Annotated in this window: 56 protein-coding genes (1 of these 56 running past the window's edge); 21 read left to right on the top strand and 35 right to left on the bottom strand. The window is 67.5% G+C overall.

From position 1 onward, the window contains the following. The 6 genes from FHG66_RS14710 to pip all read right to left on the bottom strand — a co-directional run. Positions 1-277, bottom strand: a 277-nt coding sequence (locus FHG66_RS14710; protein WP_176556270.1) for a translation initiation factor IF-2 associated domain-containing protein, incomplete at its 3' end; no start/stop codon positions are given. A gap of 16 nt (positions 278-293) precedes the next feature. Beyond that, positions 294-935, bottom strand: coding sequence for an RNA-binding protein (locus FHG66_RS14715; protein WP_139077825.1), 642 nt, complete (start codon positions 933-935; stop codon positions 294-296). A 17-nt stretch (positions 936-952) separates the two neighbouring features. Further along, complete coding sequence (nusA, locus tag FHG66_RS14720; protein WP_139077826.1) at positions 953-2,551, bottom strand: transcription termination factor NusA; 1,599 nt, start codon at positions 2,549-2,551, stop codon at positions 953-955. Continuing rightward, complete coding sequence (gene rimP / locus FHG66_RS14725) at positions 2,551-3,171, bottom strand: ribosome maturation factor RimP (protein WP_139077827.1); 621 nt, start codon at positions 3,169-3,171, stop codon at positions 2,551-2,553. Before rimP ends, nusA begins: the two co-directional genes overlap by 1 nt. 134 nt (positions 3,172-3,305) lie before the next feature. Next, entirely contained in the window at positions 3,306-4,622 is a 1,317-nt protein-coding gene (locus tag FHG66_RS14730; protein ID WP_139077828.1) for an ABC transporter substrate-binding protein, read from the bottom strand. Further along, the gene (gene pip, locus FHG66_RS14735; protein ID WP_139077829.1) at positions 4,619-5,671 is read right to left on the bottom strand and encodes a prolyl aminopeptidase; all 1,053 of its coding nucleotides are present in this window, start codon (positions 5,669-5,671) and stop codon (positions 4,619-4,621) included. The genes FHG66_RS14730 and pip overlap by 4 nt, the downstream gene beginning before the upstream one ends. Positions 5,672-5,724: 53 nt before the next feature. Between pip and ubiG the strand changes: the two genes are divergently transcribed. Then, positions 5,725-6,492 (top strand): bifunctional 2-polyprenyl-6-hydroxyphenol methylase/3-demethylubiquinol 3-O-methyltransferase UbiG, encoded by a 768-nt coding sequence (gene ubiG / locus FHG66_RS14740; RefSeq protein WP_139077894.1) that lies wholly within the window; start codon positions 5,725-5,727, stop codon positions 6,490-6,492. Here the strand turns inward: ubiG and FHG66_RS14745 are convergent. Genes FHG66_RS14745 through FHG66_RS14755 form a run of 3 tightly spaced genes read right to left on the bottom strand, consistent with a single transcriptional unit; the run spans position 6,482 to position 8,379 of the window. Beyond that, positions 6,482-7,303 (bottom strand): carbon-nitrogen hydrolase family protein, encoded by an 822-nt coding sequence (locus FHG66_RS14745; protein WP_139077830.1) that lies wholly within the window; start codon positions 7,301-7,303, stop codon positions 6,482-6,484. The two genes, ubiG and FHG66_RS14745, sit on opposite strands and share 11 nt — an antisense overlap. Then, positions 7,303-7,572: a glutaredoxin 3 gene (grxC, locus tag FHG66_RS14750; protein WP_139077831.1), complete on the bottom strand. Its 270-nt coding sequence runs from the start codon at positions 7,570-7,572 to the stop codon at positions 7,303-7,305. Before grxC ends, FHG66_RS14745 begins: the two co-directional genes overlap by 1 nt. Positions 7,573-7,626: 54 nt before the next feature. Further along, a complete protein-coding gene (locus FHG66_RS14755) occupies positions 7,627-8,379 on the bottom strand; it encodes a ComF family protein (protein WP_139077832.1) in 753 nt (250 codons plus the stop codon). Positions 8,380-8,395: 16 nt separating this feature from the next. Here FHG66_RS14755 and FHG66_RS14760 point away from each other — a divergent pair, with 16 nt between their 5' ends. From FHG66_RS14760 to FHG66_RS14775, 4 genes are all read left to right on the top strand, one after another. Continuing rightward, a complete protein-coding gene (locus FHG66_RS14760) occupies positions 8,396-9,196 on the top strand; it encodes a methyltransferase domain-containing protein (RefSeq protein ID WP_139077895.1) in 801 nt (266 codons plus the stop codon). A gap of 103 nt (positions 9,197-9,299) precedes the next feature. Continuing rightward, positions 9,300-10,364, top strand: coding sequence for a ferrochelatase (gene hemH, locus FHG66_RS14765; protein ID WP_139077833.1), 1,065 nt, complete (start codon positions 9,300-9,302; stop codon positions 10,362-10,364). 124 nt (positions 10,365-10,488) lie between these two features. After that, positions 10,489-11,799 (top strand): ABC transporter substrate-binding protein, encoded by a 1,311-nt coding sequence (locus FHG66_RS14770; protein WP_139077834.1) that lies wholly within the window; start codon positions 10,489-10,491, stop codon positions 11,797-11,799. Between the two features lie 8 nt (positions 11,800-11,807). Further along, positions 11,808-12,311, top strand: coding sequence for a gluconokinase (locus FHG66_RS14775; RefSeq protein WP_139077835.1), 504 nt, complete (start codon positions 11,808-11,810; stop codon positions 12,309-12,311). Positions 12,312-12,361: 50 nt separating this feature from the next. Here the strand turns inward: FHG66_RS14775 and FHG66_RS14780 are convergent, their stop codons facing one another. After that, positions 12,362-12,964 carry a L,D-transpeptidase gene (locus FHG66_RS14780; RefSeq protein ID WP_139077836.1) on the bottom strand — a complete coding sequence of 201 codons (603 nt, stop codon included), beginning with the start codon at positions 12,962-12,964 and terminating at the stop codon, positions 12,362-12,364. A gap of 165 nt (positions 12,965-13,129) precedes the next feature. On the opposite strand from FHG66_RS14780, the gene dalA reads away from it, so the two are divergent. Continuing rightward, on the top strand, positions 13,130-13,648 hold the full coding sequence (gene dalA, locus FHG66_RS14785; RefSeq protein ID WP_139077837.1) for a divisome-associated lipoprotein DalA: 519 nt from the start codon (positions 13,130-13,132) through the stop codon (positions 13,646-13,648). A gap of 42 nt (positions 13,649-13,690) precedes the next feature. Here the strand turns inward: dalA and FHG66_RS14790 are convergent, their stop codons facing one another. The 7 genes from FHG66_RS14790 to hslO all read right to left on the bottom strand — a co-directional run bounded on the left by FHG66_RS14790 (position 13,691) and on the right by hslO (position 22,204). Next, positions 13,691-14,191 (bottom strand): L,D-transpeptidase family protein, encoded by a 501-nt coding sequence (locus FHG66_RS14790; RefSeq protein WP_139077838.1) that lies wholly within the window; start codon positions 14,189-14,191, stop codon positions 13,691-13,693. Between the two features lie 77 nt (positions 14,192-14,268). Further along, on the bottom strand, positions 14,269-15,492 hold the full coding sequence (locus FHG66_RS14795; RefSeq protein WP_139077839.1) for a class I SAM-dependent RNA methyltransferase: 1,224 nt from the start codon (positions 15,490-15,492) through the stop codon (positions 14,269-14,271). A 77-nt stretch (positions 15,493-15,569) separates the two neighbouring features. Beyond that, positions 15,570-17,465: an ABC transporter ATP-binding protein gene (locus tag FHG66_RS14800; protein ID WP_139077840.1), complete on the bottom strand. Its 1,896-nt coding sequence runs from the start codon at positions 17,463-17,465 to the stop codon at positions 15,570-15,572. Continuing rightward, complete coding sequence (locus FHG66_RS14805) at positions 17,462-19,318, bottom strand: ABC transporter ATP-binding protein (protein WP_139077841.1); 1,857 nt, start codon at positions 19,316-19,318, stop codon at positions 17,462-17,464. The genes FHG66_RS14800 and FHG66_RS14805 overlap by 4 nt, the downstream gene beginning before the upstream one ends. Before the next feature lie 127 nt (positions 19,319-19,445). Further along, a complete protein-coding gene (locus tag FHG66_RS14810) occupies positions 19,446-20,597 on the bottom strand; it encodes a CCA tRNA nucleotidyltransferase (RefSeq protein WP_139077896.1) in 1,152 nt (383 codons plus the stop codon). A gap of 1 nt (position 20,598) precedes the next feature. Continuing rightward, positions 20,599-21,207 carry a CoA pyrophosphatase gene (locus FHG66_RS14815; RefSeq protein ID WP_139077842.1) on the bottom strand — a complete coding sequence of 203 codons (609 nt, stop codon included), beginning with the start codon at positions 21,205-21,207 and terminating at the stop codon, positions 20,599-20,601. Next, complete coding sequence (gene hslO / locus FHG66_RS14820) at positions 21,194-22,204, bottom strand: Hsp33 family molecular chaperone HslO (protein WP_139077843.1); 1,011 nt, start codon at positions 22,202-22,204, stop codon at positions 21,194-21,196. Before hslO ends, FHG66_RS14815 begins: the two co-directional genes overlap by 14 nt. Positions 22,205-22,321: 117 nt before the next feature. On the opposite strand from hslO, the gene FHG66_RS14825 reads away from it, so the two are divergent. Together FHG66_RS14825 and FHG66_RS14830 are read left to right on the top strand one after the other, a co-directional pair. After that, entirely contained in the window at positions 22,322-22,789 is a 468-nt protein-coding gene (locus FHG66_RS14825) for an NUDIX domain-containing protein (RefSeq protein WP_139077844.1), read from the top strand. Between the two features lie 232 nt (positions 22,790-23,021). Next, a complete protein-coding gene (locus tag FHG66_RS14830) occupies positions 23,022-24,254 on the top strand; it encodes an argininosuccinate synthase (RefSeq protein ID WP_139077845.1) in 1,233 nt (410 codons plus the stop codon). Between the two features lie 94 nt (positions 24,255-24,348). On the opposite strand, the gene FHG66_RS14835 is transcribed toward FHG66_RS14830, so the two are convergent. Continuing rightward, positions 24,349-25,218, bottom strand: a complete 870-nt coding sequence (locus FHG66_RS14835) for a ribokinase (RefSeq protein WP_139077846.1) — start codon at positions 25,216-25,218, stop codon at positions 24,349-24,351. Then, positions 25,215-27,488: an NADP-dependent malic enzyme gene (locus tag FHG66_RS14840; protein ID WP_139077847.1), complete on the bottom strand. Its 2,274-nt coding sequence runs from the start codon at positions 27,486-27,488 to the stop codon at positions 25,215-25,217. Before FHG66_RS14840 ends, FHG66_RS14835 begins: the two co-directional genes overlap by 4 nt. A gap of 124 nt (positions 27,489-27,612) precedes the next feature. Here FHG66_RS14840 and mutS point away from each other — a divergent pair, with 124 nt between their 5' ends. Next, the gene (gene mutS, locus FHG66_RS14845; protein ID WP_139077848.1) at positions 27,613-30,270 is read left to right on the top strand and encodes a DNA mismatch repair protein MutS; all 2,658 of its coding nucleotides are present in this window, start codon (positions 27,613-27,615) and stop codon (positions 30,268-30,270) included. 55 nt (positions 30,271-30,325) lie between these two features. On the opposite strand, the gene FHG66_RS14850 is transcribed toward mutS, so the two are convergent. Together FHG66_RS14850 and hrcA are read right to left on the bottom strand one after the other, a co-directional pair. Then, positions 30,326-30,901, bottom strand: coding sequence for a nucleotide exchange factor GrpE (locus tag FHG66_RS14850; RefSeq protein WP_139077849.1), 576 nt, complete (start codon positions 30,899-30,901; stop codon positions 30,326-30,328). A gap of 11 nt (positions 30,902-30,912) precedes the next feature. Beyond that, positions 30,913-31,995 carry a heat-inducible transcriptional repressor HrcA gene (hrcA, locus tag FHG66_RS14855; protein WP_139077850.1) on the bottom strand — a complete coding sequence of 361 codons (1,083 nt, stop codon included), beginning with the start codon at positions 31,993-31,995 and terminating at the stop codon, positions 30,913-30,915. Between the two features lie 132 nt (positions 31,996-32,127). Here hrcA and rph point away from each other — a divergent pair, with 132 nt between their 5' ends. The 3 genes from rph to hemW are packed head-to-tail and all read left to right on the top strand — an operon-like array spanning position 32,128 to position 34,623. Next, positions 32,128-32,835 (top strand): ribonuclease PH, encoded by a 708-nt coding sequence (gene rph / locus FHG66_RS14860; RefSeq protein WP_139077851.1) that lies wholly within the window; start codon positions 32,128-32,130, stop codon positions 32,833-32,835. Then, a complete protein-coding gene (rdgB, locus tag FHG66_RS14865; RefSeq protein ID WP_139077852.1) occupies positions 32,835-33,443 on the top strand; it encodes an RdgB/HAM1 family non-canonical purine NTP pyrophosphatase in 609 nt (202 codons plus the stop codon). Before rph ends, rdgB begins: the two co-directional genes overlap by 1 nt. A 13-nt stretch (positions 33,444-33,456) precedes the next feature. Next, positions 33,457-34,623: a radical SAM family heme chaperone HemW gene (gene hemW / locus FHG66_RS14870; RefSeq protein WP_139077897.1), complete on the top strand. Its 1,167-nt coding sequence runs from the start codon at positions 33,457-33,459 to the stop codon at positions 34,621-34,623. Positions 34,624-34,626: 3 nt separating this feature from the next. Here the strand turns inward: hemW and FHG66_RS14875 are convergent, their stop codons facing one another. The 7 genes from FHG66_RS14875 to hemJ all read right to left on the bottom strand — a co-directional run bounded on the left by FHG66_RS14875 (position 34,627) and on the right by hemJ (position 41,957). Further along, positions 34,627-35,520, bottom strand: a complete 894-nt coding sequence (locus tag FHG66_RS14875) for a ParB/RepB/Spo0J family partition protein (RefSeq protein WP_139077853.1) — start codon at positions 35,518-35,520, stop codon at positions 34,627-34,629. A 7-nt stretch (positions 35,521-35,527) separates the two neighbouring features. Next, positions 35,528-36,319, bottom strand: a complete 792-nt coding sequence (locus tag FHG66_RS14880) for a ParA family protein (RefSeq protein ID WP_139077854.1) — start codon at positions 36,317-36,319, stop codon at positions 35,528-35,530. Beyond that, positions 36,312-36,932, bottom strand: a complete 621-nt coding sequence (gene rsmG / locus FHG66_RS14885) for a 16S rRNA (guanine(527)-N(7))-methyltransferase RsmG (protein ID WP_139077855.1) — start codon at positions 36,930-36,932, stop codon at positions 36,312-36,314. The genes FHG66_RS14880 and rsmG overlap by 8 nt, the downstream gene beginning before the upstream one ends. Beyond that, complete coding sequence (mnmG, locus tag FHG66_RS14890) at positions 36,929-38,803, bottom strand: tRNA uridine-5-carboxymethylaminomethyl(34) synthesis enzyme MnmG (RefSeq protein ID WP_139077856.1); 1,875 nt, start codon at positions 38,801-38,803, stop codon at positions 36,929-36,931. The genes rsmG and mnmG overlap by 4 nt, the downstream gene beginning before the upstream one ends. Positions 38,804-38,807: 4 nt before the next feature. Further along, positions 38,808-40,085 carry a tRNA uridine-5-carboxymethylaminomethyl(34) synthesis GTPase MnmE gene (gene mnmE, locus FHG66_RS14895; protein WP_139077857.1) on the bottom strand — a complete coding sequence of 426 codons (1,278 nt, stop codon included), beginning with the start codon at positions 40,083-40,085 and terminating at the stop codon, positions 38,808-38,810. Positions 40,086-40,095: 10 nt separating this feature from the next. Then, a complete protein-coding gene (rho, locus tag FHG66_RS14900) occupies positions 40,096-41,370 on the bottom strand; it encodes a transcription termination factor Rho (RefSeq protein ID WP_139077858.1) in 1,275 nt (424 codons plus the stop codon). A 140-nt stretch (positions 41,371-41,510) separates the two neighbouring features. Then, complete coding sequence (gene hemJ, locus FHG66_RS14905) at positions 41,511-41,957, bottom strand: protoporphyrinogen oxidase HemJ (protein ID WP_139077859.1); 447 nt, start codon at positions 41,955-41,957, stop codon at positions 41,511-41,513. 381 nt (positions 41,958-42,338) lie between these two features. Here hemJ and FHG66_RS14910 point away from each other — a divergent pair, with 381 nt between their 5' ends. From FHG66_RS14910 to dnaQ, 4 genes are read left to right on the top strand one after another with little or no spacing between them, the layout of a single operon-like run. Continuing rightward, positions 42,339-42,941 carry a Maf family protein gene (locus tag FHG66_RS14910; protein WP_139077860.1) on the top strand — a complete coding sequence of 201 codons (603 nt, stop codon included), beginning with the start codon at positions 42,339-42,341 and terminating at the stop codon, positions 42,939-42,941. Continuing rightward, positions 42,938-43,765 (top strand): shikimate dehydrogenase, encoded by an 828-nt coding sequence (locus tag FHG66_RS14915; RefSeq protein WP_139077861.1) that lies wholly within the window; start codon positions 42,938-42,940, stop codon positions 43,763-43,765. The genes FHG66_RS14910 and FHG66_RS14915 overlap by 4 nt, the downstream gene beginning before the upstream one ends. Beyond that, complete coding sequence (gene coaE / locus FHG66_RS14920; protein WP_139077862.1) at positions 43,765-44,373, top strand: dephospho-CoA kinase; 609 nt, start codon at positions 43,765-43,767, stop codon at positions 44,371-44,373. The genes FHG66_RS14915 and coaE overlap by 1 nt, the downstream gene beginning before the upstream one ends. Further along, positions 44,373-45,074: a DNA polymerase III subunit epsilon gene (gene dnaQ, locus FHG66_RS14925; protein ID WP_139077863.1), complete on the top strand. Its 702-nt coding sequence runs from the start codon at positions 44,373-44,375 to the stop codon at positions 45,072-45,074. Before coaE ends, dnaQ begins: the two co-directional genes overlap by 1 nt. 34 nt (positions 45,075-45,108) lie before the next feature. On the opposite strand, the gene secB is transcribed toward dnaQ, so the two are convergent. Together secB and FHG66_RS14935 are read right to left on the bottom strand one after the other, a co-directional pair. After that, a complete protein-coding gene (secB, locus tag FHG66_RS14930; protein ID WP_139077864.1) occupies positions 45,109-45,621 on the bottom strand; it encodes a protein-export chaperone SecB in 513 nt (170 codons plus the stop codon). A gap of 116 nt (positions 45,622-45,737) precedes the next feature. Beyond that, on the bottom strand, positions 45,738-46,226 hold the full coding sequence (locus tag FHG66_RS14935) for an FxsA family protein (protein ID WP_176556271.1): 489 nt from the start codon (positions 46,224-46,226) through the stop codon (positions 45,738-45,740). Between the two features lie 139 nt (positions 46,227-46,365). Here FHG66_RS14935 and FHG66_RS14940 point away from each other — a divergent pair, with 139 nt between their 5' ends. The 5 genes from FHG66_RS14940 (at position 46,366) to FHG66_RS14960 (ending at position 50,512) form a co-directional block, all read left to right on the top strand. Then, a complete protein-coding gene (locus FHG66_RS14940) occupies positions 46,366-47,028 on the top strand; it encodes a Tim44/TimA family putative adaptor protein (protein WP_139077866.1) in 663 nt (220 codons plus the stop codon). Between the two features lie 44 nt (positions 47,029-47,072). Continuing rightward, entirely contained in the window at positions 47,073-48,068 is a 996-nt protein-coding gene (gene mltA / locus FHG66_RS14945; RefSeq protein WP_246082627.1) for a murein transglycosylase A, read from the top strand. Beyond that, positions 48,065-48,652 (top strand): Smr/MutS family protein, encoded by a 588-nt coding sequence (locus tag FHG66_RS14950; protein ID WP_139077868.1) that lies wholly within the window; start codon positions 48,065-48,067, stop codon positions 48,650-48,652. Before mltA ends, FHG66_RS14950 begins: the two co-directional genes overlap by 4 nt. A 70-nt stretch (positions 48,653-48,722) precedes the next feature. Further along, positions 48,723-49,682, top strand: a complete 960-nt coding sequence (locus FHG66_RS14955; RefSeq protein WP_139077869.1) for a diacylglycerol/lipid kinase family protein — start codon at positions 48,723-48,725, stop codon at positions 49,680-49,682. Then, on the top strand, positions 49,679-50,512 hold the full coding sequence (locus FHG66_RS14960; RefSeq protein WP_139077870.1) for a metallophosphoesterase family protein: 834 nt from the start codon (positions 49,679-49,681) through the stop codon (positions 50,510-50,512). The genes FHG66_RS14955 and FHG66_RS14960 overlap by 4 nt, the downstream gene beginning before the upstream one ends. On the opposite strand, the gene hslU is transcribed toward FHG66_RS14960, so the two are convergent. From hslU to addA, 5 genes are all read right to left on the bottom strand, one after another. Next, positions 50,500-51,807 carry an ATP-dependent protease ATPase subunit HslU gene (hslU, locus tag FHG66_RS14965; RefSeq protein ID WP_139077871.1) on the bottom strand — a complete coding sequence of 436 codons (1,308 nt, stop codon included), beginning with the start codon at positions 51,805-51,807 and terminating at the stop codon, positions 50,500-50,502. The two genes, FHG66_RS14960 and hslU, sit on opposite strands and share 13 nt — an antisense overlap. A 69-nt stretch (positions 51,808-51,876) precedes the next feature. Continuing rightward, on the bottom strand, positions 51,877-52,983 hold the full coding sequence (locus FHG66_RS14970; protein ID WP_139077872.1) for a hypothetical protein: 1,107 nt from the start codon (positions 52,981-52,983) through the stop codon (positions 51,877-51,879). After that, positions 52,980-53,537 (bottom strand): ATP-dependent protease subunit HslV, encoded by a 558-nt coding sequence (gene hslV, locus FHG66_RS14975; RefSeq protein ID WP_139077873.1) that lies wholly within the window; start codon positions 53,535-53,537, stop codon positions 52,980-52,982. The genes FHG66_RS14970 and hslV overlap by 4 nt, the downstream gene beginning before the upstream one ends. Further along, a complete protein-coding gene (gene trxA / locus FHG66_RS14980; protein WP_139077874.1) occupies positions 53,537-53,857 on the bottom strand; it encodes a thioredoxin in 321 nt (106 codons plus the stop codon). The genes hslV and trxA overlap by 1 nt, the downstream gene beginning before the upstream one ends. Before the next feature lie 86 nt (positions 53,858-53,943). Next, on the bottom strand, positions 53,944-55,280 hold the 3' portion of the coding sequence (gene addA, locus FHG66_RS14985; protein WP_139077875.1) for a double-strand break repair helicase AddA. It continues 2,089 nt past the right edge of the window; 1,337 of the gene's 3,426 nt are visible here — the last part of the coding sequence; its start codon lies beyond the right edge, outside the window; it ends in the stop codon at positions 53,944-53,946.

Here is a 55,280-nt window from a genome sequence, read left to right on the forward strand (position 1 = left end):
CCCGAGCCCGACCCGCCGCCAACGCCTTCATGCGACGCTCAAGCTCAGCATCCGAAATGCCAGCAGGGCGCTTGGCCGGATCACCCAGGATCGCACTGGCGCGCGTGGCCGTTCCCCCGGCTGCAGGCGGGGTGGGCGTCGCCACGACCCGCTTGCGAGCCTTGGTCTCGACGACAACGTTCTTGGTCCGGCCATGCGAGAAGCTTTGCTTCACGTTGCCGGGCCGGGCGCCGGGAGCGCGAAGGCCAAGGGGTTTCTTGTCGCCGGTATCGTTCATGAAGGGTATCTGTTCCTCAGGGAGCGGCGCGGTCGCCGTCCTCCAGTTCTCTCAGGCCACGGAGTTTCGCGGCCTCCTCTACAACACGATCGGCCAAGGCGCCAGACGCCAAAGCCGCATGGATCACGGTCTGGCGACCGAACGCCTGCCCCAATTCCTCGCTCGTGAGGCAATTGAAGTAGCGCGCACCTTCGGGCGTCCAGAGCTTGGCCTTGCCCCGTTCCGAGCCATCGGAGGCCTGGAGGAGGACGCGGACCTTGGACCAGGCTCTCTTGCCGAGACCCTCACCCGCGAGGGCCAGGGCTTCCTTCACCTTCTCGAAACCCGCTATGGCAACTCCGGCCTTGCGGGCGAGCGATACAAGGTCGACGACCCGAGCGGCCAACTGACGTTCTACCTCGTCCGCAAGACCTTCGGGAACGATGACGGACGCCTTGGCCGCGCGGGCGAACTGGCCCGTCCTCGCCTGTTCCAATATGGGACGGGAAGCCGTGACATACAGCCCTCTCCCAGGAAGTTTTCCGGAGATATCGGGCACGACCGAGTTGTCCGGTCCCACCACGAACCGGACAAGGCCAGACTTGGGCCCGGTTTCGTTGGTGACGAGGCAACGCCGCTCGGGCTCCTCGCGGTCTATCTTGGCGCCGCCGCGCGTCATGAGCATACCGGAGGAGGTCAGACCTCCTCCGCCTCCTCTTGCACGTCCAGGCCGAGCTCTTCGGGATCGATCCAGCCCAGGGCCACCCGCGCGGACATGACCATGTTGCGCGCCTCCTCGAGGCCGAGGTCGAACTTTTCGAGGATGCCGGTGTCCTTTACACGCTGGCCGTCCACTTCGGTCCAACCGCCCGCCAATTCCCAGTCCGCCAGCGTCGCAAAGTCCTCGAGGGTCTTCACGTCATCCTGGGACAAGGCCTCGATCATGGGCGGGGTCAGGCCCGGGAAGTTGATCAGCGACTCCTCCACTCCCAAAGCGCGGGCGCGGTCGAGAACCTTCTTTCGTTCGGCCTCGATGTGGTCGCGGGCGCGGGCCTGCAGTTCGCCGGCGGTGGACTCGTCCACGCCGTCGATGGCCAGCAGATCCTCCTGATCGACATAGGCCACCTCCTCCAGCGTCCGGAAGCCTTCGGCCACCAGCAGCTGGGCAAAGAACTCATCAAGGTCCAGGGCCAGAACGAAGAGCTTAGTGCGTTCGTCGAACTCGGCCTGGCGGCGCTTGGATTCTTCCTCTTCGGTGAGGATGTCGATGTTCAGGCCGGTGAGCAGCGAGGCCAGACGCACGTTCTGACCACGACGTCCGATCGCCAGCGAAAGCTGCTCCTCGGGGACCACGACCTCGATGCGCTCGGCATCGTCGTCGATGACGACCTTGGACACTTCGGCGGGCTGCAGCGCGTTCACGAGGAAGGTCGGGACATCCTCGTTCCACGGAATGATGTCGATCTTCTCGCCCTGGAGTTCGTTCACGACGGCCTGCACCCGGCTGCCGCGCATGCCGACGCAGGCGCCGACGGGATCGATCGAGTTGTCGTAGGAAATCACGGCGATCTTGGCGCGGCTTCCGGGATCGCGCGCCACGGCCTTGATCTCGATGACGCCCTCGTAGATCTCGGGCACCTCCATCTTGAAGAGCTCGGCCATGAACTCGGGCGCGGTGCGGCTCAGGAAGATCTGCGGACCCCGGACCTCGCGGCGCACATCCTTGACGAAGGCGCGGATACGGTCGCCGGGGCGATAGGCTTCTCGGCCGATCTTCTCGTTGCGGCGCAGGATGGCTTCGCCCGCGCCCACGTCGACGATGACGTTGCCGTATTCCTCGCGCTTGACGGTGGCGTTGATGATGGTGCCGACGCGGTCCTTAAATTCCTCGAACTGGCGGTCGCGCTCGGCCTCGCGGACCTTCTGGAGGATGACCTGCTTGGCAGACTGCGCCGCGATCCGGCCCAGGTCCACGGGCGGAACCTCGTCGATGATCTCATCGCCGACCTTGGGATCAGCGAGGTGCTGCTTGGCCTGTTGTACGGTCACCTGGGCCTGATAGTTCTCGACCGCGTCATCCTCGACCACGGTGCGGACACGGGTGAAGCTCGCGCGGCCGGTCTTGCGGTCGATCTTGACGCGGATGTCCATCTCGGCCCCGTAGCGGGACTTCGCGGCACGGGCGAGCGACTCCTCCATCGCCTCCACCACGAGGCCAGGGTCGATCATCTTCTCGCGTGCGACCGCCTCGGCGGTCTGGAGAAGCTCCAACTGGTTCGCGGAGGTGATGGCCATCAGTGTTTCTCCTCTGGGCTCGGGGCGGGGGCTTCAGCCTCTTCCTCCCCATCGATGATTGTTTCGACGGCGTCGAACTGCGCCTCGTCGATCTGGCCTGCATCGCGGCGGCCGCGCAGCGTTTCGCGGATAAGATCGTCCGTCAGGACCAGCTTGGCATCTGCGATCCATTCGAAGTTGAGCCCGATCGTCACGTGTTCGGGGCCCTGCTCGATCTCGAGAAGAACCTCGCCCCCCTCGGTACCCTGGAGCACTCCCTTGAAGCGCTTGCGGTTGTCCACGGGTTCGGACAGTTCCAGCTTGACCTCGTGTCCGGCCCAGGTCTCGAAGTCCTTGAGGCGGGTCAGCGGGCGGTCGATGCCGGGACTCGACACTTCCAGCGTGTAGGCGTCGGTGATCGGGTCCTCGACATCGAGAACGGCGGACACGGCCGTCGAAAGCCGGGCGCAGTCATCCACTTCCATGGTGCCGTCGGGCTTCTGGGCCATGATCTGCAAGGTCGGGTGCTGGCCACTCATGAGGCGCAGGCGCACGAGTTCGAGGCCCAGGTCGGCAGCCACGGGCTCCACGATCTGGGCGAGGCGCTTGTCTATGGCGGTCTTGGCGATGAGGTCGGACATGATGATTGGGCAGTCCTGAAAACAAAAAACGGGCGCGCGGCCCGTCGATAGTCTGCCGGTGGGCGCCGGGGGTGGAGGCCAGCGCGCCGCTTTCAAGGCGCATATAGGCGGGCCCGATCCCCGATGCAAGAGATTTAGACGCGCCACCAGCGTTCCGCCAGACGGCCGCCGTCCAGCGGAGCCAGCGGCGACACCGCGTCATGGACAAGGCTTGGGTCGTAAAGCGTAACGGCCGGCACATGCGCTACCACGACCACTGGCGCAGCGCTGGCGCAGTGGGCTTGCGCTGCGGCGTAATGGGCGGCCCGCTCCGGGCCTTCGGTGACTCGGGCGGCAGCCAAGTGACCGAGCAGGGCAGGGTCATGGCGGAGGGACGACCAAGGACCGGCCAGAGCCCGGCGGAAGGTGGCGTCCTCGGTCGGGCGTCCTTCCCAGGCCGTCAGCACAGGAACGGCGCCTGCCAGGGCCGCTGCGGCTTTTGGATCGAAGGCCGGTGGAGGCAGCGCGGACAGGGCAGGGTGCAAGGGTCCGAGCGGATGGTCGGCAGCCGGTTTGCCCCCCCACGCCGAGGCAAGCGCCTCGCGATTCAGCGCGTGCGGCAGGTGAGCAGCCAAGGCCGGATCAGCGCCGTGGGGAAGGCGGGCGTGAAGCTGGCGGTTGCCCTGCACGGCCGCAATGCCCATCCCGGCGGCCAGACCCTCTTGGACGAGATCCGGGGGCAGGGGATCGACCACGTCCACCTCGGCAGCCAGCAAGGCTCCGAGGCGCTGCACAGGATCGGGAAGCGTCATGGCCTCGATCGCATCGAACCACCCGGCCCGTCCGTCCTTCCAGTGGGATGTCACCCGCTCTAATCGCAGACCATCCACGGGCTGTGAGGCAGCGACGCGGTAAAGGCCGGTGCCTGTCCCGTCGAAGCGCCCTTCGGGCCCTATGATCAGCCGGGGATCAGCCAGCAGGAGAGGGAAGTCCGGATCCCCTTCGCGCAGGCTCACCAGAAGAGCTTGGTTCCCCTGAGGCTCCATGGCAGCCACATGGGCCAGCACGCCGTCACGATGGCGTGCCAAGGAGGCGAGGACATCCTCGGCGCGAAGCGGCGTGCCGTCATGGAAAACAGCATCCCGGCGCAGCACGACATGCCATCGCTTCGCGCCGGGCGCAGCCTCCCAACCTTGGGCGAGTTCCCCGACCAGTTCGCCAGTGGGCCCGATCTCGGTGAGGGTATCGTAGACCGCACCCTGGGCCAGCACGGCTGGCGCTCGGGCCCAGTCGCCCCGCGGCAGCGCCTGCGAGAGACCCAGCCGAAGGGTTCCCCCCCGCGACCGCGCCTGCAGGGGCACGCCGCTCGCCGCCAGAACCCCGGCCAGCACGCCCGCCCCCAGCAGTCCGCGGCGGCTCACCCGTGAGTCGAGGCGGCGCAGCGGAGGGGCAGGGCGCCGGCGCGTGATCATGTCGCGGCCTGTCTTCGGGCGGGAAGGAGCCGGTCGCCTAGGACATCCATGGCACGGACCAGGGCCGCTGTGATCCCAGGCTCGCTTAGGGCGTGGCCGGCCTTGGCGATCATCTCGAGCTTGGCGGCGGGCCAGGCGCGGGACAGGGCCCAGGCCGAGGAAGGCGGGCAGATCATGTCATAGCGCCCTTGCACGATCACGCCGGGGATGTGGGCGATGCGGTGCATGTTGGCGAGGATGGCCTGTTCAGGCCGCAGAAAGCCGCCATGGGCGAAGAAGTGGTTCTCGATCCGTGAGAAGGCGCGGGCATAGTCCGCGGGCGCGTCGAAGCCGCCCAGGGGCGCGCCGGTTGTCGCGTGGGTGCCGCCCGGTCCCTCGCTGTCGATCGAGGCCAGGGCATTCTCCCAGCCGGCCCAGGCGCGGGCGAAGCGGACCTCTTCGCGCAGATCGCCCGAGAACAGGCGGCGGTGGTAGGCCTGGATGAGGTCGCCGCGCTCCTCGTCGGGGATGGCGGCGGTAAAGCGCTCCCACAGGTCGGGCCAGAAGGCGCCCGCGCCGCCGCCGTAGAACCAGTCGAGCTCGCCCTGCGTCATCAAGAAGACGCCCCGGAGCACGAGGGCCCGCACCCGTTCTGGGTGGGATTGCGCGTAAAGCAGCGCCAAGGTCGCCCCCCAGGAACCACCGAAGACGCAGGCCCAGGCCCCGATGCCCAGCTTTTCGCGGATACGTTCGATGTCGGCCACGAGGTGCCAAGTGGTGTTCGCCTCGACCGAGGCATGGGGGCGCGAACGGCCGCAGCCGCGCTGGTCGAACAGCACCACGCGATAGACGCGCGGGTCGAAATAGCGGCGCATCGCCGGGCTGCATCCGCCGCCGGGACCGCCATGAAGCACGACCACCGGAAGCCCGTCCGGGTTGCCGCACTCCTCCACATACAGACGATGGCCGTCGCCCACCTCGAGCGCATGGGTCGCAAACGGCTCCTGGCCCGGATAAAGGGCCGGATGCGGCGCGAAGCGAGCAGAAAGGGGCGCGGAGACCTTGTCCATGACCGGGCTATATCATTCCTTTGGGATCGGATGCGAGGGGAGACGCCATGGATATGCGCGCTGACGGAACGGCTGGAAAGGGGGCGTCCGGTCGCAGCATCGATGCCGTCGAGGTGGAGAAGTTCGAGCGGATGGCCGCGGAATGGTGGGATCCCCAAGGCAAGTTCAAGCCGCTCCACATGCTCAATCCGGTCCGACTTGACTATATCGTGACCCAGGTCGCGGCCCGCTTCGGGCGGGATCGGCACCGTGACAAGCCCTTCGCGGGTCTGCGCATCCTCGACATCGGGTGCGGCGGTGGGCTGCTGAGCGAACCCATGGCCCGGATGGGGGCCGATGTCGTGGGTGCCGATGCGGCGGCCCGAAACATCCCGGTCGCGCGGCTCCACGCCGAGCAGTCGGGCCTTCCCATCGATTACCGGCACGCAACGGCCGAAGCCCTGGCCGAAGCGCGCGAGGACTTCGATGTTGTGCTGAACATGGAAGTGATCGAGCATGTGGCCGATCCCGGCGATTACCTGCGCTCGATCCACGACCTGCTCAGGCCCGGCGGGCTCCATGTCTGCTCCACGATCAACCGCAACCCGCGCAGCTATGTCATGGCGATCATCGGCGCCGAGCAGGTGATGCGCTGGCTGCCCCGGGGCACGCATGACTGGAAGAAGTTCATCCGCCCTGACGAGTTGTTCGACCTCCTGCAAAAGGCGGATCTGACGCCCATCGACCGGATGGGGATGGTGTTCAATCCGGTGGCCTGGAGTTGGCGGCTGTCCGAACGCGACCTGTCCGTGAACTACGTGACGGCAAGCGTCAGGGACTAGGACCGTCGAACGGGCGGTCATGGAGGAGCGAGGGGATGCGTCGCCTCGCCTCCTCGACCCGGGCCAGATCGAGATCCACGACCGTCACCCCTGGCTCGCGGCCCGCATCGGCCAGCACCTCGCCCCACGGCGCGACGGCGAGGGAATGGCCATGGGTCTGGCGCCCGCCTGCGTGTTCGCCCGTCTGAGCGGCCGCGAGGACGAAGCACCCCGTCTCGATGGCACGGGCGCGCAGGAGGACCTCCCAATGCGCCTCGCCCGTGGGTCGCGTGAAGGCGGCAGGAACCAGGATAACCTGCGCGCCGGCCTTGGCCAAGGCCCGGAACAGGTGGGGAAACCGCAGGTCATAGCAGATGGCGAGCCCGAGCGTCGCGAAGGGCAGGGGAGCGACGACGGCCTGGCCTCCGGGCCGGAAGCCCTGCGACTCGCGCCAGGTTTCTGTGGCCGACACATCCACGTCGAACATGTGGATCTTGTCGTACCGCGCCGCGATGGCCCCGTCCGGCCCGATCAGGACCGATCGGTTCGCCAGTCGCCCGTCCGCGTCGTCCGTCCGCACGGCCAGCGATCCCATAGCGATCCAGACCTGCCGCCTGGCTGCCTCTTCGCGCAGGCCACAAAGGACAGGATCATCCTCCTCGGTCGTGGCGACCTCGAAAAGACGGCCCCGGGGCGCCACGCAGTTCGTGACCTCTGGCGTGCAGACGAGTTGCGCCCCCGCTTCGACCGCGTCCACGACCATGGGCCGAAGCCGCGCGAGGTTGTCGCGGGGGTCGTCGGACGACGAGATCTGGAGCAGCGCCGCGCGCATCAGGCCGGGGCAGTCCCCGCGAGCATCGGGTCCAGCTTGCCAGCCTCTTCCAGCGCGTAAAGGTCGTCGCATCCGCCGACATGCCGCCCGTCGATGAAGATCTGCGGCACCGTATGGCGGCCGTTCGCCCGCTTCATCATCTCGGGGCGGCGGGATGGGTCGCGAACCACGTCCACCTCGGTGTAGCTCGCGCCCTTCTGGGCCAGGAGGCGCTTGGCTGCGTGGCAGTAGCCGCAGGTCGGGGACGTGTAGATCTCGATGGTTGCCATGGTTGGGCTCCGGTAGGTGTCACAGTCCAACCTAGGGCCCCGCAGGGTCGGGTTCTAGGGTTCGAGGATCGCCCGGGCGAGGACAAGCACCCGCACATCCGCCGCGCCGGCCAGAGTCGCGGCTTCGGCGCAGGCCGAAAGCGTCGCGCCCGAGGTCATCACGTCATCCACGAGCAGCACGGCACGGCCGCGGAGAGCGGCTCCGCGACGCGGATGCGCCATAATGGCGTCCGTCAGTGCAGCGGCCCGCGCCTCGCGCCCGCCATGGCCCAGGGACTTGGTGGCTCTCCGTCGCACCAAGGCATCGGGCAGGACAGGGCAGCCGAGGTGGCGTCCAGCCTCGGACGCAAGAAGCTGCGCCTGATTGTGCTTGCGTCGCAGAAGGCGCGTCCAGTGGTGGGGCACCGGCACAAGCACAGGCTCGTCGCTGAGCAGCGGTCGGGCCGCAGCGGCGAGCCAGCGTCCCATCGGTTTGGCAAGGTCGGAGCGGTCAGCGTGTTTGAGCGCGAGCGCGAGCCTGCGGCCGGTGCCGCGGTAGGGCAGGGTGGCGCGGCCACGGCTCCAGGGCTTGGGCCGACGCAGGCAGTCGTCGCATTGGACGGGACCATCGTCCTGACCGGGTAGGGGAACCCCACAACTGTCGCAGACCAGGGCGCCCAGCAGGAACCCCGCCTCACGCCAGCACGGGCCGCAGAGCGCGAACTCGGAGTCGGTCAGCGCCCCGCAGGCCACGCAGGCCGGCGGGTAGACCGCGCGGCGCAACGCCACTAGCGAGGCTATGGCCACGTCCCGTGCGCTTTCCAACATGGTCCCGCTCTCCTACATGGGCGGCATGGCCCAGATCACCGACCGTTCCGCCCTCCTGCGACATCGACAACGGGCCAGCGCCTTCTTCCTGCGCGAGGCCGTGGCCGCCGAGGTGCAGGAAAGACTCGCCGAGGTTAACAGGCGGTTCGCGGCGCCGGCGGTCGTAACGCCGTTCCCTCAGGTCTGGGCGGACCGCCTGCCCCACGCGAGGTTCGTCGCCGACGATGAGACGCTGGACCTTAAGACCGGGGCGCACGACCTCGTGGTCCACGACCTGTGCCTGCATTGGGCCAACGATCCCGTGGGGCAGCTTGTTCAGGCGGGCCGGGCGCTTGCGCCGGACGGGCTTCTGCTGGCCACGACGTTTGGCGGTTCCACCCTGGCGGAACTTCGCGCGGTTCTGACCGAAGCCGAGGTGGAGGCGACCGGAGGCCTCAGCCCGCGCGTGGCCCCCATGGGCGAGATCCGGGATCTGGGCAATCTGCTGGGACGGGTGGGGCTGGCGCTACCGGTGGCGGACTCCATGCCCTTCGACGTGAGCTACCCTGATGCCTTGGCTCTCATGCGCGATCTGCGTGCCATGGGAGAAGCCAACGCCCTCCTCGGTCGTGTCCGGCGCTTCACGCGCCGCTCGGTGATCGGCGGGGCCATGGCGCGCTATCCTGTCAGAGACGGACGGGCAGTGGCGCATTTCGAAGTGGTCACGCTGTCGGCCTGGGCGCCCGCACCCAACCAGCCCAAGGCCCTGCGTCCCGGCTCGGCCGTTCGATCCCTTGGAGACGCGCTGGAGCAGGCCCGCCGCGAAAGCGAAGGCTGAGTCCGCGAAGATTTGAAAGGTTGGGGCAGGGGTTGCGGCGCATCGTCCCTTGCCCCTGCCCCGTCAGCCCGGCAATGTGCCGGGCGCTGTTTCGGGAGACATCATGAACGCCCTGACGCCTTTGCCGCCCGCCGTGCCCGCCCATGCCCCCGACGGGCATCCGGCCGTCCAGCCAGCCCGGATCGGCATCCTGCTGGCCAATCTTGGGACGCCCGACGACACCGGCTACTGGTCGATGCGCCGCTATCTGAGCGAGTTCCTGTCCGACAAGCGGGTGATCGACTACCCGTCCTGGAAGTGGCAGCCCCTGCTGCAGACCGTGATCCTGGCCAAGCGACCGTTCACCTCGGGCGCCAACTACCGCAAGATCTGGGACAAGGAGCGGAACGAGAGCCCGCTCCTCATCATCACCCGGGCACAGACTGAAGGACTTCGGGAGCGTCTGGCCGCGCGCTTGGGCGATCAGGTCCGGGTCGAATTCTGCATGCGCTACGGCAACCCCTCTACGCAGGCGGTGCTGCACCGGATGGTGGAGGAAGGATGCCAGCGCATCCTCTTCGTTCCGCTCTATCCCCAGTATGCGGGCGCCACATCGGCCACCGCCTGCGACCAGTTCTTCCGCGCGCTGATGGCCGAACCCTGGCAGCCCATCGCCCGCGTCATGGACCCCTACTTCGACGATCCCGCCTACATCGAGGCGCTTGCCGCTTCGGTAAAGCGGGGCTGGTCCAGGGCGGAGCAGGAGCCGGAACTACTGATCTGTTCCTACCACGGGATGCCGCGACGCTACCTCATGCAGGGCGACCCCTACCATTGCCAGTGCCAGAAGACGACGCGTCTGCTGCGCGAGACGCTGGGCTGGGAAAAGGCCAAGATCCGCACGACGTTCCAGAGCGTCTTCGGTCCCGAGGAATGGCTCAAGCCCTATACCGTCGAGGAAGTGGCGCGACTGGTGAAGGAAGAAGGCGTGAAGCGCCTCGCTGTCTGCGCGCCTGCCTTCTCGGCCGACTGCATCGAGACGCTGGAAGAGATCGAGGGCGAGATCCGCGAAGCCTTCGAGCACGCGGGCGGGGAGCAGTTCACCTACATCCCCTGCCTCAATGACGATCCAGCGCATCTGGACGCCATCGAAGGGGCGATCCTGCGCAACATGGGCGGCTGGATCTGAACCGAGACTTATGTCGGGTATCAGACACACAACTTATGGACGAACCTCGGACTCGGACTAGCGTCTGACTTGGTAGGGATTTGGCCCTGCCGGCGAGGCACCCGAAGAGGTGCGAGGGGGAGCCATGCGGAACGTCCGAGCGTGCCTGACTTGGCTGGTCTGTGCTGCCGGTCCGATCAGCGCGCAGGAGCCTGTGACGCTGACCATCGCGACGGTGGACAACCCGGACATGATCCGCATGCAGACCCTGTCCGAGGAGTTCACGGCGGCGAACCCGGACATCCAGCTTGACTGGGTCACGTTGGGCGAGGGCGCGCTGCGCGAACAGGTGGCGGCCGAGATCGCTCTGGGGAGCCGCTTCGACGTGCTGACCCTGGGAACCTACGAAGTGCCGATCTGGGCAAGGGGCGGGTGGCTCGTCCCCTTCGAGGATCTGCCGCCCGAGTATGACCTTGACGATCTTCTGCCTCCGATCCGGCGGGCCCTGTCAGTGGATGGCCGACTTTATGCCGCTCCGTTCTACGGCGAGTCGGCAATGACGATCGTTCGCACCGACTTGCTGGCTGAGGGAGGGCTGAGCCTGCCCGAGGCTCCGACCTGGGAAGAGGTCAAGCGGATCGCAGACGATCTGCACGATCCCGAGAACGGGATCTACGGCATATGCCTGCGCGGTGAGCCGGGCTGGGGCGAGAACATGGCCCTGATCACTGCCATGGCCAATTCGATGGGAGCCAGGTGGTTCGACGAGGCATGGCGTCCGCAGTTCGATACGCCAGAATGGCGGGCCACGCTTGATCTCTACCTCGCTCTCATGGCCTTGGGACCTCCAGAGCCCGAAACCAGGGGCTTCAACGAAATCCTTGGGCTGTATCGGGACGGACGGTGCGCTCTGGCCATCGACGCCACGGTGGCGGCCTCCGTCCTCGTCGATCCCGATCAGTCCAGTGTGGCCGACCGGGTGGGGTTTGCCCTTGCGCCTGATGCGGGCCGGAGCAAGCGGGCCAATTGGCTGTGGGCGTGGTCACTGGCCATACCGGCGTCCTCGGACGCCATCTCGGAGGCACAGCTGTTCGTGGCCTGGGCCACCTCACGCGAGTACACGGCGCTGGTGGCCGAACGTGACGGCTGGACTGCCGCCCCACCGGGCACCCGAACCTCTCTCTACGAGAACCCGGACTATCTGGCAGCCGCGCCCTTTGCGCCGATCACGCTTCGTTCGATCACGCTGGCCGATCCGGAAAACCCGACCGTGGAGCCGGTGCCGTATGTGGGGATCCAGTTCGTCGCCATCCCCGAGTTCCAGGGTCTGGGCACGGCCGTGGGACGCGAGTTCGCGGCAGCGGTGTCGGGGCGCAAGACCGCCGACGAGGCGCTGGCGGCTGCACAGCGGATCGCGCTACAGGAGATGACGGCTGCGGGTTATCTGCGCCGCTAGGAGGCGCGATGAACGTCAGGACCGGCCGTTTCGTGGTGATGGGCGTGTCGGGGGTCGGAAAGACCCGGACCGGCAGCCTTCTGGCCGAGGCGCTGGGCGGGTCGTTCATCGAAGGCGATGACCTCCACCCGGACTCGAATCGGGCCAGAATGGCTGCGGGACATCCGCTGACCGACGACGACCGCTGGCCTTGGCTGGACCGGGTCGGAACTGCCATGGCTCAGCCCGATCCGCCGGTGGTCGCTGCCTGCTCGGCCCTGCGGAGGCGCTACCGTGACCGACTGCGCGACCGGGTGCCGGGTCTGGTGTTTGTCCACCTCGTGGGCGACCCGGCCCTGGTCCGGACGCGACTGGACGCCCGACAAGGGCACTTCATGCCCCCGGCCCTGCTTCAAAGCCAGTATGGCACCCTGGAGGCACTTGCACCCGACGAGCGCGGCCTTGAGGTTTCCGTCGAAGGTCCGACTGCCCAGGTTCTGGAGCGACTGCTGGAGGGGATCGCGCGGCTCTGACCCTTCACCGCCCGCGCCAAGCTGGCGGTGAAGGGCTGCTCGTGCCGTGCCTAGATGAGCTTCACCTGCGTGCCGACCTGCGCCAGTTGGAACAGCTCGGTGATGTGCTCGTTGTAAAGACCGATGCACCCGTTCGAGGAACGCCGACCGATCTTGCGGGTGTCGTGGGTTCCGTGGATCCGGTAGTATTGCCAGCTCAGATAGAGCGCATAGGGGCCCAGAGGGTTCAGGGCGTCGCCGCCGGGGACGAACTCGGGCCATTCGGGATTGCGTTCGCGCATGGAAGGGGTCGGCCGCCACGGCGGCGCGACGACCTTGTCCACCACCTGGGTGTCGCCCAGTCGCGTAAGCTCGTCGGTGGCGGGGACCGAGGTCGGATACAGCCGGTAGACCGACTGATCCTCGCTCCAGAAATGGAGCGCACGGGACTTGATGTCGCAGATGATCACACCGCCCGTGGTAGTTGCGAAATGATCCTGCCAGTTGATCGTCCGGAACGCCGAGATGTTATGGCGCTGCGACTGGGAGATTTCGCGTTCCATCTCGGTGGAGTTGGCCTGCTGCGCCAGAACCGGTGCCGCCAGGCCCGCGCCCAGCATCGCCATCCCTGCCCCCAGCATGCCTCTCCGCGTGATTCCCTTGCCGTCCGACATATCGCCTGCCTCGTGTGTCAAGTTCGTGAGCGGAGCGTTACAGTCGCTGCGCGTCGGCCTCAACTCAAGGTCTCGTCAGAAGCGTTCTTCGACACCGATCGTGTTTGAAACCCCTCGCCCACGCCGCTAAGGAGGCCGCCAGGACAGAGGCCGAAGGATTTCTCGATGCAGCGCAGGGCGGTGATGGCGGGCTTGGCCCTGATGGGGCTGTCGGCATGTGGAGGCGGACGTCCGGCTCGGCCGCTGGTCGGCGCCGATGGACTGCCCCTGCCAACCTTCTACCGCATCACGCCTGAAATGGAGGCCGAGATCGGCTACCGCATGGCCGACTCGGTCAATTCGCTGCGGCAGGCGGCCGGGGCCGCTCCGGTGACGCTCGATCCGGCGCTGACGGCCGCTGCCGCGACCCACAGCCGCGACATGGCGGTACAGAACCGACCCTGGCATTTCGGATCGGACGGCTCGTCGCCGGTGGACCGGCTCCAGCGGGTGGGTTATCGCGGGACCCTCGTCGGAGAGGTGATCTCGGAAACCTACGAGGACGAGTTGCAGACGCTTTCCGCCTGGATGCAGGACCCGCAGACGCGCGACGTTATCCTGAACCGTAGCGCCAACCGGCTTGGCCTGGCGTGGTTCCAAGAGGAATCCGGTAAGATCTGGTGGACAATGGTCCTGGCTGCCTGACGCGGCCGCTACAAGGCGGGGTCAGACCCCGCCTTCTGAAACTCAGGGATAGATGAAGATCGGCGTTCCGTCAGGGACCATGGCGTAGATGTCTTCCATCTCGCGGTTGGTCACGGCGATGCAGCCAGCGGTCCAGTCTTGGTTCCGGCGCATCTCGCGCGGGGTGCCATGGATGAAGATATCACCGCCGGGTCGCACTCCCAGTGCCTCGGCACGGGCGAGATCGGTCTCGTTCGGATAGGATATCCCGATCGACAGGTGATAGCTGGAGTTCGGGTTCCGGCGGTTGATGACGTAGGCGCCTTCCGGCGTCCGCCCGTCGCCTTCCCACATCTTGGGACCGATAGGGTCACCCCCCAATTCGAAGGGATAGACATGCAGGGCCGTGTTCCCATGCATGACGTAAAGGCGTCGCTGCGCTTTGAAGGCCATCAGGCTCGTCACCTGGGGACCCTGGTAATTGCGGAACTTGGATGGTGTCCCGCAGCCGGCCAACGCCGCCAAGGCCACGCCACCCGCAAGGAGGGATCGTCTGGAAATCATCACTGTCGCCTGTCCGGTCTAGCGCCGTTCGACAGCAACATACCTGATTATCCACAACCCCGCGAGGGGTCGTGAACTCAGCCGAGCGAGAATCGTGTCGCCAACTCCACATGCGGGGACCAGCGGAACTGATCGACGACGGTGATGGGGTCCATGCGGTAGCCTGCCCCAAGGAGGGTCTTGGCATCGCGGGCGAAGCTTGCCGGATGACAGGATACATACGCCACCACCGGGACGTGGGCGTTCGCCAGTTCCCGCACCTGTGCTTCGGCCCCCGCTCGAGGAGGATCGATCACAGCCGCGTCAAAGCGCTTCAGGTCCTGGGCAAGGAGCGGGCGACGGAAAAGATCGCGCGCTTCCGTGGTGACGCGTCGTAGGCCAGGGGCGCCACGCCAGCCTTTCTGAAGAGCGTCCAGCATGGCCGCCTCGCCTTCGACGGCATGTACTTCGGCTGTTTCGGCCAAGGCCAGAGCAAAGGTCCCCACTCCGGCGAATAGGTCGGCCACGCGGGCCGCATCCCGCGTCGCTTCCCGAACCAGGGAAACCAGGGCCGCTTCGCCCTCGCGCGTGGCCTGAAGGAAGGCACCCGGTGGGGGAACGACACGGGCGCGACCCATGGCCTGCCAGGGTCCCTCGCGGAGGAACACAAGCTCATTGTTCCACGTGAAACGTGCCACGCCGGCCCGCGCGGCCCAGGCGGCAGCATCTTGGCGCAGCGCCACGTCGAGGTCTCGCCCGTCTTCTAACACTACGTCCGCTCCGACCGGGCTGTCAGTGATGGTGAGGCCGATCTCGCGGGAGCGCGACGCGGCCAAGGCAGTCAGGTCCAGAAGCGCGGGTCGCAGCGCCATGAGGCCGGGGGTCAGGATCCTGCAGTTTGGGTTGTCGATCACCGTATCCGAAGCCCGGGCGTGAAAGCCCAGGAGAGCGCCTTTCTTGAGGCGCCGCGCAGCAAGGCGCGCCCGACGGCGGCTTTGCGGCGGAGAGGTCAGGATGTGAGCGACCTCGCCTTCGATCCCTTGGCCTGCGAGGGCACCTCGCACGATCCCGGCCTTCCACTCGGCCACGAAGGTGTCCGAGGCGTGCTGCATGGCGCAGCCGCCGCAGCTGTTGAAGTGCGGGCAGGGCGGTCCCACCCGGTCGGCGGAGGGCGTGCGGATCCGCCAGGTGCCGTCCGGTCGGGGCTCGACCTCCTCGCCCGGGAGGGTGCGGGGCACCAAGCGCCCGTCCTCGAGCCGACCTTGGCCATGATGGGTAAGGGTTGCCACGCGCAGGGTGGCTGGGTCGGGAAGGACGGTCATGGCGCGGCCTGAGATGACAAGACCGCCTACATGAGCAGGCAGGCGGCCCGACGCAAGCGGGCAGGGCGCCGCACAGGCTATTCGGCGGCTTCGGCTTCCATCACCAGGAAACCGCCCGACTGGCGGTTCCAGTAGCGCGCGTACAGGCCGCCACGGGCCAGGAGCGCTTCGTGAGTGCCTTCCTCCACGATGGTTCCGGCGTCCATGACGACGATCCGGTCCATGCTGGCGATGGTGGACAGGCGGTGCGCGATGGCGATCACCGTCTTGCCGACCATGGCGTCCTCCAAAGCAGCCTGGATCTCAGCTTCGACCTCGCTGTCCAAGGCCGATGTCGCCTCGTCGAGCACGAGGATGGGCGCGTCCTTGAGCATGGCGCGGGCAAGCGCGATCCGCTGGCGCTGGCCGCCCGAGAGCTTCACGCCCCGCTCGCCCAGATGGGCGTCATAGCCTGTCCGTCCCTTGAAGTCCTCGAGGGTCAGGATGAAGTCGTGCGCCCGTGCGGCCCTGGCGGCGGCGATGACCTCCTCGTCGGTAGCGTCGGGACGGCCGTAGCGGATATTGTCGCGGGCCGAGCGGTTGAACATCGCCGTTTCCTGCGTGACCATGCCGATGGCCTTGCGGAGTGACTCCTGCGTGACGTGACGGACATCCTGCCCGCCCACGGTAATGCGCCCCCGCTCCACGTCGTAAAGCCGCAGCAGCAGCGCCACTAATGTGGACTTGCCGGCGCCCGACGCCCCCACGAGGCCGATCTTCTCACGCGGGGCGATGGTCAGGTCCAGGTTGTGAAGCCCGCCTCCTTCGTCCTCGTCGCCGTCCCGTCCATAGATGAAGTTCACGTTGTCGAAGCGGAGACCTTCGGCGTTCCGCAGCGGAACGGCGTCGGGGGCGTCGGCCATGGTGTGGTTGTGGGCAAGGGTGTTCATGCCATCCTCGACCTCGCCCACGTTGGCATAAAGGCCCATGAGCGCGAAGCTGACCCAGCCGGTCATCTGCGCGATCCGCAGCGCCACCGTGCCGGTCGCCGCGATGTCTCCCGGCGTGGCGGTGCCTTGCGTCCAGAAATGGAGCGTCAGCCCCACCATCAGGACTGGCAGGAGCCCCGCGATGACCATGAGGCCGAACCGGAAGCTTGTGGAGATCGTGCCATAGTCGAGCGTCTGCTCGCGGTAGCGGTCCATGGCCCGGATCGCGGCCTCGTCCTCGGCCTCGGCATGGGCAAAGAGCTTGACGGTCCGCATGTTGGTGATGGTGTCCACCACCTGCCCGGTGACCACGGCGCGGGCAGCGGCCCGTCCTTCGGCCCGCTTGCGGATGCGCGGCAGGAAGCGGCTGATGTAGAACAGGTAGCCCGCGAACCACAAGCCCAGCACCAGGCCCACCCGCCAGTCGATGGTGATGACCAGCAGCAGGGTGGCGATGACCGAGGACAGGGCAAAGACGATGGTGTTGATGAACTCCACCGTGGACTCGGTCACCGCCCGGCCGGTCTGCATCTGCTTCTGCGCGATGCGTCCCGCAAAGTCGTTGTCGAAGAAGGTGATGTCCTGTCCCAGCGTCCAGCGATGCAGGCGCGACAGCACCAGCACGTTGAGCGATGGACCGATCACCACCGACTGGAACATCGCGGACGCACCGAAGGTGAGCGGCCTCAGCACGACCAGGAACACGGCAATGGCGGAAAAGAGCACGACATGGTCCGACCAGAGCGTCCCGGGGCTGCTTTCGGAGGCCAAGTCGATCACCGTCCCGAGCAGGATCGCCGAGACCACCTCGGCGGTTCCGGCCAGCACGCTGACCACGGAAGCCACCATCAGAACCGGGAAGGATCCGCGCAGGCACCACTGGAAGAAGGCCCAAAGGGTTTGGGGCGGCCGGGGAACCGGGGTTTCGTCGAACGGCGGGATCAGGCGGGCGAACCACTCGGCCCAGTTCGGGCGTATGGGGTGCGGCTCGCTGGCATCGGTCATTCGGCAGCCTCCGTCAGGTCGGGATCGAGTGCAAGGAAGCCGCCGGACTGACGGTTCCAAAGTCGGGCATAGATTCCGCCTTGGGCGAGCAGCGCGTCATGGGCGCCGTCCTCCACGATCCGGCCCCCGTCGATGACGACGATCCGGTCCATGCGGGCGATGGTGGACAGGCGGTGCGCGATGGCGATCACCGTCTTGCCTTCCATCATGGAAGCCAGCGTTTCCTGGATCGCTGCCTCGACCTCGGAGTCGAGGGCCGAGGTCGCCTCGTCCATCACCAGGATCGGAGCGTCCTTCAGGATGACGCGGGCCAGGGCGATCCGCTGCCGCTGCCCACCCGACAGCTTGACCCCGCGCTCTCCCACCTTGGCGTCGTAGCCCCGATTCCCCTCACCGTCCTCGAGCCGAAGGATGAAGTCGTGCGCCTCAGCCTGCCGGGCGGCGTCGATCATCTCGGCCTCGGTCGCGTCAGGACGCCCGTAGAGGAGATTCTCTCGTACCGAGCGGTGAAGGAGGGAGCTGTCCTGCTGCACCATGCCGATCGCGGCGCGTAGGGAGTCCTGCGTCACGGCGCGGACGTCTTGGCCGTCGATTACAATCGCGCCACGCTCGGCGTCATAGAAGCGCAGGAGAAGCTTGACCAAGGTGGACTTCCCTGCCCCTGACCGGCCCACAAGGCCCACCTTCTGGCGCGGCTGGATCCGCAGGTCCAAGTCATCGAGGCCACCGCTGTCCTTCCCGTAGTGATGGGACACCTCACGGAACTCGATGCGCCCCTCATCGACCCGGAGAGGCTTGGCCCAGGCAGAGTCCAGAAGGGTGATGGGCTGCGCGATGCTGTCCATGCCTTCTCCGACAACGCCCAGGGCCTCGAAGAACTGCGACACGGACATCATGATCCAGCCCGACATGTTCGACAGCCGCAGCACGAGCGCGGATGCGGCGGCGACCACCCCGACCGAGGCTGCCCCTGCCGTCCAGAGCCAGATGGCCCAGCCGGTGACGCCCACGATCAGGATGCCGTTCAGGAGCGTCAGGCACAGGTCCATGATCGTGAAAAGCCGCATCTCGCGCTGAAAGGTGGTGCGGGTGCGTGCCATAGCGTCGCGGGCCTGGGCCAGTTCGCGGTCGCCCTGCGCGAACATCTTCACCGAATGGATGTTGGTGTAGGCGTCCACGACCCGGCCCGTCAGGGTGCTGCGGGCCTCGGAGGCGGCCTTGGAGGCAGGACCCATGCGGCGGACTGTCCAGACCACCAGCGCGCCATAGGGAATAAGCCAGAACGACAGCGGGATCAGGAGTCTGGGGTCAGCCGTCCAAAGGAGAATCCCGGCTCCCAAAATGTAGGAGATCGCATAGGCGATGGCGTCGAACATTTGATAGACGGCATCGCCCGCCGAGCTTGGAGCCTGCATGACCCGGCTGGCGAGGCGGCCGGCAAAGTCGTCCTCGAACCAGCCCACGGACTGGCGCAGGACGTGTCCATGGGACCGCCAGCGGATCAGCGTGCCGAAATTCGGGAGGATGGCGTTGTTCAGGAGCAGCGCCTGAAGGCCGAACACCACAGGACGCACCAGCAGCACGAAGCCCGCCACCAGGAGAAGCTCCAGCCCGTGCTCCCGCAGGGCGGTGTCGGGATCGGCGGCTGTCAGGGTGTCGATCAACTGGCCCGAATAGGAGATCAGCCAGAGTTCGATGAAAGCTACGCCGGCCGCGGCCAGGCCCGTGGCCCAGAACACGCCGCGGAACGGTCCCATGAAGGACCGCAGGAATGGCCAAAGCCGACGTGGCGGGTCATTGACCGCCGCATGGGCCGCGAAGGGATCGACGAGCTTTTCGAAGAAGCGGAACATGGGGCACGCAAAACGGGCCGCCGCCTGGGCAGGGCGGAACGGGCCATGAGGATCGGGGTGGCTCGGCGGATATAGATCGGCCCGGGCAGCAGGGAAACGGAAGCAGCCGCTTTTTCAGGCAGGGCCCTTACGGCAGGCTCAGCAGCGCCTCAGGGCGGAGGCCGAAGCCTGAGTCGATCCACGCCTGCTCCAGCGTCCGAAGGCGCTGGCCGAGGGCGCTGCCGGACAAGGGGGCGAGGTCGGCCGCAGACAGGGGAAAGCGCTGCGCTGCACCCTGGCGCGCGCGATCGGCGTCCTCCGCCGTCATGAGCGCATTCGACAGCGCTGCTCTCAGTGCCAGGATGTCGAGGGCATCCTCGGCCCCGAGCCGATAACCGAGTTCGCCCGGACTGGTCACGGTGCTCATCCCTTCGAGGAGGCGGGCCAGACGGTTGCCCTGAGCGCGCGACAGCCGGAGCCGATCCACGGGCTCCTCGCCGCCGATTGCAGCCAGCCGCCGCAGGGGGTCCGGAGGAAGCCCGGCCTCGCCCTCGATGTGCACCAGGGGACCCAGGAGTCCGTCCCCGGCGCCCGGAAGGATACGGGCCAGCGTTCCCGTAGCACGCATGGCCGCCACCGCCGGCGCGGGATCGGGAGCAGCCAGAAGCCGGAGCATCTCCTGCCCGACCCGTTCGCGCGACAGGGTGTCCAAGCCATCGAGGTTGCGCGCGACGGCATCCAGAGCGTCAGGATCGAGCCCTTCCTCTGGATCGCCGTGACAGGCATGGAAGCGGAAGTAGCGCAACGAGCGGAGGTAATCCTCCCGGATGCGCGTTCCGGGATGGCCAACGAACCGGACGCGCCGTGCCGCCAGATCCGGGAGCCCTCCCATCGGATCGAGCAGCGTCCCGTCCGCCGAAAGGTAGAGCGCATTCATGGTGAAGTCTCGGCGGCGGGCGTCCTCGGCCGGATCGGTTCCGAACGCGACGACGGCATGGCGGCCATCGGTTTCGACGTCACGGCGCAGCGTCGTGACCTCCACCGGGCGACCGGCCAGCACGGTGACCGTGCCATGATCGAGGCCGGTCGGCACGGGCCGGAGCCCCGCCGCCTCGGCCAATTCCATGACCCGGTGAGGAGCCGCATCCGTCGTGATGTCGATGTCACCCAAGGGACGGCCCAAAAGCGCATCGCGGACGGCGCCTCCGACGATCCAGGACCGATGGCCGCCCTCTCCCAGCATGGACAGGACGCGCTGCGCGGCCTCATCGGCCAGCAGCGGAGCCAAGGCGTCGGTCATGTCAGTCACGGACAGTCTCCATTCGTTCGGCAAGCCCGCGCAGAAGCCGGGCCGTCGCTCCCCAGATGTAATAGGGGCCGAACGGGACAACCCAATAGCGTCGGTGCCGTCCCTGCCAGCGGCGGCCTTCGATGCGGAAGTTGTCGAGCCTGACCAGATGCGACAAGGGCACGAAGAACACCTCGGCGACCTCGCCTGCCTCGGGCCTGGCTACGAATGGGGTGCGGATCAGGGCCAGGACGGCCGTCACGGAAAAGGCCGTCACAGTCTCGTGCGGACCGTAGGTGCCCAGAACCTCGACCTGCCCTGACGGCAGGCCCACTTCCTCGTGCGCTTCCCGCAGGGCCGCCGCCGCCGCGTCCTCTGTGCCGTCCAGCTTGCCCCCCGGCAGCGCGATCTGGCCGGGGTGATGGCGCAGATGAGCCGAGCGCTTGGTCAGGATCACCTGCGCCTCGGCTCCCGCCAAGTCTACTGCCAGCAGGACTGCGGCAGGCCGGAGTTCCCGGCCCGTCGGGCGGGGTAGGCCGGGATCGAGATCGAAGTCGGACGAGGCGGCCCGGGGAACCGCCAACGCCCGACGCAAAAGGACCTCGGCCTCAGAGGGATGCACTCGCGCCCGCCGGAACCGTCGCTTCGAAGCCCAGTGTGTTGGGCTCGAACTCGTAATGCGCGCCGCAGAACTGGCAGTCGGCTGTCACGATGCCCTCATCCGTCGTCATGTGGCCGATGTCCTTGGCCGAATAGATCGACAGCGACTGGCGTACCTTGTCCTCGCTGCAGGAGCAGCCGAAGCCCACGGGATGCGCGCTGAAGATGCGCGGGCCTTCCTCGTGGAACAGCCGCACGAGAAGGTCGGTGGGCTGCACCTGCGGCCCTACCAGCTCCAAATCCTCCACCGTGTCGAGAAGGATGTTGGCGCGGGACCAGTTCTCCCCCTCTTCACCATCAAGGATGTCGCTGTGATGCAAAAGCCCGTTCTCGCCCGTGCCTTCGGCAGCGGCGACGCCCATGCCGATCTTGGGCATGTGCTGCATCATGACACCACCCGCGCGCCACCGCTCCTCGGTTTCGCCGTTGAGCCGGGACCGGCCGAAGGACAGCGCGAAGCGCGTCGGCAGCTGCTCGGACTGCGCGAAATAGGTCTCGGCGCACGCGGCCAGCGATCCGCCCGCGAGCGGAGTGATGCCCTGGTAGGGGCTGGTCCCCTGCCCCTGGTCGATGAGGATCGCGAAATATCCCTTGCCGATTTGACGGAACGGCTCACCGGTCCCGTCCAGACGAGCGGGGTCGAAGCTCGCCCAGGCCCGGATGCGCGCCGGCTCGCCTTCGAATTCGGGAGCGTAGTAATCGGCCGCGATGATCCGGGCCGGGCCGTCGCCACGAACCTGGATCGACAGCTTCCAGCGCAGCTTGACCGTAGGCCCGATCAGCGCGGCCAGAAGGGCCGTCTCGGCCACCAGGGCCTCGATGGCGGGGGGATAATCATGCTGCGACAGGACCTTCTCCAGCGTTCCATCAAGGCGCGCCACGCGGCCCCGGATGTCCGAAGCGTCGAGTTGAAAGGGCAGGACGGTGTCGTCCCAGGCAAGTCGGGCGCCGAGGCTCATGGGAAATCCTTTAGCGAAGAATGCCGACGGCTCCAACAAAGGAGAGGGCGCGTCTGGCCGGAGAGGGGATCGGGCCACAATATAGGACGCAAGGCACGAGGTTTGAAGGGGTTGGCGATGCGGCGCTGGGGCGGAGCGGTGGAGCGGGGACGGACTTACAGGCGCAGGCCGGGGGCCTATGCGATACTGTGGCGCGACGGGACCCTGCTCCTGACACTCCAGGCCGAGCCCGAGTCCGAGATACAGCTTCCCGGCGGAGGGATCGATCCCGGCGAGTCCCCCTTGCGTGCGCTTCATCGGGAGGTGTTCGAGGAGACCGGATGGACCATAGCAGGGGCAAGGCGGCTCGGGGCCTACAAGCGGTTCGCCTATATGCCCGACTATGATCTTTGGGCGGAGAAGATCTGCCATGTCTGGCTGGCACGTCCATCCCGGAGGATCGGGCCGCCTCCGGAGCAGGCCCACGCACCACTCTGGGCGCCGCCCGCCGTGGCCCTCGACCTCCTGCCCAATCCGGCAGAGCGGGACTTTCTTCGGCGCGTCCTTCGGACAGAAAAGGGGCGGTACGCCATCGACTGGGCCTGAGGGGTACGACGATAGTTCAACACCCCTGAAGGGTCCCCTTGGCTGACCGGTCCGGCCGCCGATCGCGGCAGTAGCGGACCCCAAGATCCGAAGCGCGTCGATGTCTCGCCCACGGGTCGACCCGTAGACAGCACGGCCTGCGGAGAGCCGCCCCGCGCGCGGTCATGGGGCTGCCTTGTTCGCCTGCGTGAAACCCGCTAGGGCGCGCAAAACCTGCTCACGGAGTCGTGCCATGACCGCGCCTGCCCCCAAGAAGGTCGTCCTCGCCTATTCCGGCGGGCTCGACACCTCGATCATCCTGAAGTGGCTCCAGACGGAGTACGGCTGCGAGGTCGTGACCTTCACCGCCGACCTGGGCCAGGGCGAGGAGTTGGAACCGGCGCGCGCCAAGGCGGAGCTGCTGGGCATCCGGTCCGAGAACATCCACATTGAGGACCTGCGCGAGGAGTTCGTGCGGGACTTCGTGTTCCCGATGTTCCGCGCGAACGCGGTCTATGAGGGGCTTTACCTGCTCGGGACCTCCATCGCGCGGCCCCTGATCGCCAAGCGGCTTGCGGAGATCGCCGCCGAGACGGGCGCGGACGCGGTAGCGCATGGCGCGACCGGCAAGGGCAACGACCAAGTGCGGTTCGAGCTGGGCGTCGCGGCGCTGAACCCGGCGCTCAAGGTCATCGCGCCCTGGCGGCTGTGGGATCTGACCTCGCGGACGAAGCTGCTGGAGTTCGCCGAGGCGAACCAGATTCCCATCGCCAAGGACAAGCGGGGCGAGGCGCCGTTCTCGGTCGATGCGAACCTGCTGCACACGTCCTCCGAGGGGAAGGTGCTGGAGAACCCGGCCGACGAGCCGCCCGCCTATGTTTGGCAGCGCACCGTGGACCCCGAGGAGGCCCCCAATACCCCCGAGATGGTCGAGATCGGCTTCGAGTGTGGCGACGCCGTTTCGGTGAACGGCGAGCGGCTGTCGCCCGCGGCGTTGCTCGCGAAGCTCAACGAGCTGGGCGGCAAGCATGGCGTGGGACGGCTCGACCTCGTGGAGAACCGCTTCGTGGGAATGAAGTCGCGCGGCGCCTACGAGACGCCCGGCGGGACGATCCTGCTCGAGGCACATCGGGGGATCGAGCAGATCACGCTGGATGCGGGTGCTGGGCATCTAAAGGACTCGATCATGCCGCGCTATGCGGAGCTGATCTACAATGGCTTCTGGTTCAGCCCCGAGCGGGAGATGCTGCAGGCCCTCATCGATAAGTCGCAAGAGCATGTGGGCGGGACAGTGCGGGTCAAGCTTTTCAAGGGCTCGGTCCGGACGGTCGCACGGTGGTCGGACCACTCGCTGTATTCCGAAAAGCACGTGACCTTCGAGGAGGACGCGGGCGCCTACGACCAGAAGGACGCGGAAGGCTTCATCCGCCTGAACGCGCTGCGGCTCCGGCTGGTGGCGGTGCGGAACGCGCGGGCCAAGGGCTGAAAACGTCACCGGTCCTTACAAAGGCCGCTGCGATCAAGGGCAGTCCACGAGGCCGGGGCACGTCACCCCGGCCTTCCCAAACCCGGGTTGCACCTCAGTTTTCTTGAAAGGCTTCGGCTTCGTAGCGTGCGGGGATCGCATCAGCCGCCCCGTGGCGCGTGACCTTGAGCGCAGCGGCCCGGGTTGCAAGATCGATGGCTGCCGGCATCGCCTGCCCCGCATCGAGGCCAGCCAGAAGGTAGCCCGTGAAGGTGTCGCCCGCCCCTGTCGTGTCCACGGCGGTCACCCGGACAGAGGGAAATCGGGCCTCCTCATGGTTTCGGAGCCAGAGGCAACCCTCGGGTCCCAGAGTGACGATCACATCGGCGACCCCGAGGCTTCCCGGACCCTGCCCCGTGGCCTTCCGCAACTGCTCGGCCTCGACCTCATTAAGAACAAGCAGATCGGCAAAGGGTAGGATGGCCCGCACTGCACCGGCCTCGAACGGGGCGGCGGCATAGGCTACGCGAAGCCCACGGATCCGGGCCGAGCGGGCGGCCTCCACCTGATGATTGGTCTCGTTCTGGGTCAGGAACAGGTCACCAGCCCGCGCTCCCGCAAGCTGGGTGTCGATATGCGTAATGGGAACCTGCCGGTTCGTCCCGGGGTAAACGATGATCATGTTCTCGGCCGCATCATCCACGGCGATGATCGCATGGCCCGACGGGCTGTCGAGCGTCACGATGGCACCCGTGTCCACGCCATAGCTGCGCAGACGCTCGACCATCCAGCCACCCTCTGGGCCGACCGCGCCGATATGTCTTATATTGCCACCAGCCCGTGCACAGGCTACCGACATGTTTGCTCCCTTGCCGCCAAGCCCAGTGGTCAAGCTGCGTGCGGCGAGCGTCTCTCCCGGCCCAGGGATGTGAGGAAGGGCATAGACATGGTCGGCGTTGATGCTGCCGAGGTTCCAAACGGTCATGGTTGCGCCTCCGGCCGTTCCAACTGCGCGGCGGCCATCATCGCCATGTTGAGCACGTCGCTGGCGGTCGACACGGTGGAGCAGAGCTGGATCGGACGATCCACGCCGGCGAGGATGGGGCCGATCACCGTCGCCCCGGCCATCTCCTGCATGAGCTTCACGCTGATGGAGGCCGAGTGGCGGGCCGGCATGACAAGCACGTTTGCGGGGCCGGTGAGCCGCTGGAACGGATAGGCCTCCTGCGCCTTGGGATTCAGCGCCACGTCGACGGTCATCTCTCCCTCGTACTCGAAGTCAGCGCCTTCCTCGTCCAGCACGCGCGGGGCGAGGTGCATCTTGGTGGCTCTCTCGGACACCGGGTGCCCGAAGGTGGAGAAGCTGAGGAACGCCACGCGGGGGGTGAGTCCAAGGTCGCGGGCGACCTGCGCGCCGCGCCGGGCGATGAGGGCGAGGTCGCGCTCCATCGGCCATTCCTGCACCAGCGTGTCGGCGATGAGCACGATGCGTCCCCGGTGCAGGACCGCTGTGACGCCGACGACGCCGCTCGTGGTGTCCACATCGAAGACATGGCCGATCAGGTCCATGACATGGGCGGACTTGCGCGTGGCCCCGGTCACGAGGCCATCGCCGTGGCCATGCGCCAGCATCAGCGCTGCAAAGACATGGCGGTCCCGGGCGGCCAGACGGTGGATGTCCTCTCCGTCGAAACCACGTCGCTGCAAGCGGCGATACAGGAAGGCCTTGTAGGTTTCGAGATGCGGGGTGTTGGCGGCGTTCACGACCTCGATCTCGCCCACAGCATCCGCCATGCCTTCAATGGTAAGCTTTTCCTTCACGTCGCCCGATCGGCCGACCACAACGGCCCGTCCACAGCCGCTCCGTTGGTAGTTCACGGCGGCCCTAAGCACACGCGGGTCGTCGCCTTCGGCGAAGATCATGACGGCTTGGGCGGCACGCGCCCGAGCGTGGATGCCGCGCAGGACGCTGGCGGTCGGGTCAAGGCGGGACCGGAGCTGGGCGTCATAGGCCTCGGCGTCCTCGATGGGCCTGCGGGCGACCCCGCTGCGCATCCCGGCTGCGGCCACCGCGGGCGGGACGCGGTGGATCAGGCGCGGGTCGAAAGGCGTGGGAATGATGTAGTCGCGCCCGAAGGCCAGCTTCTTTCCATAGGCCAAGGCGACCTCGTCGGGCACGTCCTCGCGCGCCAGCGCGGCCAGCGCCTCGGCGCAGGCGATCTTCATGGCATCGTTGATGGCGCGGGCCCGGATATCGAGCGCGCCCCGGAACAGGTAGGGGAAGCCCAGGACGTTGTTGACCTGGTTGGGATAGTCCGACCGTCCTGTGGCGACGATGGCGTCGGGCCGGACGGCATGGGCCTCCTCGGGGGTGATCTCGGGGTCGGGGTTGGCCATCGCAAAGATCACCGGGTCGCGCGCCATGGACGCCACCATCTCGGGCGTCACCGCGCCCTTGGCGGACACGCCGAGGAAGACGTCAGCGCCCTGCATGGCCTCCTCTAGGGTACGAAGATCGGTCTGGATGGCGTGGCCGGACTTCCACTGATTCATGCCATCGGTGCGCCCTTGGTAGATCACGCCCTTGGTGTCGCAGACGATGCAGTTCCGGGGGTCGGCGCCCATGGATTTCAGCAGCTCGATGCAGGCGATCCCGGCCGCGCCCGCGCCGTTCAGGACGATGCGGCAATCCTTGAGCTGCTTGCCCGTCAGATGCAGCGCGTTGATAAGGCCTGCCGCGCAGATCACCGCCGTCCCATGCTGGTCGTCGTGGAAGACGGGGATGTCCATTTCCTCCTTGAGGCGGCTTTCAATGATGAAGCACTCGGGTGCCTTGATGTCTTCAAGGTTGATGCCGCCAAACGAGGGGCCGAGAAGGCGGACTGCGTTGCAAAAGGCATCCACGTCCTCGGTATCGAGTTCCAGGTCGATGCTGTTGATGTCGGCGAAGCGTTTGAACAGGACGGACTTGCCCTCCATCACCGGCTTGGAAGCCAGCGCGCCCAGGTTGCCCAGGCCCAGGACGGCGGTGCCGTTGGAGATGACGGCCACGAGGTTGCCCTTGTTGGTCAGGTCATAAGCCAGGCCCGGGTCGTCGCGAATGGCAAGGCAAGGGATCGCCACGCCGGGCGAATAGGCCAGCGACAGGTCGCGCTGGGTCGTCATGGGCTTGGTGGCCTGGATCTCCCATTTGCCGGGATGCGGTTCGCGATGGAAGGCCAGCGCCTCCTCGGGCGTGATGCGTGCGCGTGCCATGATGTCCCCCCTGTTCGGCCCGAGATTGCGCGACGGCCACGCCCGCCGCAACGGGGAACGGCGGGGTCTGGCCCGGCGGCGCGCAAGGGCCTAGCGTTGCAAGCGGTTCGCGGGGGACAGGACGATGGACGGTACAGGGCCTGACACGGGCGCCGTGACACCGATGATGGCGCAATATCTGGAGATCAAGGGGCGGCACCCGGACGCGCTCCTGTTCTACCGGATGGGCGACTTCTACGAGATGTTCTTCGAGGACGCCGAACAGGCGGCCCAGGCGCTCGACATCGCGCTCACCAAGCGGGGGCAGCACTTGGGGCGGGACATCCCCATGTGTGGTGTCCCGGTTTCCACAGCCGAGGGCTACCTGCTCCAGTTGATCCGCAAGGGCTTTCGCGTCGCTGTGGCCGAGCAGCTCGAGGATCCGGCAGAGGCCAAGAAGCGTGGATCCAAGTCCGTGGTGCGGCGCGATGTCGTGCGACTGGTTACGCCGGGCACGCTGACCGAAGACGCGTTGCTGGAAGCACGGCGGCCGAACTTCCTGGCCGCCTATGCGCGTCTCAAGGATGACGCGGCCCTGGCCTGGGCCGACATCTCGACCGGAGCCTTCGGGGTCAAGGCCTGCCCGAGCGGCAGCCTAGAGGCCGAACTCGCGCGGCTGGCTCCCCGGGAGCTTCTGGTCTGCGACGAGCAAGAACGGGAGTTGTCGCCGACCGCCGAGGGGGCCGGAGCGCAGCTGACCCCGTTGCCACGAGCGGCCTTCGACCCGCTGTCGGGGACGCGGCGGCTCCTGGCGTGGTTCGGCGTTGCGACGCTGGACGGCTGGGGGGCGTTCGGGCGAGCCGAGGTCGGCGCCATGGCGGCCCTGGTCGACTACCTCGACCTGACGCAGAAAGGCGCGCGGCCGCATCTCAGCCCACCGGTTCGGGAAGCGGAAGGCGAGGTGATGGAGATCGACGCTGCCACCCGAAACTCCCTGGAGTTGACACGGGCGCTGGGCGGCGGGCGGCAGGGATCCCTGCTGGCCTGCATCGACCGGACCGTGACGGCTGCCGGGGCAAGGCAGCTCGAGGCGCGGCTGGCCGCTCCATCGCGCCTTTCAGAGGTCATCGGGGCCAGGCTCGATGCCATAGAGGTCCTCGTCGAGCGGCCCGACCTTGGACAAGCGCTGCGGGACGCCCTACGGGGCGCACCTGACATGGACAGGGCGCTGTCGCGTCTCGCGCTGGACCGCGGCGGTCCTCGGGATCTGGGCTCGCTGCGGGATGCGCTGCGTGTGGCGGAGCGGCTGGCTGATTTGCTCGACTGCGCCGACCTGCCCCCTTTGCTGGTCCGGGCCGCGCGCGGGCTTGCCCGGCCCGAGGGGCTGACCGGGTTGCTGGACGAGGCGCTCGTGGCCTCACCGCCGACGCTCGCGCGTGATGGCGGCTTCGTAGCCACCGGGTTCGCGGGGGACCTCGATCAGGCGCGGCGGCTGCGGGACGAGGGGCGGGCGGTCATCGCGGCCATGCAGGCCGAGTATGCCGAGCAGACCGGCGTGGCCTCGCTCAAGATCAGGCACAACGGCACGCTGGGCTATGTCGTCGAGGTCACCACGGCCCAGGCCGACAAGCTGAGACGTCCACCCTTCGACACGGTGTTCCACCACCGCCAGACCACGGGGTCCGCGGTGCGCTTCGCGACGCAGGCCCTGAGCGAGACCGAGGCGAGGCTCCTGAATGCGGGCGAGGAGGCGCTGGCCATCGAGCGACGCATCTTTGCCGAGTTGCGCGGGGCGGTATTGTCAGAGGCGGCGGCCCTGGCCCGCGTGGCCGGAGCGTTGGCCGAGGTGGATGTCGCGGCAGCGTTGGCCGATCTGGCCGTGCAGGAGGGGTGGACCCGGCCCATCCTGGACACGTCGCGCGTGTTCCGCGTCCGAGGGGGCCGTCACCCGGTGGTGGAAGCCGCGCTGCGGCGACAGGGGCAGGCCTTCGTGGCCAACGACTGCGACCTGTCGGACCGCCTGATCCGGCTGCTGACCGGGCCCAACATGGGTGGCAAGAGCACGTATCTGCGGCAAGCTGCGCTTCTGGCCGTGCTGGCGCAGGCCGGAAGCTTCGTGCCGGCCGAACGGCTGGAACTGGGGCTGGTGAGCCGACTGTTCAGCCGGGTGGGCGCGTCGGATGACCTGGCGCGCGGGCGGTCGACCTTCATGGTGGAGATGGTTGAAACGGCGGCGATCCTGCACCGGGCCGACGACCGAAGCCTCGTGCTGCTGGATGAGATCGGGCGCGGCACGGCGACTTGGGACGGATTGTCGATCGCCTGGGCGGTGCTGGAGCACCTGGAAGGGGTGAACCGCTGTCGGGCCATCTTTGCCACGCACTACCATGAACTGGCCACGCTCGCCGCATCCCTGCCATGCGCATCCAACGCTCATGTGGCGGTGGCAGACTGGGAGGGCGAGGTCGTGTTCCTGCATGAGGTCCGCGACGGGGCGGCGGACCGCAGCTATGGCGTGCAGGTCGCCAAGCTTGCCGGCCTGCCCCCAAAGGTGGTCGCACGCGCAAGGGCCGTGTTGCGCGGGCTGGAGGCCCGCGCACGCGAGGGGGGTCCCCGAACCCTGGAGGAAGAGTTGCCTCTTTTTGCCCGCGGGGTCGATGCGGAACAGGCGCGGGAGCCATCGCCCCTGGAGGAGCGGCTGCGCGCGGTGCCGGTGGACGACCTGAGCCCGCGCGAGGCCCTGGCGCTGATCTATGAGCTTAGGGAGATGCTCGAGACATCGGAAAACCCACGCGGCAGCTGACCGGCGTGGGTTTCCTAGCCCCTGCAGGGGGGCGAAGGCCGGAGTTCGCCCCGACCTACGAAGCCGGCATGGAGGACACGCCCACCTGCGCGGGACGCAGCAGGCGGTCGTAGAGCATGAAACCTTCGGTTGCGACCTGGATGATGTCGCCCGCCCGGGTCCCCGGCAGCGGCGCTTCGAACATGGCCTGATGGACAGCCGGGTCGAAGCGATCCCCCACCTGGGGCGCGATCACCGTGATGCCATGCCGCGAGAAGACGTTGACCACCTCGCGCATGGTCAGGTCGATGCCTTCCAGCAGCGCGGCGTTCGCCTCGCGCTGCTCCGGGGTGACGGCGTCGAGAGCGCGGCGCAGGTTGTCGTAGATGGGGAGAAGATCGCGGGCGAGCCGGGTGGCGCCGTACTGCTCCGCTTCGCGGCGGTCCCGCTCGGCACGCTTGCGCATGTTCTCGGTTTCGGCCAACTGCCTCAGGACGCGGTCCTTGAGGTCCTCGCGCTCTGCCCTCAGGGCGTCGAGTTCGGCCAGGAGATAGGCATGCGCCTGTTCCTCGGCGTCAGCCTCGGCGGCCAGGTCGTCGAGCGACCTGAGGTCTTCGGAGGCCAGCGTCTGGGGGTCGGGTCGGTCGGACATTCGGATATCCTTCAGGATCGTTCGGAGAGGAGGCGGCCCACGAGCTGCGCCGTATAGTCCACGATGGGGACGATGCGCCCGTAGTTGAGCCGCGTGGGGCCTATGACGCCGATGGCCCCGACGATGGTACGGTCGGCGTTCATATAGGGCGACACCACGAGAGATGAACCCGAGAGCGAGAAGAGCTTGTTCTCGGATCCGATGAAGATGCGCACGCCCTCGGCGCCTTGTGCGAGTTCAAGGAAACTCGCGATGTCGCTCTTGCGCTCGAGGTCGTCCATGAGCGAGCGCACGCGGTCGAGGTCGGCCTGCGACTCGGGCCTGTCGAGCAGGTTGCCGGCGCCGCGCACGATCAGCCGCTCGGGCGCGCCATGCTGTTCGTCGGCCCAGGTAGCCAGGCCGCTTTCGACCATGGCCTGCGCCAAGGCATCGAGTTCCTGCCGGCGTTGCTCCATCTCGCGCGCGATGGCGGCGTGGAGTTCCGCCAGGGTTCGTCCTTCGGCCAACGCGTTCAGGAAATTGGCCGCCTCGCGCATGGAGGACGGGGTCTGGCCTGGTGGCGGGACGAAGACCCGGTTCTCTACATGGCCGTCGGCGAAGACGAGGACCACGAGAGCCCGGTCGGGCCCGAGCGAGACGAACTCCACATGGCGGATCGGCGCCCCATCGCGCTTGGGGGCGAGCACGAGGCTCGCGCCGCGGGTCAGCCCGGACAGGGCGGCGCCCACCCGGTCGAGGGCGTCGGTCACGTCGGCGTTGCGTCGGCCCGATGGGCTCGCGACCGTCGACTCCAGCCGCTCCCGGTCCTCGCCGGCCATGGGACCGACCTCGAGAAGGCCGTCCACGAACAGGCGCAAGCCTGCCTGGGTCGGCACGCGGCCGGCGCTCACATGGGGATGACCCAGCAAGCCCAACTCTTCTAGGTCCTGCATCACGTTGCGGATCGTGGCGGCGCTCACCTGCTGTGACATGCTCCGGGTCAGGCTGCGCGAGCCGATCGGCTGACCCGTTTCCAGATAGGCCTCGACCACGCGGCGGAAGACCTCGCGCGAGCGGTCGTTCATTTCCTCCATGACGGTCGAGCGGTCGGGCATGGGCCTGCAAGGTCTCCGGGGCGAACGCATGTAAGCAGGGCACCGGTGGGCGTCAACGGGACGCGGACAGGCGGGTTGGCGGGACGGCCCGTCTCATGTAGGGGCCTGAGCCGACCATCCAAAGGAGTTTCCATGCGCCCCTCCGGCCGCCAGACCGACGCGTTGCGTCCCCTCTCCATCGAGCCCCACGTCAACCGGCATGCCGAAGGCTCCTGCCTCATCCGCCTGGGGAACACGCATGTGATCTGCACGGCTTCGCTGGAAGAGCGGGTGCCGCCCTTCCTCAAGAACACCGGCAAAGGTTGGGTCACGGCCGAATACGGAATGCTGCCGCGCGCCACCAACACGCGGATGCGCCGCGAAGTGAAGGACGGTCCCTCGGGCCGGACGCAGGAAATCCAGCGCCTGATTGGACGCAGCCTGCGCGCCGGAACCGATCTCGTGGCCTTGGGCGAACGGCAGATCACCGTGGACTGCGACGTGATCCAAGCCGATGGCGGCACGCGCTGCGCCGCGATCACCGGCGGCTGGGTGGCGCTGCGGCTGGCCGTGAACCGGCTGCTCAAGGCCAACGCGATTCAGCGCAACCCTCTGGATCATCCAGTCTCTGCGGTTTCGGTTGGGCTTTATGCCGGACAGCCGGTGCTGGACCTCGACTATCCGGAAGACAGCGAGGCGGGCGTCGATGCCAACGTCGTGATGACGGGCGAGCGCATGATCGAGGTGCAGATGAGCGCGGAAGGCTCGACTTTCTCGCGCGAGCAGATGGCGGTGCTGCTGGATCTCGCCGCTCAGGGCAACGGGATTCTGGCGCAGGCGCAGCTGACGGCGGTCGCCTGATGCGGCGTCTGACCGGCTCGCATCTGGTGGTGGCCACCGGCAACAAGGGCAAGCTCGAGGAAATGCGGGCGCTGCTGGGCCCGCGTGGAATCGAGATCACCTCGAACAAGGACCACGGGCTGCCCGAGCCGGAGGAGACCGAGGATACCTTCCTGGGCAATGCCCGGATCAAGGCGCATGCGGCGGCACAGGCGTTGGACCTGCCGGCGCTTGCCGACGACTCCGGCATCGAAGTCGAGGCCTTGGGCGGCGCACCCGGCGTGCGGACGGCGGACTGGGCGGAAACGCCCAATGGCCGCGATTTCATGCTGGCGATGGAACGCACGCACGAGGCGCTGGTCGCCGCTGGTGCGGCCGAGCCCTGGCGGGCCCGGTTCGTGTCCGTCCTCGTGCTGGCTTGGCCCGATGGGCACGAGGAAAGCTTCCGGGGCGAGGTCAACGGTCGCGTGATCTGGCCGCCGCGCGGGGTGCAGGGGCACGGATACGACCCCATCTTCGTTCCCGACGGACATGACAGGGCCTTTGCGGAGATGACGGCTGAGGAGAAGAACGCGATGAGCCACCGGGGCCAGTCGATCCGCGCCTTCGAGGCCGCCTGCCTTGGCTGACGGCGCACGCCTGATGCCCGAGGCCGGAACGCGGGCGAAGGACTGGGAAGCCGGGGGCTTCGCGCTGTACGTCCATTGGCCGTTCTGCCAAGCCAAGTGCCCTTACTGCGACTTCAACAGCCATGTGGCTCGGACGATCGATCAAGTGCGTTGGGCGCGGGCCTATGAAGCCGAGATCGCCCGCGCCGCCCGAGAGGTGCCGGGGCGGGTGCTCCGCTCGATCTTCCTCGGCGGGGGCACGCCTTCGCTCATGGAACCCGAAACGGTCGAGGCGGTGGTCGGGGCCGCGCGGGCTGCCTGGGGCTTTTCGAACGACATCGAGATCACCATGGAGGCCAACCCGACCTCCGTCGAAGCGGGCCGATTCCGGGGCTACCACGCGGCCGGAGTGAACCGGCTTTCGCTGGGGGTGCAGGCCCTGAACGACCGAGACCTCCGGGCTCTGGGGCGGCTTCATTCGGCGGAGGAGGCCGTGCAAGCCTTTGGGATGGCGCGCGACAGCTTCGAACGGGTCAGCCTGGATCTCATCTATGCACGGCAAGGCCAGACCCCGGACGACTGGGCGGCGGAGCTGAGTCAGGCTCTGGGCCTCGCCGCAGGCCATCTGTCCTTGTACCAGCTGACGATCGAGGATGGGACGGCCTTCGGGGACCGTTTCGCGGCGGGCAAGCTGCGGGGCCTGCCCGATGAGGATCGCGCGGCCGACATGTGGGACATCACGCAACGCCTGACCGAAGCGGCGGGGCTCCCCGCTTATGAGGTGTCGAACCATGCGGCACCCGGACAGGAGAGCCGCCATAACCTCGTCTACTGGCAGGGTGGCGACTGGGTCGGCATCGGACCGGGCGCGCATGGGCGGCTGACGGTGGACGGTGTGCGGGCCGCGATCGAAACGGAACGGACGCCGGGGCGCTGGCTCCAGATGGTCGAGCAGAATGGCTCAGGCGAGAGCCAGCGGGAGAACCTGAGGGCGCTGGAAGCCGCCGAGGAACGCCTGATGATGGGATTGCGACTGGCCGAAGGCGTGGAGATGGATCGGCTCCGGATGCTGGACGGCCTCGTAGGACGGACGGACTCGCTGGCTGATATGGGGCTCGTGGACATCCGCGAGGGACGGCTCTGCGCCACCACAGCCGGGCGGCCGGTCCTCAATGCCGTGCTGCGCGAGCTTCTCGCCTGAGGATCAGCCCGCGGACAGGCGGCGGATCACCTCGTCCAACTGATCCAGCGTCTTGTAGGTGAGGGTCAAGCGCCCACCCTGGCCCTTGCCAACCTGATCGATCCGTACGGCCAGCCCCAGCGCGGCGGAGAGTTCGCCCTCCATGGCGCGGGTGTCTGCGTCCTTCCCGTTCCTGGCGGAACGCTTGGCGTCGCCCTCGGGCTGCTTGGCGATGCGTTCGGCGTCACGCGCCGAAAGACCCTTTTCCGCGATGCGGCGGGCCAGGTCCAATGCGCGGGGATGGCCGATCAGCGGACGGGCGTGGCCCGCGCTGATGGCACGGTCGGACACCATCTGCTGCACTTCCTTGGGAAGCTGCAGAAGACGCATCTGGTTCGCGACATGGCTGCGGCTTTTGCCGAGGGCGCTGGCCACCTGCTCCTGGCTGTGGCCGAAACGGTCGATCAGGCTGCGATAGGCTGCGCCCTCGTCGATAGGATTGAGGTCGTCGCGCTGGATGTTCTCGATGATAGCGATCTCGAGGAGTTCGGCATCGTCGTAGTTCCGGACGATGACAGGCAGTTCGGACAAGCCTGCCTTTTGGGCGGCGCGCCAGCGGCGTTCGCCGGCCACGATCTGCCAGGCAGACGGCTCCTTGGGGTCAGGGCGGACGATCAGGGGCTGGATGACGCCTTTGGTCCTAAGCGACGCCGCCAGTTCCTCGAGCGCATCGGGCTCGAAGGTGCGGCGGGGCTGATCGGGATTGGGCCGGAGCGCCTCGATGGGCATCATGCGGTCCGGGCTGCGCGGGGGCTCGGGCGGCGGGGCCGCCTCCTTGGCGAGGTCTGTGCCGAGATCCGCCATCAGCGCGGACAGGCCGCGTCCGAGGCCGCGTTTCACGAGGGGTTTCTCGGCCATGGCTCTCTCAGGATTCGCGCGACATGAGTTCGGCGGCGAGCGCGCGATAGGCGGCGGCGCCGGACGAGGATGGATCGTAGTCGAGGACGGACTGGGCGTGGGACGGCGCCTCGCTCAGCCGGACGTTGCGGGGGATCACTGTCTGGAACACGAGGTCACCAAGGTTTTCGCGGGCGTCGGCCTCGACCATCTGGGCCAGGCTGGTGCGCCGGTCGACCATGGTGAGGGCCACCCCCTCGATCCGAAGGCTGGGATTGGCAGTCTGCCGGACCTCACGGATCGTCAGCATGAGCTGGGACAGTCCCTCAAGGGCGAAGAACTCGCTTTGCAACGGGACAAGCACCGACTGGGCCGCGACCAGGGCGTTGATGGTCAGCACGTTCAGGGACGGCGGACAGTCGATCAGGATATAATCGAGCGCAAGTTCGCCCATCAGCGGCTGGCGCAGAGCGCCGCGCAGGAGCGTCGTGCGGCCCTGGCGGTCACCCAGCTCCAGATCGGCCCCGCTCAGATCCGAGGTCGCCGGGATCAGGAGAAGATTGGGAGTCGCGGTTTCGTGCACGGCGTCCTGAGGACTGGCCTCGCCCAGCAGGAACTCAAACGAGGTCACGTTTCGGTCTTCGGGCGGGATGCCCAGCCCGGTTGACGCATTACCCTGCGGATCGAGGTCCACGAGAAGCACGCGGCGGTCCCGGCGGGCCAGGGCAGCCCCCAGGTTGATCGCGGTGGTGGTCTTGCCGACGCCGCCCTTTTGGTTGGCGACGGCGATGATCCTGGCGGCCTTGCGCTGTTCAGCCATGGGCCAGTCCCGTGAGGCGAAGAATGCGAGCGGCTGGATCGGTTCGGCTCGGCACCGCCTCGACCTCGAAACGCCAGCCTGCGGTCCGTGCCGCATCCAGTTCGGCGGCATGATCGCGGCCCTTGGGAAGGAGCGCGGTACCGCCAGGGGCGAGATGCCGGGCGACGAACGGCAGCAGCGTCGCCAAGGGCGCAAGCGCGCGTGCGGAGACGACATCGGCAGCCTGTGGGGGGGCTGTCTCGACCCGCTGGTCGAGGATCAGGGCAGAAAGGCCCAGTTCCCGCACGGCAGTGCGCAGGAAGGCGCATTTGCGTCCGTCGCTTTCGATGAGCGTCACCTTGGGCGACCCGGCCTCGGTTGCCAGGATGGCAATGACGAGGCCTGGGAACCCGCCCCCCGCGCCCAGGTCGGCCCAAGCCTTTGCCCCCACCGGGGAGAGCGGCCAAAGTTGGGCCGAGTCGAGAATGTGCCGCGTCCAGAGGTCGGGAACCGTGGCAGGCGAGATCAGGTTGATCTTTTCCGTCCACCGACGGACCAGAGAATCCAAGGCGTCCAGCCGTTCCAGCGTGACCGGGGACAGATCGAGTCCGGCTAGATCGCGGGTCGTGGTCATGCGGCAAGGCCGTCTGCCCGCTTGCGCAGCCGGGCGGTCAGGAGGAGCAGCGCCGACGGAGTCATGCCGTCGATCTCGGCTGCATGGCGAAGCGTGGCCGGTCGCTGCCGCTCCAGCTTTTGGCGAAGCTCGATGGACAGGCCGGGAACAGCCGCATAGTCGAAGTCCTCTGGCAGCCGTGTCGCCTCCTCGCGCCGGAGTTGGGCAATGTCGCGCTCCTGCCGGTCGAGGTAGGTGGCGTACTGTGCCTCGCGCTTGATCTGGTCGCGGATGGGCGTTGCAGGCAGGGGCAGCGCAGGATCCAGCCTGGCCAGATGCTCCCAGGTCGCATCGGTAAGGGCGAGGGTCTGGAGACCGTCGCGCGACTCTCCGTCCGGATTGAGGTTGAGGCCGGCCGAAGCGATCCGGCGGGCGGTGAACCGGCAGGCACGAAGGGCAGCGCGCGTGGCATCCAGCGCCTCGGTCTTGATGCTGAACGCCTGCCAGCGGCTGTCACCCACGCAGCCCCACTCACGCCCCTCGGGCGTCAGCCGCTGGTCGGCGTTGTCGACCCGGAGGGACAGGCGGAACTCGGCCCGCGACGTGAACATCCGGTACGGTTCCGCCACCCCGCGCGAGGTCAGGTCGTCGATCATGACGCCGATATACGAGCCTGATCGGCTGAACTCGGCCGCGGCCTTATCCTGAGAGGCCCGCGCGGCATTGAGCCCCGCGACAAGACCCTGGGCGGCGGCTTCCTCGTAACCCGTCGTGCCGTTGATCTGGCCCGCCAGGTAAAGGCCGGGCAGAGCCCTGACCTCCAGCGACAGCGTGAGGGCGCGCGGGTCGACGTAGTCGTACTCGATCGCGTAGCCAGGCTGGGTGATGACGGCGTGTTCCAGGCCCTCGATGGAGCGGACGTAATCCTCCTGCACCTCGGCGGGAAGCGAGGTGGAGATGCCGTTCGGATAAACGGTCGGGTCGTCCAGACCCTCGGGCTCGAGGAAGATCTGGTGCGAGTCCTTGTCGGCGAAGCGCACCACCTTGTCCTCGATGGACGGGCAGTAGCGTGGGCCCACGCCTTGAATATGGCCGCCATACATCGCCGACCGGTCGAGGTTCGCGCGGATGATGTCATGTGTACGGGCGTTCGTGTGCGTGATGCCACAGGCAATCTGCGGAACCATCGGACCATCGCTGAGGAAGCTCAGCATCGCAGGGTCGTCGTCGCCCTCCTGCCGTTCCAGCCTGTCCCAGGCGATGGTCCGGCCATCGAGGCGCGGCGGCGTCCCGGTCTTGAGGCGGCCCATGGGAAGGTCCATGCCATAGAGGCGGTCGGCGAGTGCCTTGGAAGGCGGCTCACCCACTCGGCCGCCGGGGCGAGAGCGGTCGCCCACGTGGATTACGCCGTTCAGGAAGGTGCCGGTGGTCAGGACCACGGCCTTGGCGGGGATCTGCGATCCGTCGGCCAGGGCGACACCGCGCACGCGATCCCCTTCGACGATCAGGTCGGCGGCCTCGCCTTCGAGGAGGTCCAAGTTCGGACAGGCAGCCAGTTCGGCCTGCACGGCCTCTCGATAGAGCTTGCGGTCAGCCTGGGTCCGGGGGCCCTGGACGGCCGGACCCTTGGACCGGTTCAGGAGGCGGAACTGGATGCCAGCCCGGTCGGCCATGCGGCCCATGATACCGTCGAGGGCATCGACCTCGCGAACCAAGTGGCCCTTGCCGAGGCCCCCGATGGCCGGGTTGCAGGACATGACGCCCACGGAGGCGAGCCTAAGGCTGAGAAGGAGGGTGCGCGCGCCTGCGCGGGCCGACGCATGCGCAGCCTCGCAGCCGGCATGGCCGCCGCCCACCACGATGACGTCGTAACCCTGTTCCACGTGAAACACCGCCTCACTTACCGATGCAGAAGCTCGAGAAGATTTCGCCGAGTATATCCTCCACCCCGACGCGCCCCACAAGGGCGTCGAGTTGGCGCAGGGCGCGGCGAAGGGTTTCGGCGACGATCTCCACCGCCGCGCCGATGTCGATGAGAGCGCGGGTTTCGTCAAGGAGGTTCGCGGCGTCGAGCATGGCGCGGGCGTGACGTTCGCGCAAGCCGACGCCGAGGCCAGTGGTGCGGTCGGACAGGCGGCGACCGATTTCGGCTACTAGGGCGTCGATGCCGTCGCCGGTCCGACCGGAGATGGCGAGACCGGGGCCAGTGGCGAGGTCGGCCTTGGCAAGGACGACGAGGTCGTCCGGGCCGGGCTCCGGGGCCGTCTCGCCCGCGAGGTGCAGATGGACGCGGAGGTCGGCCATCGCGGCGCGGGCGCGGGCGCGCTCGATGCCGATCGCCTCGATGGGGTCCTGTGCCTCGCGAAGGCCTGCGGTGTCGATCAGGGTGACGGGAAGGCCGGACAGGTCCATGCGCACCTCGATCACGTCGCGGGTGGTGCCAGCGATTTCGGAGGTGATGGCGGCTTCGCGCCCGGCAAGCCGGTTGAGGAGCGTGGACTTGCCCACATTCGGGGCGCCGACGATGGCGACCTCGAAGCCCTCGCGCAAGCGTTCGGCGATGCGGGCGCCCTGGGCTTCGGTGCGGAGTTCCTCCTCAAGAAGGACGACGAGTTCCAGGACCTCGGGCCAGACGTCCTCGGGCACATCCTCGTCGGAGAAGTCGATGGTGGCCTCGACCAGCGCCACGGCGCGGAGAAGGCGGGCGCGCCACTCCTCGGCCTTGCGGCCCAGGGCGCCAGCAAAGACGCGCATGGCCTGACGGCGCTGGCCTTCCGTCTCGGCGGACAGCAGATCCGCCAGCCCTTCGACCTGCGCGAGGTCGAGACGGCCATTTTCCAACGCCCGACGGGTGAACTCGCCCGCTTCGGCGGAGCGGAGGCCAGGTTGCGAGGCCAAGGTCCTGAGGATGGCCGCGACCACCGCGGGCGCGCCGTGGCAATGAAGCTCGACCACAGCCTCGCCGGTGAAGCTGCGCTGGGGTGCGAAGGTCAGGACCAAGGCCTGATCCAGAGCCTCCCCGGAAGGGTCGCGCAGGGTGCGGAGGGAACGGCCATGCTGGGGCAGTTCCCCGGCCAGGGCGGCCGCGGCAGAATGCGCCGCCGGCCCCGAGATGCGGAGGACCGCGATCCCCGCCCGGCCGGGCGCGGTGGCCAGGGCGAAGATCGTGTCCATGGCCGGCGCGTCAGGCGTTCATCGAGTCGAAGAAGTCCGAGTTCGTCTTCGTCTGCTTGAGCTTGGAGATCAGGAACTCGATGGCGTCGGTGGTGCCCATCGGGTTGAGGATCCGACGCAGGACGTAGGTCTTGGCGAGGTCCGCCTTCTCGACCAGCAGGTCCTCCTTCCGGGTGCCGGACTTGAGGATGTCCATCGCCGGGAAGACGCGCTTGTCGGCGACCTTGCGGTCGAGGACGATCTCCGAGTTACCGGTGCCCTTGAACTCTTCGAAGATGACCTCGTCCATCCGGCTGCCGGTGTCGATCAGCGCGGTGGCGATGATGGTGAGCGAGCCGCCTTCCTCGATGTTGCGGGCCGCACCGAAGAAGCGCTTGGGCCGCTGGAGGGCGTTCGCATCCACACCGCCGGTCAGCACCTTGCCCGAGGATGGCACGACCGTGTTGTAGGCGCGGCCCAGGCGGGTGATCGAGTCGAGAAGGATCACCACGTCGCGCTTGTGTTCGACAAGGCGCTTGGCCTTCTCGATCACCATCTCGGCCACGGCCACGTGGCGCGTCGCGGGCTCGTCGAAGGTGGAGGAGATGACCTCGCCCTTCACGGAGCGCTGCATGTCGGTAACCTCCTCGGGCCGCTCGTCGATGAGCAGCACGATCAGGTAGACCTCCGGGTGGTTCTGCGCGATCGAATGCGCGATGTTCTGCAGGAGCACCGTCTTGCCGGTGCGGGGCGGCGCCACGATCAGGCCGCGCTGGCCCTTTCCGATGGGGGCCACGAGGTCGATGATGCGGCCCGAGCGGTCCTTGAGCGTGGGATCGGTCTCGATCTCCATCTGCAGGCGCTGGTCGGGGTAGAGCGGCGTCAGGTTCTCGAAGGCGACCTTGTGGCGGGCGCGCTCGGGCTCCTCGAAGTTGATGCGCTCCACGCTCATCAAGGCGAAGTAGCGCTCGTTGTCGTTGGGCTCCTGGATGACGCCGGACACGGTGTCGCCGGTGCGGAGCGAATACTGCCGGATCATCTCGGGCGAGACGTAGATGTCATCGGGGCCGGGAAGGTAGTTCGCCTCGGGGCTGCGGAGGAAGCCGAAGCCGTCCTGCAGCACCTCGAGGACGCCGTCGCCGCCGATGACCCATTCCTCGTCCGCGCGCTCCTTGAGGATGGCGAACATCATGTCGCCCTTGCGCATGGTCGAGGCGTTCTCGATCTCGAGCTCCTCGGCCAGGGCCAGAAGGTCCTTGGGGCTCTGGGCCTTGAGGTCGGCAAGGTTGAGACGGTCTTGGGTCATGGAAATCCTGATGGTCCTGCACGACCGCGAACAGCCCAGCAGGGCGGCGGTCGGGACGAAGCTATGCGCGTGAAATGCCGTTCCCGGACGGGAGGGCAGATCACAGATAAGCATTCCCAGCGAGGCCGTCAATCGGCTGCCTAGAACGGCTTCACGATCACCATGACGACGATGATGAGGAGGAGCAGCGTCGGCACTTCGTTGGCGATGCGGAAGGTCCGGCCCGTGCGGGTATTGCCGCCTGCAGCGAAATCGCGGGTCCGGGCCCGGCACCATTCGTGGAACCCCGTCAAGGCGGCCACCCCCGCAAGCTTCACCCAAAGCCACCCGGAGGTCCACCAGCCGCCCGAAGCCACGAGCACGAGGCCAAGTGTCCAGGTTGCGATCATTGCCGGTCGCATGATCAGGCGGAGGAGCTTGTCCTCCATGACCCGGAATGTCTGGTCCAGCTCCGAACCGGGTGTGGCCCGCTCCGCATGGTAGACGAAAAGCCGGGGCAGATAGAACAGGCCCGCCATCCAGGCGACCATCGCGACCACATGCGCGGCCTTGATCCAGAGATACAGGGCAGGAAGCCAGTCGAGCATGCGTGTCCCATGATGGCGCTTCTTCCTTTTCTTAGACTCCGGAGGAGAAGGGAAGTGGATGGCGGTTGTACTGTGGAAAACAGCACGGTCGCTGCCTGGCCCCCAGAACCGTCCACAGGCGAATCAACAGGTCTTGCGTGTGGCAAAGGCACGATTACCGGTTCAACCGGCATGTTTACTGGGATTCCCGAGCCAACGGCCAGAGACCGCGCATGCGATGAATCCGAGTCGTCCCCAGGCCGGAGTTATCCTCATCCACGGTGGGGGACTCGGGCTGGAGAAGGAACCGGGGGCATGAGTCGCGCGCACCCCTTCCCCCTGCCCGCCGAGTCGTCCAGATTGTCCCGCGTTCCGTCCCCAATTGCCCGCAGGGTTGTCCACATGCCGCGCGAAAATCTCGTGCTCGCTTCCGGCTCTTCCACGCGGGCCACAATGCTCAAGGCCGCCGGCCTGGAGTTCGACGTTCTGGTACCCCGGGTGGACGAGGACGCCCTGAAGGAGGCGTTGACGGCCGAGGGCGCGCCGCCGCGCGACATCGCCGACGCCCTGGCCGAGATGAAGGCCGCGCGGGTCGCGCCCCGTCGGCCCGAGGCCCTCACCCTGGGATGCGACCAGACCCTGTCCTGCGACGGCCGGCTCTTTTCCAAGCCCGCCACGCCCCAAGAGGCGCGTGCGCAGCTTCACGACCTGATGGGCCAAACGCATCGGCTCCACTCCGCCGCCGTGATCTATCAGGGCGAGGAACCGGTCTGGCGCCATGTGTCCGAGGCTCGGCTCACCATGGGGCGGCTGTCGGACGAATGGATCGACGGCTACCTTGCCCGCAGCTGGGAGCGCGTCCGGCATTCGGTCGGCGCCTATCAGATCGAGGCAGAGGGCATACGGCTCTTCACACGGATCGACGGGGACCATTTCACGATCCTGGGCCTGCCCTTGCTGCCCCTCTTGTCTTTCCTTTCGCTGCGCGGGAGCATTCCGTCATGACCCATGGATTTCCCCTGGCCGGCGTCGTCGGGCGCCCTATCGCGCATTCGCGGTCGCCCCGCCTGCACCGCCACTGGCTGGCCCGTCATGGGATCGCAGGCGATTATGTGGCCATGGAGATCGGCGAGGGTGATCTCGAGCAGGTTCTCCGTATCCTGCCCAGGGCGGGGTTCCGGGGGGTGAACGTCACCATCCCGCACAAGATGGCAGCGCTGTCCCTGGCCGACGAGGCGACCGACCGCGCCCGGCAGATCGGGGCGGCCAACCTTCTCGTCTTCGAAGGAAACCGCATCCTGGCGGATAACACGGATGGCGAAGGGTTCCTCAATTCGGTGCGCCAAGGAGCGCCCGGTTGGGATCCCTCCACGGGAGCAGCCACGGTGCTTGGCGCCGGAGGCGCGGCACGGGCGGTGATTGTCACGCTTCTCGAGGCCGGAGCGCCCGAGATCCTGCTCACCAATCGCACCCGCGCCACGGCCGAGGGACTGCGCGACGAGTTCGGCGACCGGATCCGCGTCTTCGATTGGGTCAAGGCGGGGAACGCCGTCGAGGAAGGCACGATGGTGGTGAACACCACGTCACTCGGCATGCTGGGCAACCCCGAGCTGCGGGTTCCGCTCGACGGCTTGCGCCCCGGGCAGGTTGTGACCGATCTGGTCTACTCCCCCTTGGAAACGCGCCTTCTGCAGCAAGCGCGCAAGGCTGGGGCCCAGGGTGTCGACGGCCTGGGGATGCTGCTTCATCAGGCCGCTCCGGCTTTTGAGAGGTGGTTCGGACTCCGGCCACAGGTGGACGACGCGCTGCGCGCCGCCGTTCTGGCCTGATGGGCTTCGTCCTGGGGCTGACCGGCTCCATCGGCATGGGCAAGTCGACCACCGCTGCGATGTTCCGCGACGAAGGGCTGGCCGTCTGGGATGCCGATGCGGCGGTCCATTCTCTTTACGCCCGGGGGGGCGCGGCGGTCTCCGGCGTGGCGCGGCTGGTGCCCATGGCGGTGACGGAGGCCGGGGTGGATCGACCCGCGCTGCGCTTGGCGCTGGAGGCGGACCCATCGCTTTTTCCGCGGCTGGAAGCCATCGTTCATCCGCTGGTGGCTGACGACCGAGACCATTTTCTGGCTCGTGAGGACGGCGACATCGTCGTTCTGGACGTGCCGCTGCTTTACGAGCGCGGTATCGACACGGAATGCGATGCAGTCGTCGTGGCTTCGGCATCGCCCGAAACTCAGATGGCGCGGCTCCTTGCCCGTCCCGGACTCGACCGCGCGGGGGCGGAGTTGCTTCTGTCGCGTCAGATGCCCGACCGAGACAAGCGCGCGCGGGCTCGCTGGATCGTGCCGACCGAAACTCTTGAGGGAGCCCGGGCCGCCGTGCGACAGATCGTGTCCGAGATCCGGGGCAGCCTCGGAGCCCATAACCGAAGGGACCGCTGATGCGCGAGATCGTCCTCGACACCGAAACCACGGGCTTCGAGCCCGAGACGGGCGACCGGATCGTGGAGATCGGGGCGGTGGAACTGTTCAACCACATGCCGACCAAGCGGCATTTCCACGTCTACATCAACCCCGAACGGTCCATGCCGCCCGAAGCCTTCGCGGTCCATGGCCTGGGAGACGACTTCCTGCGGGACAAGCCCGTTTTTGCCAAGGTGGCCCAGGACTTCGTGGATTTCATCGGCGACGCGAAGCTTGTCATCCACAACGCCTCCTTCGACATGAAATTCCTGAACCACGAGTTGGGACGGCTGGGCTACCCCCCGATGCCAATGGACCGCGCCATCGACACCGTGCTGATGGCGCGCCGTAAGTTCCCGGGATCGCCAGCGTCGCTCGATGCTCTCTGCCGGAGATTCGGCATCGACAACTCGGCCCGGACGCTCCACGGCGCGCTTCTTGACAGCGAGATCCTGGCCGAGGTCTATCTGGAGCTGATTGGCGGGCGGCAGCCTGATTTCGGCTTGCAAGCTGTGTCCACCACGCCCGCCCGGTCCGAAGCCGCCGCGCAGGTGGACAGCCAGTGGCGTCCCCGTCCACGGCCGCGCGCCCTCCCCTCCCTTCTGACCGAAGAGGAAGCCGCAGCCCATACGGCCTTCGTGGCGGGGTTGGGGGACGGCGCGCTGTGGTCGCGCGGCTGAGAAAGCGCCGCGCCATCGGCGCGGCGTTTCAGGTTCAGGCGTCGAGCCTGGGCGCCGCCTGGGTCTGGGCCCGGCGGGCCAGCTCGTTGCGGTAAAGCGCCACGAAGTCGATCATCTCGAGGTTCAGGGGTGGGAAGCCCCCGTCGCGCGTCACGTCGCTGACGATGCGCCGCAGGAACGGGAAGGTGATGCGCGGGCACTCGATCAGCAGATACGGGTGCATCTGGGCCTCAGGCACGCCCTCGATCTGGAAGACGCCCACATACTCGATCTCGAGCATGAAAAGAACGTCGCCGTTCGCCTTGGTCTTGGAGGTCGCGGTGAGCTTGGTCGTGACTTCGTACTGGTTCTCGCCGCCACGCTTGCGGCCATCCAGGCTGACCTGCACGGCGATCTCGGGGGTGAGGTCACCGGTCACGCCCTTGCGGGCAAGAACGTTCTCGAACGACAGGTCGCGGACATACTGCGTCAGGATGCGCTGGCTGATCCGCGGGGTGGCGGCCGGCGTGGGGGAGGCCCCTTCAGGGGTCTCGGGCGTGTCTTGCATGGGGGTCCTCCCGGGGATCGCAAGCAGGTGTTCTGCCGCGTTCCCCTAGCATCCCCGAATGGGCGTCTCAATGCCACGCAGCCCAGCGGTGGCCGCGGATGGCCTGTCCCGATACGTCAGTGGCGGGTCCATCCCGAAGGGCGATGAGTTGGGCGCTGATGGGGCGGGACCTCCTCCCATTCGGCATCCACCACGCGGTCGCGCTGTGGTCGCGCCTCATGAGGGGCCGCAGTGAAGCTTTCCGTGCGCACTGCCACGATGCGGGCCCCGTGCCGGGCAAAGCGCTTGGCCAGGGCCCGCTGGACGGGCGGCAGGAGCAGCAGAAGGGCCACGACATCGCCCAGGAAGCCCGGCACGATCAGCAGGAGTGCCGCCACGAGCCGAAAGCCACCACGAAGCAGGGCTGGGCGCGGATCGCGACCGGTTCGCAGCGTGCCGCGCATTTGTGCCAGCGCCTCACCACCTTGCCGGCGCAGGAGAGCGACGCCAAGCAGTGCCGCCAAGACCACAAGCAACAAGGTGCCCAGCACCCCGGCCCACTGGCCGACGATCACGAAGCTGGCGATCTCGGCCAGCACAAGGGCCGCGACGAGCAGACGCGCCATGAGCAACCTCCGTTTCAGCAGGATCCAAGCGGTCCGGCTATCCCCTGACAGCGCATGGACTTGATCCCACCCCCGGCATACATAGGTGACCCGAGGTCGTCCCGCTATGGGCGGCCCCGCTCCGGCCACGAGGAACTTCATGAACTCTCCCATCATCCAGCTCCTGGTTCTAGCCGGAATCGCCATCTTCCTGATCCTCCGGCTTCGCAGCGTGCTGGGCAGCCGGGAGGGGTTCGAGAAGCCCCCCGTTGCGATCCCCGAGAACCCGACCCGCCGGTCCCGACCCGAACTCGAAGTGATCGAGGGGCGGCCCGACCGCGACATCACCGACCATGTGCCCGAGGACTCCGAGGCCGCTCGCTCGCTCGCGGCAATGAAGGGGGCTGACTCGTCGTTCAACGTGCGTGAGTTCCTCCAGGGCGCCCGCGCCGCCTACGAGATGATCCTCATGGCCTTTGAACGTGGCGACCTCGCCTCGGTGAAGCCGTTTCTGTCCGACGATGTCTACAACGCCTTGGCGCAGGTGGTGGAGGAGCGGAACCGCAACGGCTACCGCGTCGAGGCAACCTTCGTGGGCGTAAGCGACCTGGCGCTGCGGGACGCGACCTTCGACAAGGTCACCCGCGAGGGCGAGGTTTCGGTCCGCTTCGTGGGCGAGCTGACCTCGGTGGTGCGTGACAGCGCAGGGACCGTGATCGAGGGATCACCCACCGAGATCAAGCGGCAGAAGGATGTCTGGACCTTCGCCCGGACGATGGGATCGAACGATCCCAACTGGATCCTGGTCGCCACAAGCGAATGACGGCGGGGCGCGCAGGGGCTACCGGCGCGCCGGCCTTGTCCCCCATGGCCGCTTCGGCGGGCCGCCGGGTCACCGGTCTGGAGTTTTCCAACCTCAGAGGCTGGGCCGAGGACGATCATGCTTCGGCCTTAAGCGTGTTCTGCGAATCCTGCGGGGACATGCGGGGGGACGATTGGGCCCGGGTCTGCGCAAAGGCCCGTGGGGTGCGGCCCACGGAAGCCAAGGCGTTCTTCGAGGCGACCTTTCGACCGGTTCTGATCGAGGATGATGTCCCGTCGCTGTTCACCGGCTACTACGAACCGGAACTTCATGGTGCCCTTGTACGCTCGGACCGCTTCCATGTTCCCCTCTATGGTCTGCCGCCGGAGCTTCCCAAGTCGGAACCGTGGCTGACTCGCGGGCAGATCGAAGACGGCGCATTGGTCGGACAGGGTCTGGAGATCGCCTGGCTGGACGACCCGGTCGAGGCGTTCTTCCTCCAGGTCCAGGGCTCGGGCCGTATCCGGTTGCCGGATGGGCGGATCATCCGGCTCGGCTACGCCGGGTCCAACCGCCATCCCTACAGTTCCATCGGGCGTGCCCTGATCGAGCGTGGCGCGGTCCGGCCGGAAGAGGCATCGGCCGATGTGGTCAAGGCCTGGCTCGCTGATCACCCGGCGGAGGCGGGGCAGGTGCTGCGGACGAATGCGTCCTTCGTCTTCTTCCGAGAGATCTCCGAGGTTCCAGCCGACCAGGGTCCCTTGGGGACGATGAACCGCCCGGTGACTCCCTTGCGGAGCGTGGCGGTGGACCCCGCCGCCGTTCCCCTTGGGGGCCCCGTGTGGATCGAGGTGCAAGGCCCTGAGCCATTCTGTCGCCTCATGGTGGCCCAGGACACCGGAAGTGCGATCACGGGGGCGCAGCGGGCGGACATCTTCTTCGGCACGGGACCCGACGCGGGCCTGAAGGCCGGCCGTGTCCGTGCAGGGGGCCGCATCGTGGTGCTGCTCCCGGCGCAGCACGCCGAACTCCCGCGGGCCAAGGCTGAGGGACCCTCGTGAGTCGTCGACTTTCCCCGGAGGATCGCGAGCTGTGGGATCGCGTGAAAGGAAGCGCCGTGCCGTTGCATGGGCCGCAGCCGATCCCGTCGCCCTCGCCCCGGGTGCCAGACCCCGTCTCTGCCCCCAGCCCGGTACCAGCAAGTCCCAAGGTCGGGCCCTTCCGTCTGGGGCAGAAGGTGGATCACCGCCGGTCGAACGATCTGCTGCCGGGCCTCGTGGAAGGTCTTGGGCGCATGCCGCTTCGCATGGATGCCGGACAGTATGGCAGGATGACCAAGGGCAAGCTCAGGCCCGAGGGACGGATCGACCTGCACGGCATGACAGTGGCCGAGGCGCATCCCGCGCTTGCGTCCTTCATCTTGGGCTCTCGTGCATCCGGACGTCGGCTGGTTCTGGTCATCACCGGAAAGGGGCGGGTCAGCGACGAGTTTGCGCCCATGCCGGCGCGGGCCGGGCGGCTCCGGCACGACGTGCCGCGGTGGCTCGCGCTGGCGCCCCTGTCCGCGGCTGTGCTGCAGGTCGCGCCAGCCCATCGACGCCACGGTGGGGAAGGCGCGCTCTACGTGTACCTTCGGGCACCCTGACCTGCGGAAACCTTCTGCGGCCGGGCGGCGTTGCGCTGCAGCGCACGTCGCGCCAAGCCACGGACTTATCATGCCAGATCAAACGACCCACGTCGCTCCCAACCGGATCTGCGTGATCTGCAACGAAGGCTCAGGCCGGAACAGCCGCGAGGCGGATGCGATCAAGGCTGCCATGGAGGTGCTGGGCCAGCGGGCCGAGCTACGGCGGGTCAAGGGCGAGGACATCAACGACGCCGCCCGTCAAGCCGTGCGGGACGGGTTCGACGCCATCATCGCAGCAGGTGGGGATGGAACCATCATGACCGTGGCCGGAGCCGTCGCCGGCTCGGGACGCCACTTCGGTGTTCTGCCCCTCGGGACCTTCAACTACTTCGCGCGGGGCTTGGGCATCCCCGAGGATCCGGCGGGCGCCGCCCGGGTGATCCTTGACGGTCTGACAAGGTCGGTGTCGGTCGGGGACGTCAACGGCCACGTTTTCCTGAACAATATCAGCCTTGGCATCTATCCCGCCATCCTGCGCGCCCGCGAGGACGTGTACGCCCGCTGGGGGCGGCGCCGGATCGCGGCGCACTGGTCCGCCGTCAAGACCTTCGTGCGCTTCCAGCGGCCCCTGTTCCTCAACATGCAGGCTGATGGCCAAGAGATCCGGGTCCGAACGCCGCTGCTGTTCGTGGCCCGGTCCGCCTACCAGCTCGAGAGCTTCGGTCTCGCCGGGGTGGACTGCGTGGCCCAGGGACGCTTCGCGGTGTTCGTGGCGCATGACACCGGCCGTGTCGGGATGTTCAACAAGGCGTTCCGCCTCGTGCGGCGGAGCATGCGCGAAGGACGCGATTTCGACCTGGTCTGCGCCGAGGACGTGACCATCGCCACCCGCTCGCGTCACCTGACCGTGGCGTGCGACGGCGAGAAGATCCGCATGAAGACCCCGCTCCGGCTGAAGATGCGTCACGATGCCATCGAGGTCTTTGCGCCCGCCGAGGCCGCCTCAGGGGCGGAGAACGCACCCGAGTCCACCGGGGCGGCGGCATGAGGCGGATTCTCCACCTGTCCGATCTTCATTTCGGACGCACCCGGCCCGATCTGCTCGAACCCTTGATCGCGCTGGCGGCCGGCTTGTCCCCTGATCTCGTGGTGATCTCGGGTGACTTCACGCAGCGTGCCAGGCGAAGCCAGTTCGTTGAAGCGGCCCGGTTCCTTGACCGACTTCGCTCGCCTTGGCTGGCCGTGCCCGGGAACCACGACGTATCGCTGGACAACATGGTGGTTCGGCTTCTCGACCCGTGGGGGCGTTATCGCAGCCTGATCCACCACGACCTCTGCCCGCGCCACGAGGACGAGGAGGTCACCGTCATCGGCCTCAATACCGTGAACCGCTACGCCCATCAGGCGGGACGGATCGGCCGGTCACAGCTTCGGGCGATTGCCGCGTCCCATGACGAGAACCCGCAGAAAACGCTGGTGGTCGTGATGCACCACCCGCCCGAGCACCCCGTGGGCTCGGACAAGCGGCTCATGCGTCACTCGGGCAAAGGCGTGGAGGCGTTGGTACAGGCGGGGGCCGATATCGTCCTGACGGGTCATCTGCACAACGCGCACGTGGCCCCCCTGACCGCCGCGCCGGGGATCCTGCTGGTTCAAGCGGGCACCGGGCTGTCCACGCGCCTGCGGAACGAGGCCAACACCCTCAACTTCCTGACCCTTGAGGCCGGGCATGTCCAAGTGGACCGCTACGCGGCCTTCGCTACGCCATCCTTCGAGGTGATCGAGACGGCCTGGTTCGCACGAGACCTTACGGACCCCAAGAGCTCCTGGGAGTCCTTGTCCGGCATGGCCCCGACCCGCCTCGCTCAGAGCACATAGCGGCCAAGGTCCGCGCGAGCCATCAAGGCACCCAGGTGCTTTTCCACGAAGGTAGAGTCGACCGTGACCTTGTCGCCACCGCGGTCCGGGGCTGCGAAGCTCAGATCCTCGAAGACGCGCTCCATGACCGTATAGAGCCGGCGGGCACCGATATTCTCCACGCTGCGGTTCACCTCGGCGGCGATGCGGGCGAGGGCGGCGATGCCGTCCTCCGTGAAGGTAACCTCGACGCCCTCGGTGGCCATCAGGCCCGCATACTGGCGTGTCAGAGCGTTCTCGGTTTCGGTCAGGATGCGAACGAAGTCCCCTTCGGTCAGCGGCTGCAGCTCGACCCGGATGGGCAGCCGGCCCTGCAACTCGGGAAGAAGGTCCGACGGCTTGGCGATGTGAAACGCCCCCGAGGCGATGAACAGGATGTGGTCGGTTTTCACGGGGCCGTATTTCGTGGAGACCGTGGTGCCCTCGATCAAGGGCAGGAGGTCGCGCTGCACGCCTTCGCGGCTCACATCGGCCCCGCGCGTCTCGGCGCGGGCGCAGACCTTGTCGATCTCGTCCAGGAAGACGATGCCGTTCTGCTCCACCGCCTCGAGCGCGGCGCGCGTCACTGTTTCATCGTCCAAGAGCTTGTCGGCTTCCTCGTTCAGGAGGATGTCATAGCTCTCTGCCACGGTGGTGCGCTTGCGCGTCGTGCGGCGGAGCGCCTTGCCGAACAGATCGCCCAGGCTCGCCATCGCAAGGCCCTGGCTGCCCGGCAGGTCGAGGCCGGGTGGCAGACCCATGGGGCTGGACGTGTCGTTCACCTCGAGCTCGATGACGGTGTCATCCAACTCTCCGGCCTTCAGCTTGCGGCGAAAGGCCTCGCGGGTGCCGGGGCGGGCATCCTCTCCGGCGATGGCGGTGATGACGCGATCTTCGGCGGCCTGGAATGCCCGGCTTCTCACATCCTCGCGCATCTGTTCGCGCGTCTGGACGATGGCGGCGTCCATGAGATCGCGGACGATCTGCTCCACGTCCCGGCCGACATAGCCCACCTCGGTGAACTTGGTGGCCTCGACCTTGAGAAAGGGGGCCCTGGCCAGCCGCGCCAGGCGGCGGGAGATCTCGGTCTTGCCGACACCGGTCGGCCCGATCATCAGGATGTTCTTGGGCGTCACCTCCTGCGCGAGGTCGGGGGCGAGCTGCTTGCGCCGCCAGCGGCTCCGCAGCGCGACGGCCACGGCCCGTTTTGCGGCATCCTGCCCGATGATGAAGCGGTCGAGTTCGGAGACGATCTCGCGGGGGGTCAGGTCGGTCATGGTGGCCTTTGGGTCGAATGATGGGTCAAAGCCCAGATGGGCGCTGGGTACGACAGGCTCAAGGAGCGATCACGCGGCCGGAGGCAGCCGGTGAACCGGCAACGGCAACAGATGCAGCAGACGCCTGCGGATACGCTCCCAAAAAGCGCCGAGCAGCAAGAGGACGACCCCAAGGACCAGAACGGTGAAGGCGCTGCCGCTACCGCCGAAGACCGTGCCCGCCAGCGTGACACAGTACCCCACCCCCGCGATCAGGAAGGAGCGGCGGTCGATCACCACAGCGACCAGGGCGATGAAGGCCAGGAAAAGGGACAGGATCACGTTCGCCTGCGCCGTTCCCTGCGACAGAAGGGTCAGCGCCACGGTGTTCACCAAGGCAGGCGCTGCCACCACATGCAGCCAGAACCCGTTTGCTGCCCGGCGTGTGACCCGGTGTGGGTCGGACATGTCGAAGGCCATGGCGACCGCAAAGACCCCTAGGCCGAGCAGCAGGGTGATCCAAGCAAAGGGGCCGCTGCCCGACAGGAGAAACAGGTCCGCGGGAGAGCTTGGGGTACCCGCGCGTGCGGCGGCGAGCACCAGGGCCGTCGCGAACAGGCCGAGCGCGATCATGGCCATAGCGAAGGGCACACGGAAGCGGAGCCAGTACGCGCCCACCGCCAAGGTGGTCAGGGCCAGGGGAATCGTCAGGGTCCCGTAGGGGAACACGATGAAGCCGGCTTGGCTCGCGGCGGCTCCCAGCAGCAGCGTCTCTCCGGCCTGTCCGCCGATGAAGCCTAAAGCCGCGTTTCCCGCCCAGAGCACCGCAAGCGTGATGGCCGGGGCGACCATCCTCCTCCGCCGAACGAAGTATTCGGACAGGGCCCAAAGGATCGCAGCGCCGGCCAAGGCTACCTGTGCGACTAACCAAGCGGGGTTGTCCGACGGGTCGATGGTGGCCGCGGCCCAGAGCGCGACGACGCCAAGCCAGCCTAAAGTCAGAATGACGAGGCCCGTGACGATGAAGATTTCGTTGAAGCCTTTGAACAGCTCGAAAGGCTCGTCGCCGGCGGTAGCACTTTCGCGTGCGCCGCGGCGGCTATGGGACAGCGCGACGAGACGTGCCGCCTGCTCCTCGGACAGAACCCCGGCCGCCACGGCGGCGCGCAGGTCGTCCGACGTGACGGGCGCGTTCATGACGGTAGGGCTTCGACCGTGAGATTGCCGTTGGTGTACACGCAGATCTCGGCCGCGATGGCCATGGCCTTGCGGGCAACGGCCTCGGCGTCGAGGTCCGTGTCCATGAGGGCTCGTGCGGCGGCAAGGGCGTAGTTGCCGCCCGAACCGATGGCGGCCACGTCGTTCTCGGGCTCCAGCACGTCGCCCGCGCCGGTCACGACCAGAAGGGTGCTGCCGTCGGTGACGATCAGCATGGCCTCGAGCTTCTGGAGATACTTGTCGGTCCGCCAATCCTTGGCCAGTTCGACCGCCGCCCGGGCAAGCTGGCCCGGTGACGCTTCGAGCTTGGCCTCGAGCCGTTCAAGGAGGGTGAAGGCATCCGCGGTGCTCCCGGCAAAGCCTGCGACGACCTGATGACCGCCGGGCGTGAGGCGGCGCACCTTGCGCGCCGTCCCCTTGATCACGGTCTGGCCAAGCGAGACCTGACCATCCCCGGCGACCACGACCCGACCGTTCTTGCGCACCGCAAGGATCGTCGTGCCGTGCCAGCCGGGGAAATCATCGCCAGCCATCAGATGGCCGATTCGATCCAGGCCTGCAGCGCGGCCTTGGGCGCGGCGCCCGCGCGGTTGGAGACCACCTGCCCGTCCTTGAAGACGAACAGCGCCGGAATTCCGCGCACGCCCAGCTTGGCGGCAGCATCGGGATTCTCATCCACGTTGATCTTGGCGATCTTTACGCGGTCGCCATACTGGACCGCCAGTTCCTCCAAGGCCGGACCGATCATCCGGCAGGGACCGCACCATTCGGCCCAGAAATCCACCACGACGGGAACCGAGGAATTGCGGACCTCGGCGTCGAAGGTTGCATCGGTGACGGGAACGGTGGCCATGACGGCTCTCCTTCAAGGGCACCGGGGCCGTGGCTGAACCGGTGCAGGGGGTCGGAGAACGAAGGTATGGATGCCCCAGGCAGGCGTCAAGTCGCGAGCCCCGGCGGGTCAACCGCTCGCTGCAGGGCTGTCATGACGAGGGAGGATGGCAATTCCATGAGCCGGGCGTGTCGCGTCCAGAGCACCGCCGTCCGGACCTCCCGCCCGGGATAGAGCGCGGCCAGCATCGCCGCATAGGCGCCAAGCTGGCGCAGGATGCTTTCGGGCACCTGGTCCGGGCTTTCGGGTACGACGCGATTGGTCTTGAAGTCGATGGCCGTGACCGCCTCGGGTGTGACGATCAGACGGTCGATCAGGCCATGAAGCCGGCCCAGCCCTTCGACGGCGGCGCTGACCTCGGCTTCGGCCAGGGTGCCGGGGCCGAACAGCGGCGCCAGATCGGGATTAGCGATCAGGGCCTCGGCTTCGATGACGATCTCGCCCAGGTCGCCGGCCAGCGCGGCCTCCTCCGTCGCGGCCAAGAGGGCCAGCACCGTGTCCGGTGAGGTGCGCGGCAAGTGCTCGAGCGCAAGGTGCATAAGGTGGCCCCGGGCCAGCGACCGGGCGCGGACGGCTTCGGGATCCTGGTCCGCGTCTTCCCCGTCCAGGATCTTGGCCCCGCCCAGGTCCGAAGGCGCGCGGGCCAGCATGCGGGTTCCCGGAGCGGGAACCGGACCGAACACCGGTGCGGGAACAGGTGCGGACGGCTGCTTTCGGGCCCGGCGTGGTGCGATGGGCAGGTGGTCCCACCCGCCGCCATAACGACGACCGCCGGGTTCATCGAAGAACGGGTGCTCGGGGGCGTCCAGCCGGACCAGGCCCTCGCGCACCGCGCCGTGCCAGCTGTCGGCCGCTCCGCCACATTCCCCGGCCGCGCAGACCACGAGCCAGGACTCCGCCCGAGTCATCGCGACGTAAAGAAGCCGCTGCCTTTCGCGCTCCTGGGCCTCGATTAGGGCCGCCTTCCTTGCCCGCATGGCGCCGGGCATGTCGTCCTTGGCGCAGGCCCAGAGAACGTGCTTGCCACCCGGCATTGAGTAAAGCGGCGAGAGCGGCGGCGCGGTGCGCTTGGCGCAATCGGGCAGAAACACGATGGGCGCTTCGAGACCCTTGGAGCCGTGGACCGTCATCACCCGGATGCGGTCCCCCGCCGCGTCCATCTGGCGCTTCACCTCCACCTCGTCCTGCCCGCGCCATTCCAGGAAACCCGTCAGCGACGGCACGGCCTCGGCCTCGTAGGTCAGGGCCTGCGACAGGAAGGCATCGATGCCGTCCTCGGCTTCGGGGCCGAGCCGGGCGATGAGCCGCCGTCGCCCGTCATGCCGTAACAGCAGGCGGTTCACGAGGTCGTAGGGCCGCAGGAAGTCGGCCTTTTCCCGCAGGT

It is taken from the genome of Rubellimicrobium rubrum, from assembly GCF_006152115.1.
GTDB lineage: Bacteria > Pseudomonadota > Alphaproteobacteria > Rhodobacterales > Rhodobacteraceae > Rubellimicrobium > Rubellimicrobium rubrum.

Coding starts and splice junctions, on each gene's coding strand:
- FHG66_RS14715 (WP_139077825.1), bottom strand. CDS start 935: ATGACGCGCGGCGGCGCCAAGATAGACCGCGAGGAGCCCGAGCGGCGT.
- nusA (WP_139077826.1), bottom strand. CDS start 2,551: ATGGCCATCACCTCCGCGAACCAGTTGGAGCTTCTCCAGACCGCCGAG.
- rimP (WP_139077827.1), bottom strand. CDS start 3,171: ATGTCCGACCTCATCGCCAAGACCGCCATAGACAAGCGCCTCGCCCAG.
- FHG66_RS14730 (WP_139077828.1), bottom strand. CDS start 4,622: ATGATCACGCGCCGGCGCCCTGCCCCTCCGCTGCGCCGCCTCGACTCA.
- pip (WP_139077829.1), bottom strand. CDS start 5,671: ATGGACAAGGTCTCCGCGCCCCTTTCTGCTCGCTTCGCGCCGCATCCG.
- ubiG (WP_139077894.1), top strand. CDS start 5,725: ATGCGCGCTGACGGAACGGCTGGAAAGGGGGCGTCCGGTCGCAGCATC.
- FHG66_RS14745 (WP_139077830.1), bottom strand. CDS start 7,303: ATGCGCGCGGCGCTGCTCCAGATCTCGTCGTCCGACGACCCCCGCGAC.
- grxC (WP_139077831.1), bottom strand. CDS start 7,572: ATGGCAACCATCGAGATCTACACGTCCCCGACCTGCGGCTACTGCCAC.
- FHG66_RS14755 (WP_139077832.1), bottom strand. CDS start 8,379: ATGTTGGAAAGCGCACGGGACGTGGCCATAGCCTCGCTAGTGGCGTTG.
- FHG66_RS14760 (WP_139077895.1), top strand. CDS start 8,396: ATGGGCGGCATGGCCCAGATCACCGACCGTTCCGCCCTCCTGCGACAT.
- hemH (WP_139077833.1), top strand. CDS start 9,300: ATGAACGCCCTGACGCCTTTGCCGCCCGCCGTGCCCGCCCATGCCCCC.
- FHG66_RS14770 (WP_139077834.1), top strand. CDS start 10,489: ATGCGGAACGTCCGAGCGTGCCTGACTTGGCTGGTCTGTGCTGCCGGT.
- FHG66_RS14775 (WP_139077835.1), top strand. CDS start 11,808: ATGAACGTCAGGACCGGCCGTTTCGTGGTGATGGGCGTGTCGGGGGTC.
- FHG66_RS14780 (WP_139077836.1), bottom strand. CDS start 12,964: ATGTCGGACGGCAAGGGAATCACGCGGAGAGGCATGCTGGGGGCAGGG.
- dalA (WP_139077837.1), top strand. CDS start 13,130: ATGCAGCGCAGGGCGGTGATGGCGGGCTTGGCCCTGATGGGGCTGTCG.
- FHG66_RS14790 (WP_139077838.1), bottom strand. CDS start 14,191: ATGATTTCCAGACGATCCCTCCTTGCGGGTGGCGTGGCCTTGGCGGCG.
- FHG66_RS14795 (WP_139077839.1), bottom strand. CDS start 15,492: ATGACCGTCCTTCCCGACCCAGCCACCCTGCGCGTGGCAACCCTTACC.
- FHG66_RS14800 (WP_139077840.1), bottom strand. CDS start 17,465: ATGACCGATGCCAGCGAGCCGCACCCCATACGCCCGAACTGGGCCGAG.
- FHG66_RS14805 (WP_139077841.1), bottom strand. CDS start 19,318: ATGTTCCGCTTCTTCGAAAAGCTCGTCGATCCCTTCGCGGCCCATGCG.
- FHG66_RS14810 (WP_139077896.1), bottom strand. CDS start 20,597: ATGACCGACGCCTTGGCTCCGCTGCTGGCCGATGAGGCCGCGCAGCGC.
- hslO (WP_139077843.1), bottom strand. CDS start 22,204: ATGAGCCTCGGCGCCCGACTTGCCTGGGACGACACCGTCCTGCCCTTT.
- FHG66_RS14825 (WP_139077844.1), top strand. CDS start 22,322: ATGCGGCGCTGGGGCGGAGCGGTGGAGCGGGGACGGACTTACAGGCGC.
- FHG66_RS14830 (WP_139077845.1), top strand. CDS start 23,022: ATGACCGCGCCTGCCCCCAAGAAGGTCGTCCTCGCCTATTCCGGCGGG.
- FHG66_RS14835 (WP_139077846.1), bottom strand. CDS start 25,218: ATGACCGTTTGGAACCTCGGCAGCATCAACGCCGACCATGTCTATGCC.
- FHG66_RS14840 (WP_139077847.1), bottom strand. CDS start 27,488: ATGGCACGCGCACGCATCACGCCCGAGGAGGCGCTGGCCTTCCATCGC.
- mutS (WP_139077848.1), top strand. CDS start 27,613: ATGGACGGTACAGGGCCTGACACGGGCGCCGTGACACCGATGATGGCG.
- FHG66_RS14850 (WP_139077849.1), bottom strand. CDS start 30,901: ATGTCCGACCGACCCGACCCCCAGACGCTGGCCTCCGAAGACCTCAGG.
- hrcA (WP_139077850.1), bottom strand. CDS start 31,995: ATGCCCGACCGCTCGACCGTCATGGAGGAAATGAACGACCGCTCGCGC.
- rph (WP_139077851.1), top strand. CDS start 32,128: ATGCGCCCCTCCGGCCGCCAGACCGACGCGTTGCGTCCCCTCTCCATC.
- rdgB (WP_139077852.1), top strand. CDS start 32,835: ATGCGGCGTCTGACCGGCTCGCATCTGGTGGTGGCCACCGGCAACAAG.
- hemW (WP_139077897.1), top strand. CDS start 33,457: ATGCCCGAGGCCGGAACGCGGGCGAAGGACTGGGAAGCCGGGGGCTTC.
- FHG66_RS14875 (WP_139077853.1), bottom strand. CDS start 35,520: ATGGCCGAGAAACCCCTCGTGAAACGCGGCCTCGGACGCGGCCTGTCC.
- FHG66_RS14880 (WP_139077854.1), bottom strand. CDS start 36,319: ATGGCTGAACAGCGCAAGGCCGCCAGGATCATCGCCGTCGCCAACCAA.
- rsmG (WP_139077855.1), bottom strand. CDS start 36,932: ATGACCACGACCCGCGATCTAGCCGGACTCGATCTGTCCCCGGTCACG.
- mnmE (WP_139077857.1), bottom strand. CDS start 40,085: ATGGACACGATCTTCGCCCTGGCCACCGCGCCCGGCCGGGCGGGGATC.
- rho (WP_139077858.1), bottom strand. CDS start 41,370: ATGACCCAAGACCGTCTCAACCTTGCCGACCTCAAGGCCCAGAGCCCC.
- hemJ (WP_139077859.1), bottom strand. CDS start 41,957: ATGCTCGACTGGCTTCCTGCCCTGTATCTCTGGATCAAGGCCGCGCAT.
- FHG66_RS14910 (WP_139077860.1), top strand. CDS start 42,339: ATGCCGCGCGAAAATCTCGTGCTCGCTTCCGGCTCTTCCACGCGGGCC.
- FHG66_RS14915 (WP_139077861.1), top strand. CDS start 42,938: ATGACCCATGGATTTCCCCTGGCCGGCGTCGTCGGGCGCCCTATCGCG.
- coaE (WP_139077862.1), top strand. CDS start 43,765: ATGGGCTTCGTCCTGGGGCTGACCGGCTCCATCGGCATGGGCAAGTCG.
- dnaQ (WP_139077863.1), top strand. CDS start 44,373: ATGCGCGAGATCGTCCTCGACACCGAAACCACGGGCTTCGAGCCCGAG.
- secB (WP_139077864.1), bottom strand. CDS start 45,621: ATGCAAGACACGCCCGAGACCCCTGAAGGGGCCTCCCCCACGCCGGCC.
- FHG66_RS14935 (WP_176556271.1), bottom strand. CDS start 46,226: ATGGCGCGTCTGCTCGTCGCGGCCCTTGTGCTGGCCGAGATCGCCAGC.
- FHG66_RS14940 (WP_139077866.1), top strand. CDS start 46,366: ATGAACTCTCCCATCATCCAGCTCCTGGTTCTAGCCGGAATCGCCATC.
- mltA (WP_246082627.1), top strand. CDS start 47,073: ATGGCCGCTTCGGCGGGCCGCCGGGTCACCGGTCTGGAGTTTTCCAAC.
- FHG66_RS14955 (WP_139077869.1), top strand. CDS start 48,723: ATGCCAGATCAAACGACCCACGTCGCTCCCAACCGGATCTGCGTGATC.
- FHG66_RS14960 (WP_139077870.1), top strand. CDS start 49,679: ATGAGGCGGATTCTCCACCTGTCCGATCTTCATTTCGGACGCACCCGG.
- hslU (WP_139077871.1), bottom strand. CDS start 51,807: ATGACCGACCTGACCCCCCGCGAGATCGTCTCCGAACTCGACCGCTTC.
- FHG66_RS14970 (WP_139077872.1), bottom strand. CDS start 52,983: ATGAACGCGCCCGTCACGTCGGACGACCTGCGCGCCGCCGTGGCGGCC.
- hslV (WP_139077873.1), bottom strand. CDS start 53,537: ATGGCTGGCGATGATTTCCCCGGCTGGCACGGCACGACGATCCTTGCG.
- trxA (WP_139077874.1), bottom strand. CDS start 53,857: ATGGCCACCGTTCCCGTCACCGATGCAACCTTCGACGCCGAGGTCCGC.